Source organism: Variovorax gossypii (genome assembly GCF_003965815.1).
Lineage (GTDB): Bacteria > Pseudomonadota > Gammaproteobacteria > Burkholderiales > Burkholderiaceae_C > Variovorax > Variovorax gossypii.
This window is the reverse complement of record NZ_RXOE01000001.1, coordinates 1064722-1117302: the sequence shown is the minus strand read 5'-3', so window position 1 is coordinate 1117302 and position 52581 is coordinate 1064722. Positions and strand designations below refer to the sequence as shown.

60 protein-coding genes, 1 tRNA gene and 1 pseudogene (2 of these 62 cut by a window edge) are annotated in these 52581 nt (G+C 68.0%); 36 read left to right on the top strand and 26 right to left on the bottom strand.

Annotated elements, in window-relative coordinates; translation table 11 throughout:
* The 3 genes from EJP69_RS05235 to EJP69_RS05230 form a co-directional block, all read right to left on the bottom strand.
* Positions 1-1081 carry the 5' portion of an NAD(P)/FAD-dependent oxidoreductase gene (locus EJP69_RS05235; RefSeq protein ID WP_240652037.1) on the bottom strand. It extends 32 nt beyond the left edge of the window, so the window shows 1081 of its 1113 coding nt (coding positions 1-1081); its start codon is at positions 1079-1081; its stop codon lies off the left edge, out of view.
* Positions 1082-1263: 182 nt separating this feature from the next.
* Positions 1264-1434, bottom strand: a complete 171-nt coding sequence (locus EJP69_RS29415; protein WP_019653095.1) for a hypothetical protein — start codon at positions 1432-1434, stop codon at positions 1264-1266.
* A gap of 126 nt (positions 1435-1560) precedes the next feature.
* Positions 1561-2151, bottom strand: coding sequence for a helix-turn-helix domain-containing protein (locus tag EJP69_RS05230; RefSeq protein WP_093201512.1), 591 nt, complete (start codon positions 2149-2151; stop codon positions 1561-1563).
* A gap of 63 nt (positions 2152-2214) precedes the next feature.
* Between EJP69_RS05230 and EJP69_RS05225 the strand changes: the two genes are divergently transcribed.
* Both EJP69_RS05225 and EJP69_RS05220 read left to right on the top strand, forming a co-directional pair.
* Positions 2215-2736 carry a GNAT family N-acetyltransferase gene (locus tag EJP69_RS05225; protein WP_126468913.1) on the top strand — a complete coding sequence of 174 codons (522 nt, stop codon included), beginning with the start codon at positions 2215-2217 and terminating at the stop codon, positions 2734-2736.
* An 87-nt stretch (positions 2737-2823) separates the two neighbouring features.
* Positions 2824-3693: a hypothetical protein gene (locus EJP69_RS05220; RefSeq protein WP_126468912.1), complete on the top strand. Its 870-nt coding sequence runs from the start codon at positions 2824-2826 to the stop codon at positions 3691-3693.
* A 40-nt stretch (positions 3694-3733) separates the two neighbouring features.
* On the opposite strand, the pseudogene EJP69_RS05215 reads toward EJP69_RS05220, so the two are convergent.
* From EJP69_RS05215 to EJP69_RS05200, 4 genes and pseudogenes are all read right to left on the bottom strand, one after another.
* Positions 3734-4210, bottom strand: a pseudogene (locus tag EJP69_RS05215) (DUF3237 domain-containing protein).
* Entirely contained in the window at positions 4210-5184 is a 975-nt protein-coding gene (locus EJP69_RS05210) for an aldo/keto reductase (protein WP_126468911.1), read from the bottom strand. Before EJP69_RS05210 ends, EJP69_RS05215 begins: the two are co-directional and overlap by 1 nt.
* Positions 5185-5218: 34 nt before the next feature.
* Positions 5219-5818, bottom strand: coding sequence for a chromate transporter (locus EJP69_RS05205; protein ID WP_093304854.1), 600 nt, complete (start codon positions 5816-5818; stop codon positions 5219-5221).
* Positions 5815-6384 (bottom strand): chromate transporter, encoded by a 570-nt coding sequence (locus EJP69_RS05200; RefSeq protein ID WP_093201499.1) that lies wholly within the window; start codon positions 6382-6384, stop codon positions 5815-5817. The genes EJP69_RS05205 and EJP69_RS05200 overlap by 4 nt, the downstream gene beginning before the upstream one ends.
* Positions 6385-6473: 89 nt before the next feature.
* On the opposite strand from EJP69_RS05200, the gene EJP69_RS05195 reads away from it, so the two are divergent.
* Positions 6474-7397 carry a YihY/virulence factor BrkB family protein gene (locus EJP69_RS05195; protein ID WP_126468910.1) on the top strand — a complete coding sequence of 308 codons (924 nt, stop codon included), beginning with the start codon at positions 6474-6476 and terminating at the stop codon, positions 7395-7397.
* Between the two features lie 20 nt (positions 7398-7417).
* Here EJP69_RS05195 and EJP69_RS05190 read toward each other — a convergent pair whose 3' ends face one another.
* On the bottom strand, positions 7418-7969 hold the full coding sequence (locus tag EJP69_RS05190; protein ID WP_093201495.1) for a DUF924 family protein: 552 nt from the start codon (positions 7967-7969) through the stop codon (positions 7418-7420).
* A 156-nt stretch (positions 7970-8125) separates the two neighbouring features.
* Here EJP69_RS05190 and EJP69_RS05185 point away from each other — a divergent pair, with 156 nt between their 5' ends.
* From EJP69_RS05185 to EJP69_RS05170, 4 genes are all read left to right on the top strand, one after another.
* Positions 8126-8575, top strand: coding sequence for a CHRD domain-containing protein (locus EJP69_RS05185; RefSeq protein WP_093201492.1), 450 nt, complete (start codon positions 8126-8128; stop codon positions 8573-8575).
* 180 nt (positions 8576-8755) lie between these two features.
* Positions 8756-9886: a patatin-like phospholipase family protein gene (locus tag EJP69_RS05180; RefSeq protein WP_093304847.1), complete on the top strand. Its 1131-nt coding sequence runs from the start codon at positions 8756-8758 to the stop codon at positions 9884-9886.
* Between the two features lie 101 nt (positions 9887-9987).
* Positions 9988-10737: an acetoacetate decarboxylase gene (locus tag EJP69_RS05175; protein ID WP_126468909.1), complete on the top strand. Its 750-nt coding sequence runs from the start codon at positions 9988-9990 to the stop codon at positions 10735-10737.
* Positions 10738-10796: 59 nt separating this feature from the next.
* Positions 10797-11579 (top strand): 3-hydroxybutyrate dehydrogenase, encoded by a 783-nt coding sequence (locus tag EJP69_RS05170; RefSeq protein WP_019653083.1) that lies wholly within the window; start codon positions 10797-10799, stop codon positions 11577-11579.
* A gap of 106 nt (positions 11580-11685) precedes the next feature.
* Here the strand turns inward: EJP69_RS05170 and EJP69_RS05165 are convergent, their stop codons facing one another.
* A complete protein-coding gene (locus EJP69_RS05165; RefSeq protein WP_240652036.1) occupies positions 11686-12627 on the bottom strand; it encodes a bifunctional helix-turn-helix transcriptional regulator/GNAT family N-acetyltransferase in 942 nt (313 codons plus the stop codon).
* 167 nt (positions 12628-12794) lie between these two features.
* On the opposite strand from EJP69_RS05165, the gene EJP69_RS05160 reads away from it, so the two are divergent.
* Positions 12795-15203 (top strand): YgiQ family radical SAM protein, encoded by a 2409-nt coding sequence (locus EJP69_RS05160; RefSeq protein ID WP_126468908.1) that lies wholly within the window; start codon positions 12795-12797, stop codon positions 15201-15203.
* A 10-nt stretch (positions 15204-15213) separates the two neighbouring features.
* On the opposite strand, the gene EJP69_RS05155 is transcribed toward EJP69_RS05160, so the two are convergent.
* Both EJP69_RS05155 and EJP69_RS05150 read right to left on the bottom strand, forming a co-directional pair.
* On the bottom strand, positions 15214-15864 hold the full coding sequence (locus EJP69_RS05155) for a cold shock and DUF1294 domain-containing protein (RefSeq protein WP_126468907.1): 651 nt from the start codon (positions 15862-15864) through the stop codon (positions 15214-15216).
* 17 nt (positions 15865-15881) lie between these two features.
* Positions 15882-16262, bottom strand: coding sequence for a tautomerase family protein (locus tag EJP69_RS05150; RefSeq protein WP_093201479.1), 381 nt, complete (start codon positions 16260-16262; stop codon positions 15882-15884).
* A gap of 234 nt (positions 16263-16496) precedes the next feature.
* Between EJP69_RS05150 and EJP69_RS05145 the strand changes: the two genes are divergently transcribed.
* Complete coding sequence (locus EJP69_RS05145) at positions 16497-17414, top strand: DMT family transporter (RefSeq protein ID WP_126468906.1); 918 nt, start codon at positions 16497-16499, stop codon at positions 17412-17414.
* Between the two features lie 37 nt (positions 17415-17451).
* Positions 17452-18363, top strand: coding sequence for a hypothetical protein (locus EJP69_RS05140; protein WP_093202197.1), 912 nt, complete (start codon positions 17452-17454; stop codon positions 18361-18363).
* Between the two features lie 10 nt (positions 18364-18373).
* Here EJP69_RS05140 and EJP69_RS05135 read toward each other — a convergent pair whose 3' ends face one another.
* Entirely contained in the window at positions 18374-19261 is an 888-nt protein-coding gene (locus tag EJP69_RS05135) for a CoA transferase (protein ID WP_126468905.1), read from the bottom strand.
* 170 nt (positions 19262-19431) lie between these two features.
* On the opposite strand from EJP69_RS05135, the gene EJP69_RS05130 reads away from it, so the two are divergent.
* Complete coding sequence (locus EJP69_RS05130) at positions 19432-20334, top strand: SDR family oxidoreductase (protein WP_126468904.1); 903 nt, start codon at positions 19432-19434, stop codon at positions 20332-20334.
* Positions 20335-20353: 19 nt separating this feature from the next.
* Here the strand turns inward: EJP69_RS05130 and EJP69_RS05125 are convergent, their stop codons facing one another.
* Positions 20354-20812 (bottom strand): Lrp/AsnC family transcriptional regulator, encoded by a 459-nt coding sequence (locus tag EJP69_RS05125; protein ID WP_126468903.1) that lies wholly within the window; start codon positions 20810-20812, stop codon positions 20354-20356.
* Positions 20813-20939: 127 nt separating this feature from the next.
* Between EJP69_RS05125 and EJP69_RS05120 the strand changes: the two genes are divergently transcribed.
* Positions 20940-21548 carry a glutathione S-transferase gene (locus EJP69_RS05120; RefSeq protein ID WP_126468902.1) on the top strand — a complete coding sequence of 203 codons (609 nt, stop codon included), beginning with the start codon at positions 20940-20942 and terminating at the stop codon, positions 21546-21548.
* A gap of 9 nt (positions 21549-21557) precedes the next feature.
* Here the strand turns inward: EJP69_RS05120 and EJP69_RS05115 are convergent, their stop codons facing one another.
* On the bottom strand, positions 21558-21956 hold the full coding sequence (locus tag EJP69_RS05115; RefSeq protein WP_126468901.1) for a DUF488 domain-containing protein: 399 nt from the start codon (positions 21954-21956) through the stop codon (positions 21558-21560).
* Positions 21957-21986: 30 nt separating this feature from the next.
* Complete coding sequence (locus EJP69_RS05110) at positions 21987-23861, bottom strand: PhoX family protein (protein WP_126468900.1); 1875 nt, start codon at positions 23859-23861, stop codon at positions 21987-21989.
* 89 nt (positions 23862-23950) lie between these two features.
* Here EJP69_RS05110 and EJP69_RS05105 point away from each other — a divergent pair, with 89 nt between their 5' ends.
* A complete protein-coding gene (locus EJP69_RS05105; protein ID WP_126468899.1) occupies positions 23951-24781 on the top strand; it encodes a crotonase/enoyl-CoA hydratase family protein in 831 nt (276 codons plus the stop codon).
* 387 nt (positions 24782-25168) lie between these two features.
* Entirely contained in the window at positions 25169-25483 is a 315-nt protein-coding gene (locus tag EJP69_RS05100) for a hypothetical protein (protein WP_093201457.1), read from the top strand.
* 45 nt (positions 25484-25528) lie between these two features.
* Here EJP69_RS05100 and EJP69_RS05095 read toward each other — a convergent pair whose 3' ends face one another.
* From EJP69_RS05095 to EJP69_RS05085, 3 genes are all read right to left on the bottom strand, one after another.
* A complete protein-coding gene (locus EJP69_RS05095; RefSeq protein ID WP_126468898.1) occupies positions 25529-25744 on the bottom strand; it encodes a hypothetical protein in 216 nt (71 codons plus the stop codon).
* A 36-nt stretch (positions 25745-25780) separates the two neighbouring features.
* Positions 25781-27034 (bottom strand): acyl-CoA dehydrogenase family protein, encoded by a 1254-nt coding sequence (locus EJP69_RS05090; RefSeq protein ID WP_126468897.1) that lies wholly within the window; start codon positions 27032-27034, stop codon positions 25781-25783.
* Between the two features lie 128 nt (positions 27035-27162).
* Positions 27163-28317: a DSD1 family PLP-dependent enzyme gene (locus EJP69_RS05085; protein ID WP_126468896.1), complete on the bottom strand. Its 1155-nt coding sequence runs from the start codon at positions 28315-28317 to the stop codon at positions 27163-27165.
* Between the two features lie 147 nt (positions 28318-28464).
* On the opposite strand from EJP69_RS05085, the gene EJP69_RS05080 reads away from it, so the two are divergent.
* Positions 28465-29316, top strand: a complete 852-nt coding sequence (locus EJP69_RS05080) for a LysR family transcriptional regulator (RefSeq protein WP_126468895.1) — start codon at positions 28465-28467, stop codon at positions 29314-29316.
* Between the two features lie 10 nt (positions 29317-29326).
* Here the strand turns inward: EJP69_RS05080 and EJP69_RS29975 are convergent, their stop codons facing one another.
* The 4 genes from EJP69_RS29975 to EJP69_RS05065 all read right to left on the bottom strand — a co-directional run bounded on the left by EJP69_RS29975 (position 29327) and on the right by EJP69_RS05065 (position 31986).
* On the bottom strand, positions 29327-29455 hold the full coding sequence (locus EJP69_RS29975) for a hypothetical protein (RefSeq protein ID WP_276318363.1): 129 nt from the start codon (positions 29453-29455) through the stop codon (positions 29327-29329).
* Complete coding sequence (locus tag EJP69_RS05075) at positions 29452-30024, bottom strand: DUF4865 family protein (protein ID WP_126468894.1); 573 nt, start codon at positions 30022-30024, stop codon at positions 29452-29454. The genes EJP69_RS29975 and EJP69_RS05075 overlap by 4 nt, the downstream gene beginning before the upstream one ends.
* A gap of 134 nt (positions 30025-30158) precedes the next feature.
* Positions 30159-30464: a hypothetical protein gene (locus tag EJP69_RS05070; protein ID WP_126468893.1), complete on the bottom strand. Its 306-nt coding sequence runs from the start codon at positions 30462-30464 to the stop codon at positions 30159-30161.
* Between the two features lie 79 nt (positions 30465-30543).
* Entirely contained in the window at positions 30544-31986 is a 1443-nt protein-coding gene (locus EJP69_RS05065; protein WP_170217043.1) for an amidase family protein, read from the bottom strand.
* Between the two features lie 138 nt (positions 31987-32124).
* Between EJP69_RS05065 and EJP69_RS05060 the strand changes: the two genes are divergently transcribed.
* The 13 genes from EJP69_RS05060 to EJP69_RS05000 all read left to right on the top strand — a co-directional run bounded on the left by EJP69_RS05060 (position 32125) and on the right by EJP69_RS05000 (position 43543).
* Positions 32125-33132, top strand: a complete 1008-nt coding sequence (locus tag EJP69_RS05060; RefSeq protein ID WP_093304819.1) for an ABC transporter substrate-binding protein — start codon at positions 32125-32127, stop codon at positions 33130-33132.
* A gap of 11 nt (positions 33133-33143) precedes the next feature.
* Positions 33144-33995: an ABC transporter ATP-binding protein gene (locus tag EJP69_RS05055; protein ID WP_093201434.1), complete on the top strand. Its 852-nt coding sequence runs from the start codon at positions 33144-33146 to the stop codon at positions 33993-33995.
* On the top strand, positions 33992-34750 hold the full coding sequence (locus EJP69_RS05050) for an ABC transporter permease (RefSeq protein WP_093304818.1): 759 nt from the start codon (positions 33992-33994) through the stop codon (positions 34748-34750). Before EJP69_RS05055 ends, EJP69_RS05050 begins: the two co-directional genes overlap by 4 nt.
* On the top strand, positions 34729-35487 hold the full coding sequence (locus EJP69_RS05045) for an ABC transporter permease (RefSeq protein WP_126468891.1): 759 nt from the start codon (positions 34729-34731) through the stop codon (positions 35485-35487). Before EJP69_RS05050 ends, EJP69_RS05045 begins: the two co-directional genes overlap by 22 nt.
* Complete coding sequence (locus EJP69_RS05040) at positions 35487-36257, top strand: class II aldolase/adducin family protein (RefSeq protein WP_093202194.1); 771 nt, start codon at positions 35487-35489, stop codon at positions 36255-36257. Before EJP69_RS05045 ends, EJP69_RS05040 begins: the two co-directional genes overlap by 1 nt.
* 47 nt (positions 36258-36304) lie before the next feature.
* Complete coding sequence (locus EJP69_RS05035; RefSeq protein WP_093201426.1) at positions 36305-37144, top strand: TauD/TfdA dioxygenase family protein; 840 nt, start codon at positions 36305-36307, stop codon at positions 37142-37144.
* An 82-nt stretch (positions 37145-37226) separates the two neighbouring features.
* A complete protein-coding gene (locus EJP69_RS05030) occupies positions 37227-37967 on the top strand; it encodes a GntR family transcriptional regulator (protein ID WP_093201424.1) in 741 nt (246 codons plus the stop codon).
* Between the two features lie 50 nt (positions 37968-38017).
* On the top strand, positions 38018-38848 hold the full coding sequence (locus EJP69_RS05025) for an SDR family oxidoreductase (protein WP_126468890.1): 831 nt from the start codon (positions 38018-38020) through the stop codon (positions 38846-38848).
* Positions 38845-40020: a pyridoxal phosphate-dependent aminotransferase gene (locus tag EJP69_RS05020; protein WP_093201419.1), complete on the top strand. Its 1176-nt coding sequence runs from the start codon at positions 38845-38847 to the stop codon at positions 40018-40020. The genes EJP69_RS05025 and EJP69_RS05020 overlap by 4 nt, the downstream gene beginning before the upstream one ends.
* Positions 40021-40033: 13 nt before the next feature.
* Entirely contained in the window at positions 40034-40915 is an 882-nt protein-coding gene (locus EJP69_RS05015; RefSeq protein ID WP_093201416.1) for an alpha/beta fold hydrolase, read from the top strand.
* Positions 40915-42237, top strand: a complete 1323-nt coding sequence (locus tag EJP69_RS05010; protein WP_126468889.1) for a Zn-dependent hydrolase — start codon at positions 40915-40917, stop codon at positions 42235-42237. Before EJP69_RS05015 ends, EJP69_RS05010 begins: the two co-directional genes overlap by 1 nt.
* Positions 42234-43181, top strand: a complete 948-nt coding sequence (locus tag EJP69_RS05005; protein ID WP_126468888.1) for a cupin domain-containing protein — start codon at positions 42234-42236, stop codon at positions 43179-43181. The genes EJP69_RS05010 and EJP69_RS05005 overlap by 4 nt, the downstream gene beginning before the upstream one ends.
* A 95-nt stretch (positions 43182-43276) precedes the next feature.
* Entirely contained in the window at positions 43277-43543 is a 267-nt protein-coding gene (locus EJP69_RS05000; RefSeq protein ID WP_126468887.1) for a hypothetical protein, read from the top strand.
* A gap of 360 nt (positions 43544-43903) precedes the next feature.
* Here the strand turns inward: EJP69_RS05000 and EJP69_RS04990 are convergent, their stop codons facing one another.
* Positions 43904-44614: a hypothetical protein gene (locus EJP69_RS04990; RefSeq protein WP_126468886.1), complete on the bottom strand. Its 711-nt coding sequence runs from the start codon at positions 44612-44614 to the stop codon at positions 43904-43906.
* 59 nt (positions 44615-44673) lie between these two features.
* Between EJP69_RS04990 and EJP69_RS04985 the strand changes: the two genes are divergently transcribed.
* The 7 genes from EJP69_RS04985 (at position 44674) to EJP69_RS04955 (ending at position 49975) form a co-directional block, all read left to right on the top strand.
* On the top strand, positions 44674-44976 hold the full coding sequence (locus EJP69_RS04985) for a hypothetical protein (protein ID WP_093429338.1): 303 nt from the start codon (positions 44674-44676) through the stop codon (positions 44974-44976).
* Positions 44977-45054: 78 nt separating this feature from the next.
* Positions 45055-45252, top strand: coding sequence for a hypothetical protein (locus tag EJP69_RS04980; RefSeq protein ID WP_093201399.1), 198 nt, complete (start codon positions 45055-45057; stop codon positions 45250-45252).
* 112 nt (positions 45253-45364) lie between these two features.
* The gene (locus tag EJP69_RS04975; RefSeq protein WP_126468885.1) at positions 45365-45811 is read left to right on the top strand and encodes a hypothetical protein; all 447 of its coding nucleotides are present in this window, start codon (positions 45365-45367) and stop codon (positions 45809-45811) included.
* 98 nt (positions 45812-45909) lie between these two features.
* Entirely contained in the window at positions 45910-47442 is a 1533-nt protein-coding gene (locus tag EJP69_RS04970) for a sensor domain-containing diguanylate cyclase (protein WP_126468884.1), read from the top strand.
* Positions 47443-47583: 141 nt separating this feature from the next.
* Positions 47584-48657 (top strand): putative FMN-dependent luciferase-like monooxygenase, encoded by a 1074-nt coding sequence (locus EJP69_RS04965; protein ID WP_126468883.1) that lies wholly within the window; start codon positions 47584-47586, stop codon positions 48655-48657.
* A 16-nt stretch (positions 48658-48673) separates the two neighbouring features.
* Positions 48674-49348, top strand: coding sequence for a CMD domain protein (locus EJP69_RS04960; RefSeq protein ID WP_126468882.1), 675 nt, complete (start codon positions 48674-48676; stop codon positions 49346-49348).
* A 15-nt stretch (positions 49349-49363) separates the two neighbouring features.
* Positions 49364-49975, top strand: a complete 612-nt coding sequence (locus EJP69_RS04955) for an alkylhydroperoxidase domain protein (RefSeq protein WP_126468881.1) — start codon at positions 49364-49366, stop codon at positions 49973-49975.
* Positions 49976-50112: 137 nt separating this feature from the next.
* Here the strand turns inward: EJP69_RS04955 and EJP69_RS04950 are convergent, their stop codons facing one another.
* Positions 50113-50457 (bottom strand): RcnB family protein, encoded by a 345-nt coding sequence (locus EJP69_RS04950; protein WP_126468880.1) that lies wholly within the window; start codon positions 50455-50457, stop codon positions 50113-50115.
* A 531-nt stretch (positions 50458-50988) separates the two neighbouring features.
* Complete coding sequence (locus tag EJP69_RS04945) at positions 50989-51795, bottom strand: transglutaminase-like domain-containing protein (RefSeq protein WP_093304790.1); 807 nt, start codon at positions 51793-51795, stop codon at positions 50989-50991.
* A gap of 265 nt (positions 51796-52060) precedes the next feature.
* Between EJP69_RS04945 and EJP69_RS29970 the strand changes: the two genes are divergently transcribed.
* Positions 52061-52183, top strand: coding sequence for a hypothetical protein (locus EJP69_RS29970; RefSeq protein WP_256230659.1), 123 nt, complete (start codon positions 52061-52063; stop codon positions 52181-52183).
* Between the two features lie 386 nt (positions 52184-52569).
* On the opposite strand, the gene EJP69_RS04940 is transcribed toward EJP69_RS29970, so the two are convergent.
* A tRNA-Arg gene (locus EJP69_RS04940) sits at positions 52570-52581 on the bottom strand (it continues 65 nt past the right edge of the window).

The window sequence follows — 52581 nt, the reverse complement described above, 5'->3', positions numbered from 1 at the left end:
GGAAGTAGACGAGTTCCGCCATGCGCCGCATCGGCGGCGTGCCCAGCAGGCGGTTGAACATCCAGTCGTTCTGGAAATGATCGAAGGCCCAGCGCAGCGTGCGCTTGAGCCTGAAGCCCGGGTAGCCGCGCACGAACCACGTGGCCGGGTCGCCGACCTCGCCGCGCACGAAGCGCGCCACGGCCTCGCCGGCGCCTTGCCCGTGCAGAAGGGCCGTGTGGATGCCGCCGGCGGTCACCGGCGACACCATGCCCGCTGCATCGCCCACCAGCAGCGCCCCTTCGCGCGCCACCACCGGCAGCACGCCGCCGCAGGGGATCATTCCCGCGCGCACCGCGACGGGCGGCGCGTCGCCGGGCGTGACCACCGGGGCGATCTTGCGCAGCAGCGGTTCGAGCCTCAGCGCGCCCGCATCGTCGTGCACCATGCGGCGCGCCAGCCCGATCTGGCTCACGCCGACCCCTTCGAGCGCCCAGCCGATGTAGCCGGGCGCGAGCTTGCGGTCGATGAAGCAGTGCAGCAGGTCGGGCGCCATCCTTGCGCCCTGGTATTCGTGCTCCACGCCGTAGAGAAAGCGCGTGTTGCGCGACAGGCCCAGTGCCTTGGCGACGCGCGAGTGCGGGCCGTCCGCGCCCACGAGGTAGGTAGCCGTGATGCAGGGGCCGTGCGTCAGCGGCACTTCCCAGCGGCCGTCGAGCCACAGGGCCTGCTCGAACAGCATGCCCAGCCGCACGTCGACGCCGCAGGCGCGGGTCGAATCGACCATCCAGTCGAGCAGGGCGGGCGCGTCGGTGGCCCAGAACCAGTAGCCGGGCGCATGCAGGTCGACGTGATGCATGTCGGGGGCGTAGAGCCGCACGCCCTCGATGCGGCGCACCAGCGCGGGCGGCACCTCGGCCAGCCAGGGCACGCTGTCGACCGCGTCCTTGACGATGATGCCGGTGGTGTGCAGCTTGGCGCCGGCCGCGGTCTTCTTCTCCAGCACCATCACGCTGAGGCCAGCGAGCGCCGCCGCCCGGGCACAGGCGAGGCCCGCGAAGCTGGCGCCGACGACGAGCAAATCGACCTTGAGATGGCCCATGCCGTTGCCGGCAGCAGAGGCCGGTGCGGGCGCCGCCGAAGAGGCGGAGGGAAGAAGCGGGGAAAAGAAGGTTGGAGATGTATGCATGGGGCCGCTGACTTGAAGCAACGCGCACCGCCTCTCGCGATGCGCGCTGCGAAGTTAGCGACCCTCTGTGCGGGCGGCGTGAAGCCCGCGTGAACTCAGGAAGGGTCCTTGCCGCGCGTGCGGCCCACCGCGCTGAAGATGCCGATACCCAGCAGGATCACCGCGCCGATGCCGATGTAGAGCGTGGGCACGCCGGCCACCGAGGCGCCCCAGGCGACGCCGGCCAGGAAAATCAGGAAACCGATCATGTAGAGCGCGAAAGACATCGTCGTTCCTCCGGAAGTCGAGATGTCTTGCAGTATTCCGGCCGGCGCCGCCCGCAGCACCGGTGCGCGCCGAATGTGAATGTGGGAGCTTGCCTACCTCGGGGGTACGCCACCCCCGTGCGCCGCCTATTCCGGGCTCGCCACCAGCAGATAGCGGCAGGCACCGCGCCCCAGCGCCTTGAAGACCAGCGGCCGGTCGACTCCGAAGTCGAGGCAGTCGCCCGGTGCGAGCTCGAAGCGCTCGTCGCCGTAGTCCACCCGCAGTTCTCCTTCGAGCATCCACAGGCACTGGCGGTATGGCTTGCCGCTCCAGCGCGGGTAGTCGACCTGCGCCGAACGCGGCAGTTCGATCTCGACCATCTCGACGCCGCTGCCCGCCTGGCGCTCGGCGACCTGACGCCGTAGATAGCCCGCTTGCGGGTCGCGCCAGACCTCCTGCCCGGCGCGCGTGCGCAGTCGCTTCGGCTGCGCTTTCTCCTCGGTCAGCAGCTGCGCCAGCGCCACGCCGAGCCCGGCCGCCAGCTTTCCCAGCAGCACGGCGGTGGGGCTGCTCTGGGCGCGTTCCACCTTGGAAATCATGGCCTTGCTCACGCCCGAACGCTCGGCCAGGTCGGCGAGGCTCAGCCCCTGCGCCTGCCTCAATGCCAGCAGCCGGGTGGCGATGAGCATGTCGATGTTCGGACCCGGGGTGTCGACGGGAGATGAATCGTTTCTCATATGAGATTATTATTCTCCTATATTGAACGAAATTTCAACGAAACCCGAACGAGGAACCGCACCATGCGTCTCATCTCCTGCACCGAAGAAGCCCACTCCGCCGCGATCCTGGCCATCCTCAACGAGGCCATCGTCACTTCCACCGCCCTGTACGACTACAAGCCACGCACCGCCGAGAACATGGTCACGTGGTTCGCCACCAAGCGCGCCAACGGCTTCCCGGTGATCGGCGCCGAGGACGACAGCGGCAAGCTGCTGGGCTTCGCGAGCTACGGCACCTTCCGCGCCTTTCCCGCCTACAAGTACACGGTGGAGCACTCGGTCTACGTGGACAGCGCGCATCGCGGCGCGGGCCTGGGCCGCACGCTGATGGAAGCGATCATCGAGGAGGCCGTGAAGCGCGACGTGCACGTGATGGTCGGCGCCATCGACGCCGCGAACGCCGGCAGCATCGCGCTGCACGAGCGCCTGGGCTTCGAGCACTCGGGCACCGTGCGGCAGGCCGGCTTCAAGTTCGGGCGCTGGCTCGACGTGGCTTTTTACCAGCGCATCCTTGCGACGCCGCTGAATCCGGTCGATGGCTAAGAGTGCGCGGTATTGGTTCGATCGCTGAAGTCATCCGGCAGAAGCCGTGGATAGACTCAGTGAATGAACTGGCCCGATGACTCTCGCATGAACATCAGCTTCGCCCTGACGGAGGAGCAGGACGCCTCTCATGCCGAAGCCTTGAAGAAGCAGGCGGCAATCAACGATGCGGCTGCTCTACAGCTTCTCTATCGCAGGGTCAGTTGGGACATCGTTGCCGACCGGATTGAGCTCCACTTCAGATCTGCCTGCGACCATGCGATGGATGCAGGGTGGTTTGAATCGATGTACGTCAGTCGCATCGACGCGCGCCGCACGATTCAACTCTTCTGCGGTCAGCATCCGGTCGGCGGTGCTGGTGAGCGCGATCTGGAGTCGGGGTGCACGCTGGTGGTTTCGCAAAGCGCGCTGGGAAGCGTGGTTGTGTTGTTCTATCCCTTTGAGTCAAGAAACGTCCGACGCAAGAAGTCGCGGCTGATCTGGGGTCACTTCGACGGCCCGCTACAGTTTTCGCACAGCGTGATCGCAAGGATGATCGAGGACTTCCTGGTCTACGAGCGCGTCAGCAGCGCCTTGTTCGCCGAGTCTTCCAAGGATCGACGGCGCGTGGAAAAGCTGGAGGATCGGAGCAGGGCTCTGGAGGGCGATTACACGGGCAGATGGTTCTCACGTACGGGACTGCGTTGGTTGACGGGCGGTTCTCTGGTCGTGACCGGGCTTCTGTTTTGGTGGCTGTTCGATCCGGACAAAGGCCAGAGACTCGAGCCCCTGGTTGGGCTGTGCACCTTGGTGGTCGGGTGGGCGACCGCACAGGCCCAGAAGTACAAGGATGCGATCGCAAAGTCGGAAGCCCGAGAGGACGCAGAGCGCGCTCTGGCTGAGAGCGAAGCCACGATCGCTCAACGGCGGCGTCACGCGGGAAGCGACGTAGGACACCCGGTTGGCTTGACTGACTGAGGCGCTCGATTGCTCAGGTGCCCGCGCCGGAGGCTGACGACTAACGCAAAACGAAGAAGCGCATCACCACCTCGGCCGGGTGGCGCACGCCGGCCCCGGTGAACATGCGCTCGTTGATCCACTTCAGCGAGGCCGAGGCGGTCTCGAAGCGCGGGCTGCAGCGGAAGTACACCTGCTACGGATCGACCGGCTCGCCGCGCAGCAGCCTGGCCATCGTTTCGGGCGAGGCCGAACGCAGGGCGTTGTTCTGCACGTAGACCAGGTCGCCTGCATCGGTCTCGAGGCTGTAGCGAGCGTCGAGTTCGGAGAGCGTGTCGCTCACGATCAGCTGGAAGTCGCTGCCGCCGGGCAGCACTCGGGCCCGCCAGCCGTGGCCGATGGCCTCGCCGCCGGTGATCGGCACCACGCGGCGCAGCCCGCGCGGGCCGTTGCCCAGGATCTGCGGCACGCCCACCTCGACGCGCAGGTCGACGAAGTGCTCCAGCGTGGGCGCCGCGATGGCGTCGAACACGCTCATCAGGCCGCGGGCTTCGCCGTCTCGGCGCTGGCGCGGTCGAGCATCTCGATGGTGCCCGCGTCGAGCTTCAGCTGCGTCGCGACCACGAGTTCCTCGAGCTGCGCGATGGAGGTCGCGCTGGCGATGGGCGCAGTCACGCCCGGTCGCGCGATCTGCCATGCGATGGCGACCTGGCCCGGCTTGGCGTTGTACTGCTGGGCCACCTTGTCGAGCGCGTCGAGGATGCGCAGGCCGCGTTCGTTGAGGTACTTCTTGGTGGTGTTGGCGCCGCGCGGACTCTTGGCGGCATCGGCCTCGGTGCGGTACTTGCCCGTGAGGAAGCCGGCGGCCAGCGCGTAGAAGTTGATCACGCCCACTTCGCGCTTGATGCACAGCGGCTCCAGCGCGTCCTCGAACACGGCGCGGTCGTACAGGTTGTACAGCGGCTGCAGGCTCTCGTAGCGGGCGATGCCCAGGCGCTCCGACACGTCGAGCGCCTCGGCCAGGCGCGGCGCCGTGTAGTTCGACGCGCCGACGGCGCGCACCTTGCCCTGCTTGATCAGGTCGTCGAAGGCGCCGAGCGATTCCTCCAGCGGCGTATTGGCATCGTCGTCGTGCGACTGGTAGAGGTCGATGTGGTCCGTCTGCAGGCGCTTGAGCGAGGCCTCGACGGCTTCGCGGATGTACTTGGGCGCAAGGCCCACCTTGCCTTCGCCCATGGGCTTGCCGACCTTGGTGGCCAGCACCACGCGGTTGCGCTTGCCGCTTTGCTTGAGCCACTTGCCGATGATGGTTTCCGACTCTCCACCGGTGTGGCCCGGCACCCATGCCGAGTACACGTCCGCGGTGTCGACGAAGTTGAAGCCCGCGTCCAGCCAGGCGTCGAGCAGCTTGAACGAGGCCGCCTCGTCGACGGTCCAGCCGAACACGTTGCCGCCGAAGGCGAGCGGGGAAACCTGGAGGCCGGAGCGGCCGAGCGGGCGAAGTTGCGACATGTCGATGTGTTCCTGATGAAAGGGATGGGAAGGATCAGACGAAGCCCACGGCGCCCAGCACCGCGCCGGCGCCGAGCAGCCAGAGCAGGTGGATGCGCGTGCGCCAGACGATAAGCGCGGCGGCGCCGGTCAGCAGCCACAGGTGCCACGCGGGCGCATCGCCGGCATGGTTTCCGGCCGCCAGCACCCAGCCGGTGGCGATCAGCAGTCCGACCACCACGGGCGCCATGCCCTGCTTGAAGGCGCGTACCTCGCGGCGCGTGCGGTTGCGGTGGCCCCAGCGGGTGGCGAAGTAGGTGAGGGTGGTGCTCGGCAGCATGATGCCCAGCATCGTGACCATCAGCCCGAAGAGGCCGAGCAGCCAGGCATGAGGCCCCGCGCCGATGCCGCCGCCCGCGTTGAGGCCCACGTTCCAGCCCATCAGCGCCACGAACAGCACGTTGGGCCCGGGCGCCGCCTGCGCGATGGCGACCGAGGAACTGAACTGCGCGTCGGTGAGCCAGCCGTGCTGCGAAACGAGGTAGCGGTGCATGTCGGGCACCGTGGTGATGGCGCCGCTGATCGACAGCAGCGACAGCAGCATGTACTGCCCGAAGAGGGCCAGCCAGTCGTGCCACTGCATGACGATGGTCATGGGGCGATCCTCTTCCAGGTCCAGATGCAGGCCACGCCGCCGACCACCAGCAGCACCCAGCCGAGCGGAATCTTCAGCACCGCGATGGCCACGAAGACCAGCGCCATGAAGACCAGGCAGGTCGTGAAGCCCAGCGGGTGCTTGCGCAGCTGCGGCACCAGCTTGATGCCCGTGGCGGCGATGAGCCCGCCGGACACCGCCCCCATGCCCCGCAGCGCGGCAGCCACCTGCGGGTTGCCGGCGTAGTGCGCATACAGCACGGCCAGCGCGAGGATCACCACCAGCGGAATGGTCAGCATGCCAGCCACCGCGGCCAGCGCGCCGCGCAGGCCGAAGTAGCGGTCGCCGATCATCAGGGCGAGGTTGATCACGTTGGGCCCCGGCATCACCTGCGCCACGGCCCAGTCCTCGAGGAATTGCTCGGGCGTGAGCCATTTCTTCTTCTCGACCATCTCGCGCTGGACGATGGCCAGCACGCCACCGAAGCCCTGCAGCGCAAGCCAGGTGAACGAGACGAAAAGGTCGCGCGGCGACTGCGGGTGGGCTGCGGGGGGAGACGGTTGCATGTCGAGCGATTATCGTAGGCATGCTTTCAACACGCCGGGCACCGCAGCGACAGCGCGGTGCCCGGCCGCTTCATGGAGGACATTCCAGCATGGTCACGCAACTGCGCGCGCTCTTCGATCTCTGCCGCCGGGCCTTCAATTCGTGGTCGAACGACTATGCCCCGAGCATGGGCGCCGCACTGGCCTACTACACGGTGTTCTCGATCGCGCCGCTGCTGCTGATCGTGATCGCGGTGGCCGGGCTGGTCTTCGGGCAGGAGGCCGCGCGCGGCGAGATCTTCGCCCAGCTCTCGGGCCTGATGGGCGAGCAGGGCGCGGCTGCGGTGCAGGGCATGCTGAAGGCCGTCAACAAGCCGGCCGAGGGCATCGTGGCCACGGTGATCGGCATCGGCCTGGTGGTGGTGGGCGCCACCACCGTCTTCGGCGAGCTGCAGGACGCGCTGGACCGCATCTGGCGCGCGCCGGCCCGCGTCAAGAACAAGGGCCTGTTCAACATGCTGCGCGTGCGGCTGCTGTCGTTCAGCATGATCATGGGCATCGGCTTCCTGCTCATGGTGTCGCTGGTTGCGAGCGCCGGGCTCGCGGCGTTGGGCAAGTGGTGGTCGCCGGTGTTCGGCGCCTGGGAGACGACCGCGCAGCTCGTCAACTTCGTCTTCAGCTTCGCGATGGTGACGGCGATCTTCGCGATGATCTACAAGATCATGCCGCGCGCCAAGGTGCAGTGGCGCGACGTGTGGGTGGGCGCGGCGGTGACGGCGCTGCTCTTCACCGTGGGCAAGCACCTGATCGGCCTGTACATCGGCAAGAGCAGCGTGGCCTCGGGCTACGGCGCTGCGGGCTCGCTGGTAGTGGTGCTTGTGTGGGTGTACTACTCGGCGCAGATCTTCCTGCTGGGCGCGGAGTTCACCTGGGTCTACGCGCGCACCTACGGCTCGATGAAGGACACCAAGGGCATCGCCGAGCTGAACCCTTCGCCCACGCGCGAGGTGCCGCTGCCGCACAACGACAGCTGAGTGCCGTCGCCGCGTACCGGTCAGCCGGCGAAGCCGCCTTCGTCCAGGAACTTCTGCTCCTCCGCCGTGCTGGTGCGCCCGAGCATGCTGTTGCGGTGCGGAAAGCGGCCGAAGCGCGCGACGATGTCGCGGTGCAGCACGGCATAGCGCTGCGTGTTGTCGTCGAGCGCGGCGTTGAGTTCGACCGAGCGCTCCTGTTCGGCCAGCACCTCCGAGTGCATGAAGGGCAGGTAGAAGAAACGTTGCAGCACGGGCTCGCACTGCCGGTCGAAGCCCGCCTCGATCGCCTGCTTCGCCACGGCCAGAGCCTTGCCGTCGGTGGCCAGCATGTGCGCATTGCCGCGCCAGGTGTTGCGGGGAAACTGGTCGAGCAGCACGAGCAGGGCCAGCGCGCCTTCGGCGTCGGACGCCCAATGATCGAGCTCGCCACGGGCTGCCGCCTGGTGGGCCTGCGAGAAGCGCAGGGCAAAGTCGGCGTCGAAGGAATCGTTCTTGGCGAACCAGCGGTCGGGGCCGGCCTCGCGCCAGAAATCGACCACGTTGCGGGCGGTGGGGAGGTAGGTGGAAGTCATCGTTGCATTCTCTTTCAGCCTCTCGCCGCCGTTCAGCAGCTCTTGCAGCCGTCTCGGGCCCTCCGGCGGCCATCAAAGTCGGGGTGGTGGCCGACAAGACAGGCCCTCCGCGCTGCCTATGCTGTGGAGGCTTTCATTACTCAGGAGATCAAGCTCATGACCAAATATGGCACCTTTTTGCGCGCAGCCCTCGTTACCGGGGTGGCCAGTGCCGCGCTGGTCGGCTGCGGAATGATGTCGAAGTCGAACGTCGCGAGCTTCAGCGGCGCGATGAACGCAGCCAGCGAAGTCCCGCCCAACATGACGCGCGGCAGCGGCATGGCCGAGGCCTGGCTCGACCGCGACACCAACGTGCTCAAGTACAAGATCACCTACACCGGCCTGAGCGGCCCGGCCACCATGGCGCACTTCCACGGTCCGGCCGCCGCGGGCGCCAATGCCGGCGTGGTGCTGCCTTTCGCCAACCCGGCAAGCCCGATCGAGGGCCAGGCCACGCTCACGCCGGCACAGGCCGCGGACCTGTCGGCGGGCAAGTGGTACGCCAACATCCACACGGCCGCCAACCCCGGCGGCGAGATTCGCGGGCAGATGCTGCCGAAGATGTGACTTCGTTCCAGGGGCACAGCCCCTGGATAAGTCCCTCGTCAGGTTGGCGTCTCGGGGCTGGTGTCAAATGAACGCATGACGACGACACCACCGAAGAAGAAAACCCGAACCCGTGCCGCCTCCACCGCTTCCAGTGCATCCAGGAAGCCCCTCGACCCCTTCGCCTCGCGCCGCGAGGACATGCGCACCGCCCGCAAGGCGCTGGTGCTGCAGGGCGGGGGCGCGCTCGGCGCCTACCAGGCCGGCGTGTATGCGGCGCTCAGCGAAACCGAGCTGCAGCCGCACTGGATCGCAGGCGTTTCCATCGGCGCCATCAATGCCGCGCTGATCGCCGGCAACGCACAGGAAAAGCGGGTCGACCGGCTGCGCGAGTTCTGGCATCTCGTGTCTTCCGGGCCTTCGCAGCGCCTGCCTCCATGGCTGGGCGACCGCGCCACCCAGAACCAGTTCAGCGCCACCATGGCCTCGCTGGTGGGCATTCCGGGCTTCTTCGAGCCGCGCTATTCGCCGGCCTTCCTGATGGGCGGGGCGGCGCCGCTGCTGAGCTACTACGACACCTCGCCGCTGAAGTCCACGCTCGAGCGCCTCGTCGACTTCGACCGCATCAACGCCTGCGAGGCGCGCTTCAGCGTTGGGGCGGTGAACGTGCGCACCGGCAACTCGGTGTACTTCGACAACACGCGCCAGCTGATCGGGCCCGAGCACATCATGGCCAGCGGCGCGCTGCCGCCGGGCTTCGCGCCCGTGAGCATCGACGGCGACGACTACTGGGACGGCGGCATCGTCTCGAACACGCCGCTGCAGTACGTGCTCGACACGCATCCGCGCAGCGAGCCGCTGGTGGTGCTGCAGGTCGACCTGTTCAATGCGCGCGGCGAGATGCCGCACAACATGGCCGGCGTGATGGAGCGGCAGAAGGACATCACCTACTCGAGCCGCACGCGCATGAACACCGATGCGCTGGCCGCCAACATGAACCTGCAGCAGGCCATTGCCGACCTGATCTCCAAGCTGCCGGCCCACCTGCGCAACGACCCCAGCGTGCACGAAGTGCAGTCGCAGCTCACGCACGAGCCCATCGACATCTTCCACCTGATCTACCGCGACAAGCCCTACGAGCTGGAGTCGAAGGACTACGAGTTCTCGCGCGCCGCGGTCGAGGAGCACTGGGAGGCCGGTGCGCGCGACATGCGCGTGACGCTGGCCCACCCCGAGACGCTGCGCGCCGATGCCACCGTGAACGGCGTGACCACCTTCGACCTCGGCGAGCACGGTTCGGGGCGCGTCAAGCGGCCTGGGCTTTCTCGATGAATCGCCGGGGCCAGGGGCGATTCAGCCCCGGCTAAGAAACCAGCGCGAGACTGGGCCGTCACTTCAACGCTTCAGCTTCACCAGGAGGAAATGTTTGCATCATGAACATTGAAGACGTGCGACGAACGGCATTCGCGATGCCGCTGACCAGCCCCGCCTTTCCGCCAGGCCCTTATCGCTTCATCAGGCGCGAATTCCTGATCATCACGTACCGCACCGACATCGAGGCCCTGCGCGCCGTGGTGCCCGAGCCGCTCGAGGTTGTCGAGCCGCTGGTCAAGTACGAGTTCATCCGCATGCCCGACTCCACCGGCTTCGGCGACTACACCGAGTCGGGCCAGGTCATTCCGGTGCAGCTGCGCACCGACAAGGGCGTGGAGAAGGGGGCGTACGTGCATGCGATGTACCTCAACGACCATCCGCCCATCGCGGGCGGGCGCGAGCTCTGGGGCTTTCCGAAGAAGCTCGCCTCGCCGGTGCTCGACTACGAGACCGACGTGGTGGTCGGCACGCTCGACTACGGCAAGGTGCGCGTGGCCAAGGCCACGATGGGCTTCAAGCACCGCACGCTCGACCCGGCGCCCATCCTCGCGGGCATCGCGCAGCCGAACTTCCTACTCAAGATCATTCCGCACGTCGACGGCACGGCGCGCATCTGCGAGCTGGTGCGCTATCACATGGTCGACGTGACGCTGCACGGCGCGTGGGGCGGGCCCGGCTCGCTCGAACTGCATCCGCACGCGCTGGCGCCGGTGGCCGATCTGCCCGTGCGCAAGGTCGAATCGGCGGTGCACTACATCGCGGACATGACGCTCGCGCTAGGCACCGTCGAGCACGACTATCTCGCCTGATTCTTGCTGGCGGCTTCGGGTCGCCGGCTTTCCAACCCCAACCCTCAAGGAACATCACCATGCAACTCAAGGACAAGGTCGCCTACATCACCGGCTCGGCCAGCGGCATCGGCAAGGAGATCGCCATCCTGTTCGCCCAGGAAGGCGCGAAGATCATCATCGCCGACCTCAACAAGGAGGCGGCCGACGCCACCGCGGCCGAGCTCAAGGCCACGGGCGCGCAGGCCATCGGCGTGGGCGTGGACGTGACGAACGAAGACCAGGTCAACGCCTCGGTGGAAGAGGGCGCGGCTGCCTTCGGCGGCATCGACATCCTCATCAGCAACGCCGGCATCCAGATCGTGCACCCGGTGGAGGAGTTCAGCTTCGCCGACTGGAAGAAGATGCTCGCCATTCACCTCGATGGCGCCTTCCTCACCACCAAGGCCTGCCTGAAGCACATGTACGCGCAGGGCCGTGGCGGCAGCGTGATCTACATGGGCTCGGTGCACTCCAAGGAAGCCTCGCTGCTGAAGGCACCCTACGTGACGGCCAAGCACGGCCTCATCGGACTGGCGAAGACGGTCGCGAAGGAAGGTGCCAAGCACGGCGTGCGCGCCAACGTGATCTGCCCGGGCTTCGTGCGCACGCCGCTGGTCGAGAAGCAGATTCCCGAGCAGGCGAAGACGTTGGGCATCACCGAGCAGGAAGTCATCAAGAACGTGATGCTGAAGGAGACGGTCGACGGCGAGTTCACCACCACGGAAGACGTGGCGCGCGTGGCGCTGCTGTTCGCGGGCTTCCCGACGAATGCGCTCACCGGTCAGTCACTGGTGGTGAGCCACGGCTGGTTCATGCAATAACTGTTGCTCGCCCCCAAGGCTGCGCGCACTTCGTGTCGCTTCGCCAACCCCCTACCGGGGGCAACACCTGCGGCCCGGCCAAGCCGGTTCCGCGGTGTTCCTGGCACTAGAGCTTCAATTCCCAGGTCTCGCCCACGAGCGGGGTGCCGTAGCCCTCGTGCGGCTCGGAACCCGTGAGCTGGAAGCCGCGGCTGGCGTAGATGCCGCGCGCGGCCGTCAGGCAGCTGTTGGTCCACAGCACCATCTTCCGGTAGCCCTTCAGGCGCGCGAAGGCGATGCATTCGTCCACCAGCTTGCCGCCCAACCCCAGCCCGCGCGCGGCGGGCGTGAGGATCAGCAGGCGCAGCTGCGCCACCGTGGCCGACTTGCGCACCACGAAGATCGAGCCCACCCGCTCGCCGTTGAGCTCGGCGATCCAGCAGCGCTCCCACTCGGGCTGGAACTTGAGCAGGAACTCGCCCGCGATGCCGGCCACCAGTGCCTCGAAGGTGCTGTTCCAGCCGTATTCGCGTGCGTAGATTTCGCCATGCTGCTGCACCACCCAGCCGATGTCGCCGGGGCCGGGCTCCCGCAGGATGGCGGCCTGCGGCCTTGCCGGCGGCGCCTGGGGATCGAGCAGCGACTGCACCGTGCCCATGGCGTGCACCAGCTGCTGGCGCTGTGCTGGTGCGAGCGAGGCGAGCAGGGCGGCCGCCTCTTCGCGCGACTTCTGTTGCAACGGCGCGAATGCGGCATGGCCCGCCTCGGTCAGGCGCAGCACGCTCTGGCGCGCGTCGCGCGGATGGGGCTCGCGGACCAGCCAGCCCTCGTTCTCGAAGCGGCGAAGGATGCGGCTCAGGTAGCCTGCGTCGAACCCGAGGTCGCGCCCGATCTCGCTGGCGACGGCCATCTCGCGGTGCGCCAGCTCGTACAGGACGCGCACGTCGGTCAGCGACATGGCGCTGCCCAGGTAGGGGTCGAGGGCGCCGATACGGCGCGTGTAGAAGCGGTTGAACTGCCGGATCGCCTTGACGGCGGCGGTGTCGATGGGTGGCGAAGTCGTGGACATGGTTGCTATTGTCATTCAGTTGATTGACTTTGGCAATCAAATTGACCGGTCATGAGTCCATGGGGAAAGTCCGGTCACACGTCACGCAGGGCGACAGGCATGGTGGAAAACCCTAAAATCGAAGGTTGCCCACAACGGCGCTCCCACGGCGCTGTCAACTCCCACCGATGAACGCTCCCGTCGACGTCTCCTTTTTCGCGCGTGCCGCCAAGCCGCTGACCAGCTACCGCAAGTACTGGGCGGCCCGTTTCGGCACGGCGAAATTCCTGCCGACTACGCGCAAGGAGATGGAAGCGCTCGGCTGGGACAGCTGCGACATCATCGTCGTCACGGGCGACGCCTATGTCGACCATCCCAGTTTCGGCATGTCGGTCATCGGCCGCATGCTGGAAGCGCAGGGCTTCCGCGTGGGCATCATCGCGCAGCCCGACTGGCAAAGCGCCGAGCCCTTCATGGCGCTGGGCAAGCCGAACCTGTTCTTCGGCGTCACCGCCGGCAACATGGATTCGATGATCAACCGTTACACGGCCGACCGGAAGATCCGCAGCGACGATGCCTACACCCCAGGCGACGTCGGCGGCTCGCGCCCCGACCGCGCGGCCATCGTGTATTCGCAGCGCTGCAAGGAAGCCTGGAACGACGTGCCGATCATCCTCGGCGGCATCGAAGGCAGCCTGCGCCGCATCGCCCACTACGACTACTGGTCGGACAAGGTGCGTCGCTCCATCGTGGTCGACTCCAAGTGCGACCTGCTGCTGTACGGCAATGCCGAGCGCGCCATCGTCGAGATCGCGCACCGCCTGGCCGCCAAGGAGCCGGTGCAGCAGATCACCGACGTGCGCGGCACCGCCTTCGTGCGCCGCGAGACGCCGGAAGGCTGGTTCGAGATCGATTCCACCAGCGTGGACGAGCCCGGCCGCGTCGAGGCGCACGTCAATCCGTACCTGATGGTGTCCGACCAGGCCAAGGCCAACGGCGCCACCTGCGCGAAGGAAGAAGAGGCCGAAGCCGTTGCCAAGGCTGCAGAAGCCGCTGGATCGGCCGCGGGCTCGGTGGTCAACCCCGCCATCAAGCCGCTGAACTTCGTGCCCAACCCTGCGCTGCAGGGCAGGGGCAAGACCAAGGTGCCGCCGCGCGAGCGCTCGGTGATCCGCCTGCCGGCCTACGAGCAGGTGCGCAGCGACCCGGTGCTCTACGCGCACGCCAACCGCGTGCTGCACCTGGAAACCAACCCCGGCAACGCCCGCGCGCTGGTGCAGGCGCATGGCGAAGGCACCACGGCGCGCGACGTGTGGATCAACCCGCCGCCGATTCCGCTCACCACGGCCGAGATGGACCACGTGTTCGACCTGCCGTACGCGCGCAGCCCGCATCCGCGCTACGCCGACGAGAACGGCAGCCACGACGGCGCGACCAAGATCCCCGCGTGGGAAATGATCCGCTTCAGCGTGAACATCATGCGCGGCTGCTTCGGCGGCTGCACCTTCTGCTCGATCACCGAGCACGAGGGCCGCATCATCCAGAGCCGCTCGGAAGATTCGATCATCAAGGAGGTCGAGGCCATCCGCGATTCGGTGAAGGGCTTCACCGGCACCATCTCCGACCTCGGCGGCCCCACGGCCAACATGTACCGCATCGGCTGCAAGTCGCCCGAGATCGAGGCCGCCTGCCGCAAGCCCAGCTGCGTGTACCCGGGCATCTGCCAGAACCTCAACACCAACCACGACCCGCTCATCAAGATCTACCGCCGGGCGCGTGCGTTGAAGGGCATCAAGAAGATCCTGATCGGCTCCGGCCTGCGCTACGACCTGGCGGTGCAGTCGCCCGAGTACGTGAAGGAACTGGTGCAGCACCACGTCGGCGGCTATCTCAAGATCGCGCCCGAGCACACCGAGCAGGGCCCGCTCACGAAGATGATGAAGCCCGGCATCGGCAGCTACGACAAGTTCAAGCAGATGTTCGAGAAGTACTCGGCAGAAGCGGGCAAGAAGCAGTACCTCATTCCGTACTTCATCGCCGCGCATCCGGGCACCAGCGACGAGGACATGATGAACCTCGCGATCTGGCTCAAGAAGAACGGCTTCCGTGCCGACCAGGTGCAGACTTTCTACCCGAGCCCGATGGCCACGGCCACGGCCATGTACCACTCCAACCGCAACCCGCTGCGCAAGATCACGCGCGAGAGCGAGACGGTGGACATCGTGCGCGGCGACAAGCGCCGCCGCCTGCACAAGGCCTTCCTGCGCTATCACGACGCCAACAACTGGCCGCTGCTGCGCGAGGCGCTCAAGAGCATGGGCCGTGCCGACCTGATCGGCAACGGCAAGCACCATCTCATTCCGACGTGGCAGCCGCTGACCGACGGCGGCTACACCAGCGCGCGCCGCAAGAATTCGACGGCCGCACCTGTTGCCGCCAAGGCCGCGCCGGTCAAGCTGGCGCCGGTGAAGCCCTCGAAGGGCCGCATCCTCACGCAGCACACCGGTCTGCCGCCGCGCGACAACGGCTCGGGCACGGGTTCGGCCGCGCGCAAGCCTTCCGGCCCGGTGCGCGGCAACATCCGCAAGCCGCGCTGAGCCAGCCGGCTCAAAGGGCCGGCAGGAGCTTGCCGACCCAGGCGCCCATGGCTGCCATGTGCGCCAGCACCGTGGCCCAGTAAGCCGCCATGAAGCTCGTCTTGCTCAGCTTGTGGCGGAACAGCCGCTGCGCGAACCAGGCGCCCGGCCAGCCCCCGATCAGCGAGAGCAGGTGCAGCGTGTTCTCCGGCGTGCGCCGCCGGTCCGTTCCGGCCGCGTTCTTGTCGAAGCCGTAGATGAAGAAGGTCAGCAGGCTCAGCAGCAGCAACGCGCCGAGCGCGATCAGGGGAAGGCGCGCGGTCCACACGCCGTAGCCCAGCAATGCGGCGTATGCCGTGAGCAGGAGCGCCATCGGCAGCGAGGATGAGGAAGATCGTGCAGGCCCGCGGGTCGAACGATCGGGCCGACCGCGAGGCCGTGCCGGCTCGCGCGGCGGCTGCGATTGCCGCCCGGCACCAGCCGCCTGCACCGACATCGCGCGAGGCCCCTTGCCTCCCACGTGGATCTCCTCGAAGCTCAGCTTCATGCCGACCTGAGGCGTCATGCCCCGATCGGTGAAGTCGCGCAGGTGCACGAACACATCGGCGGAGATGTCGGGACAGCGGATGAAGCCGAAGCCACGGTCCTTTTCCCATCGAACGAGCGTGCCCTGGCGTTTCATCGGCGGGATTCTCGCCGCTAGGCGTACTGCATCTCCCCGTTGCCGAAGGACCAGTTCTCCTTCGACACCTCGACGAGGTTGATGAACACGTCCTCGCGCCGGATGCCCAGCTGGCCGTGCAGGTCGTCGGCCACGCGCCTGTAGAAGGCCTTCTTCATCTCGGTCGTGCGCCCCTGGTTCAGCGTGATCTGGATCAGCACGAAGCCGGGCGAGTACACGACGCCGAGGTAGCTTGCCGGATGCACCAGCTCGTGCGGGGCGTGCCGCGTGATGACCTGGAACTTGTCGTGCTCCGGTACGTTGATGGTGTCCCTCATGGCCTGGTAGACGACGTCCCCGATGGCGGGGCCCAGGGCTTCGGGGCTGTCGCTGGAAAGCTCGATCCGCACGAGTGGCATGTGCCGTTCCTCGAAAAAGTGTGGGGGCCTAAGATACGCCACATGGCCCATCGTCGTTCTCCTCCCTCCGTGACCCGCAGCTGACGCGCGCTTTTCGCGCCGCGCTGAGACCCGCAAGCGGTCGCCGTCGTCCGAGCCTCCCTGGCCGGCCGGCGGCTCGGATGGTCACGCCCGCTCCCTGTTGCCGATCCTGGATCGATCGGCCATGGCGGGCGCTATGGAGAACTTTCAACAATGAACGCAAGAACGTCTGCCGCCCTGGCCTGGGGCGGCGTGCTGCTGGCCGGCGCCCTGTGGGGTGGCGGTGCGCTGGTGGCGCAATTCCTGATCGACGGCGGCATCGCGCCGCAGAGCCTGTCGCTGGCGCGCTTCGCGCTCGGGCTGCCGCTGCTGTGGTGGCTGCACTGGCGGGCGCCCGCGATGCCCGATGCGGGCTGGGTGGATCTCACGCGCCGGGAGCGGCTGCAGATGCTGGCCACGGGCGCGGCGATGGCGCTCAACGTGAGCTGCTGGTTCGCCGGCATCGTGCACCTGGGCGCGGCGCTGCCTACCGTCATTTCGATCTGCTGCGCGCCGGTGATCGTCGCGCTGGTGTCGGTGCTGCGAGGCTACGAGCGCCTCGGCCCGAGGCTGGTCGCGGGCTTGCTGCTCGCGCTGGCGGGTGTGCTGCTGCTGGTGATGCCCGCCGGCGGCTGGGGCCCGCTGGCGCCGGGGCATACGGCTGGCGTGGCCTGGTCGCTGGGCTCGGCCTTCTGCTACGCGATGGTGGTGCTGGGCAACGCGCGCATGCCGGCGCGGGTGCCCGCAGTCGCTGCCTCGGCCTGGGGCATGACGGTGGCGGCGCTGTGCATGCTCGCGGTCGCGTGGCCTTCGGGCATCACCTGGCCGGCCGGGGGAGCGCAGTGGCTGGGCGTGGGCTACACGGGCGTGGTGACGACCTCGGTGGCCTACCTGGCCTTCGCCTGGGGCGCACGGCGCCTGTCGCCGACGGCGGCGGTGGTCGGCACGTTGATCGAGCCGTTGGTGGCCGCCTTGCTGGCCGCGGCGCTGTTCTCGCAGGCGATGACCCCGCGCCAGTGGGGCGGCGCCTTGCTGCTGGCCGGCGCGATGCTGCTGTTGGTGCGGCGCAGCAAACCCGCGCAGTCCGACTGAAGGCGAGGGCGGGGCGGTCCGTTGTATGGTGTGGCCCATGAGCAGTTCGCCCCACCCGCCGGCTTCATGGACACGCACCCTGGCGGCGGCGCTGCTGCTGTTCGCGGCCTCCTCGATGCAGTCGTCGCTCGCGGCCGCGCCGGAGAACTCCTCCGCCCAGGCGCTGCGCGCCACCCACCAGCGCATGATCGACAAGCTCGGCCGCAGCAGTTTCGGCCGGCCCGTGCAGCTCGATTCCATGGAAACGGCGGACGGCCTTCAGGGCGACGTCTATGCCGTGGTGGAGCATCCGCTGGCCGAAATCAGCACCGCGCTCAAGGGCTCCGCCCACTGGTGCGACGTGCTGACCCTGCACGTCAACAACCGGCGCTGCAGCGTCGCCAGCGACCCGCAGGGGCGCGAGATGCTAACGCTCTACGTGGTGCGCCGCTACGACAAGCCGGTCGACCAGGCCTTCGAGCTGCCCTTCGTCTACCGGGTCAGCAGCAACTCGCCCGAGCACCTGCTGGTGGAGCTCTCCGCCGAGAGCGGCCCGCTGGGCACCAGCAACTACCGCGTGACGCTCGAGGCCGTGGCTCTCGACGAGCGCAAGAGCTTCCTGCACTTCAGCTACAGCTACGACCACAACACCATGGTGCGGCTGGGCACCATGGCCTACCTGGCGACCTTCGGCAGTGAAAAGGTGGGCTTCACCGTGGTCGGCAAGACGCCCGAGGGCCAGCCCGACTACATCCGCGGGCTGCGCGGGCTGGTGGAGCGCAATGCGATGCGCTACTTCCTGACGCTCGACGCCTACCTCTCGGCCCCGGGGGCGGACCAGGCCGAGCGTCGCCAGCGGCGCTGGTTCGCGGGCGCCGAGCAGTACCCGCGCCAGCTGCACGAGATCGATCTCGACACCTACCTCGCGCTCAAGCGCGAAGACCGGCAGCGCGACGGCGCGAGCCGCTGAGCCGGATCAATCAGTCGGCCAGCGTGAGCAGCGGCACGTCGCGCTCGCGGGCCATGGCTTCGAGCTCGGCGCGCGTGCGCGTCGCGATCCATGCGGCGAGTGCTTCGCGCGTGGCCGGCGCCAGCATGTCGCGCGAGGCGATCTGCGCGGCCTCGCAGAGCCGGGTCGCGAAATGCGGCTCCAGCGCGGCTACCGCCACGCGACCGTCGGCGCAGGGATAGACGCGGTAGCCGGCATGCGCGCCGCCGACCGCGCCAGAGGGCTGCGTGAGGCCCCAGGTGCGCGGCAGGGCGAGCCAGTCGGCCGAGGCGTTCAGCGCCACTTCCAGGTACACGCCGCCCGTCTTGCGCGAGCGCAGCAGCATGGCCTTCAGCACCGCCTCGCTCGCGAGCAGGGCGCCGCCCATGTCGGCGTAGAGCGTGGGCGGCAGCTCGGTGCCGGTGACGAGGCCGCTTTCGGCGAGGTAGGTCAGGTCGTGGCCGGGCTCCTCGGCGCGCTCGCCGGGCGCGCCGACGATGGCCACCTGCGACAGCGACGGATGGCGCGCCTGCAGCGCCGGCCAGTCGAGGCCGAGCTTGCGCAGCGCGGAGGGGCGGAACGAGGTGAGCAGCACGTCGGTGCGCGCGAGTTCGGCGTGCAGCTGCTGCTGGCCGGCTTCCGTCTTCAGGTCGGCCGTCTGGATGCCGATGCCCTCGTGCAGCGCCGCATACGCGGGCTTGTTGTAGAGCGCCATCGGGTCGCCGCCCGGCGGCTCCAGCTTGAGGCAGGCGGCGCCCATGCCCCGGCAGCGCAGCAGCGCGGCGGGGCCGGGCAGGTTCAGCGCGAGGCTGAGGACGCGAACGCCCCCCAGCGGTGCGAAGTCATGGTCGTCGGCGGGGCTGGCTGCTGAACTCGGCATCGGTCCTGGTCTCCGGAAGAATCGTTTCGCGCATTCTCGCCCGAGGGCCGGAGCCACTTCCCGCAAGCCGCCGGGGCGCCGCGCGCGTAGCATGCGGCCGGTGGCGGCGACTGTTTTCCTCTCTGTTTCCTGCCGCCTTTTCATCTTCTCATCGACCAAGGAGACGAACCATGTTTGAAGCTTCCCTCATGAGCGGCCAGCGCATCCTGGTGACTGGCGGGGGCACCGGCCTCGGCCGCGCGATGGCCGAGCGCTTCCTGAGCCTCGGCGCCGACGTGGCCATCTGCGGCCGGCGCCAGTCGGTCTGCGAGGAGACGGCGGCCGAATGGCGCCAGCAGTTCCCGGGCCGGCGCATCGACGCCTTCGGCGTGGACATCCGCATCGCGCAGCAGGTCGACGAGATGGTCGAGAGCCTGTTCCAGAGCGGCGGCCTCACGGGGCTGGTCAACAACGCGGCGGGCAACTTCGTCTCGCCCACCGAGAGCCTCTCGCCGCGCGCGTTCGACGCCATCGCCAACATCGTGTTCCACGGCAGCTTCTACGTGACGCATGCCGTGGGCAAGCGCTGGGTGGCGCAGGCCCGATCGGGCGAATGGAAGCCGGGCGACGCCTTCCGCAGCGTGATGAGCATCATCGTCACCTGGGTCGACAACGGCAGCCCCTACGTCGTGCCCTCGGCCATGAGCAAGGCCGGCATCGAGGTCATGACCAAGTCGCTCGCGGTCGAGTGGGCGCGCTACGGCATCCGCCTGAACGCGGTCGGCCCCGGCGAGATCCCGACCGAAGGCATGAGCAAGCGCCTGAACCCCGGCGAGGAGCCCGGCGCGCGCAGCAAGCAGAACAACCCGATGGCGCGCACCGGCCGCATGAGCGAGCTGCAGAACCTGGCTTCCTTCCTGATGGCGCCGGGCCAGTGCGACTGGCTCACGGGCCAGAGCATCATGATGGACGGCGGCAACGCGCTGGCCACCGGCGGCAACTTCTACGAGCTGCGCCAGTGGAGCGACTCCGACTGGCTGGCCGCGCGCGAGCGCATCGAGGCGCAGAACCAGAAGGACAAGGCGCAGCGCTGACGGCTGCGGCTGTCCCCGTCTATTTCTTCGGCGGCCTGGCCGCGTGCACGGTGACCAGCTTGTTCACCGGGCTCGACAGCACCAGCGACGTGGTCACCGATCCGTCGACCGCCAGCGCGTCCACCACGCGCTCCAGGTCGGCCGGCTCGGCGATCGCGCAGCGCACGAAGAAGCAGTCTTCGCCGGTCACGCGGTCGGCGCTCAGCACCTCGGGCATCGACTCGAACAGCTTCAGGTACCTGGCGATTCCCGCATGCGTGGTGTCGACGCGGATGATGGCCTGCAGCCCCACGCCCAGCGCGCGCAGGTTGACGCGCGCGCCGTAGCCCTCGATCACGCCCGCTTCCTCGAGCTTGCGCACGCGCTCGCTCATGGCCGGCTGCGACAGGCCGATGCGCTTGCCGATGGCGGCCAGGCTCTGGCGCGCGTCGGCCTGCAGTGCTTCGAGGATCAGGCGGTCTTTCTTGTCGATGTTCATGGGATGGACGCGGCGACGTGCGCAGCTGTCGATGGTTGATCGGTTTGCGAGCGCGATTTTCGATGGATTGCCATTCATGGCGCGCGGCGCCGTCCGTATCGTCGGGGGCCGTCTTCAAGGAGAACCCATGCAACTCGTCGGCATGCTCGACTCGCCCTACGTGCGGCGCACCGCCATTTCGCTGCGCCTGCTCGGCCTTTCCTTCGAGCATCGCTCGATCTCGCTCTTCAGCACCTTCGAGCAGTTCAGCGCCATCAATCCGGTGGTGAAGGCTCCCACGCTGGTCTGCGACGACGGCACGGTGCTGATGGATTCGACGCTGATCATCGACTACGCGCAAGCCCTGAGCGGGCGCAGCCTGATGCCCGCCGGCCCGCCGCAGCGGCTGCGCGAGCTGCGCCTCACGGGGCTTGCACTGGCGGCCTGCGAGAAGACGGTGCAGATCGTCTACGAGCGCAAGCTGCGTCCGGCGCAGAAGCAGCACCAGCCGTGGATGGACCGCGTGCGCGGCCAGCTTGCCGCCGCGTGCGTGGCGCTCGAGCGGGAGCTGAGTGAGGCGCCGCCATCCGCGAGCGAGGAGACGATGACGCAGGCCGGCGTCTCGACGGCCGTGGCCTGGGCCTTCACGCAGCTGATGACGCCCGATGCCGTCTCGCCGAAAGACTTTCCGGCGCTGGCCGCGTACTCGGCGCAGGCCGAGAGCCTGCCGGTGTTCCTCGGCGCGCCGATGGCCTGAGCAGGCCGGTCAGTCGACGATCTTCGCGCCGCGCTCCGCCAGCAGGCTGCGCAACACGGAGCGGTGGCAGCGCGACTCCTCCTCGCAGTAGCAGCCCACCGACAGCGACGCGCCGTGGGACAGTGCGGCCAGCAGGTCGAGGCTGCGACTCGCGTCGGGCTCGGCCATCTCGGCCTTGAACTTGCGCACGAAGGCGTTCCACTGCGTGGGCGATTCCGCCTTCTGGGCTTCCTGCGCCTGCTTCATCGTCTCGACGGAGGGCGCGAGGTTCGGGTACCACACGTCGTACCAGTCCTGCGAGGCGAACTCGGTCTTTGGAACGCCGCGCGGCGGGCGGCGCACGGTGCCGACGCGCAGGCCCTCGTCGGGGGCGCGCGGTGTGCCGAGGCGGACGATGCGGATGCTCATGATGTCTTCCCTTTTTCTCTGCCTGTTGTCTCAGGTGCCGACGATACCGCCGTCGCGCCGGCGTATCGCCAGCGTCGCCGAGCGCGGCCGCGCGCTGCCCGGCTCGGCGCCGTCGGGCCAGGCACTGTTGTGCTTCGTGTCGCCGTCGTCGCGTGCCTCGCCCGGATGCTGGATGTTGACGAACAGCGTGCGCCGGTCGGGCGTGACCACGCAGCCGGTGATCTCGCAGCCGTTGGGGCCGGTGAGAAAGCGCTTGATGCGGCCCGAGGCCGGGTCGGCGCACAGCATCTGGTTGTTGCCCAGCGAGGTGTAGGGCGGCTTGCCGATGACCTGGCCGCTCAGGTCGGTCTGGATCCAGAGCAGGCCGCCGCGGTCGAAGTGCAGGCCGTCGGGGGCGCCGAACATGTCGGCACCTGCCGTGGGGTAGCGCGCGCCGCTGCCGGGCTGTGCCGGGTCGCCCGCGAGCGCGAAGTGGTCCCACGAGAAGCCGGTGGAGGCTGCATCGCCCGCATCTTCGCGCCAGCGCAGGATGCCGCCGAAGAGATTGGCGGCGCGCGGGTTGGCAGCGTCGGGGCCCGGCTTGCCGGCGTCGCCGCGCTGGCTGTTGTTGGTGAGGGTGACGTAGACCTCGCCGCTTTGCGGGTGGATGGCGATCCACTCGGGGCGATCCATCTTCGTGGCGCCGACGACGTCGCCCGCCAGCCGCGCGTGGATCAACACCTCTGCCTGGTCCGCGAAGCCGTGCGCCGCGTCGAGGCCGTCGCGGCCGTGGGTGAGCTCGAGCCACTTTCCGCGTCCGCCTGCGTCGTAGCGCGCGGCGTAGAGTGTGCCTTCGTCGAGCAGGTGCCGGTTGGCGGCACGCGCGGCGGCGTCGGTGCCGGGGTGCACCTTGTCGCGGCTGACGAACTTGTAGATGTATTCGAAGCGCGAGTCGTCGCCCATGTAGACCACGAGGCGGCCGTCCGTCGCGATGGTGCAGGTGGCGCTTTCCTGGCGCTTGCGGCCCAGCGCGGTGCGCTTGACGGGCGTGGCGGTGGGGTCGAAGGGATCGATCTCGACCACCCAGCCGAAGCGGTGCGGCTCGTTCGGGTGTCGGCTGAGGTCGAAGCGCTCGTCGAAGCGCCAGTACTCGACCCATTGCGATCCGGCCACTGTGCCGTAGCGGCGTTGGGCGGGCGTGGCGTTGCGGGCCGCTTCCTTCGGGCCGCCGAAGTAGCCGTGGAAGTTCTCCTCGCAGGTGAGGTAGGTGCCCCACGGCGTGACGCCCATCGCGCAGTTGGCGAAGGTGCCGAAGACCGCGTCGCCGGCCGGATTGGCGGCGGTGCGCATCAGCGGCGTGCCGGCGGCAGGCCCGGCGATGCGCATCGGCGTGTTGCCGTGCACGCGGCGCGCGAAGGGCGAGGGCAGCACCTGCTGCCAGCCCTGGCCGTTGCGCCGCACCTCGATCACCGAGACGCCCATGGCGTGCAGCGACTTGCGCACCTTCGCGGCGGTCCACTCCTTCACGCCGTCGGTGTGCAGCAGCTGTTCGTCGGTGTATTCGTGGTTCATCACGAGCAGGCCGCGTTCGCCGCTCGCGTCGAGCGCGAAGAAGTGCATGCCGTCGTGATGCATGCCGGCCTGCACGGCCTGGTCGTCGGCGCTGTTGCCGGCATCGGGTGCGAAGAGCGGCATCCGGCCGGCGACGCCGGTGGGGGAGCCCCAGGGGTAGAGCAGCTGCCACTCGTATTCGGGCGGCACCACGATGCCGTCGCGCAGGGAGGCCGGCACGCCGGTGAAGCCCAGCGTCTCGCCGGGGCGCGTGGACGGCGGCGCCGGCGTCGAGGCGCAGCCCTGTCCGAACAGCGCCACCACGGCGGCGGCGGAACCCGATTGAAGAAGAAAGTGGCGGCGGTCCAGGGGCATGGCTTTGGTGTTGTGTAGGCGACAGCCGCCATCATCGCCTGAGGCCGTGCCCGGCGATACTGGCGCGGCAACCGCCCAGGAGACATCGAATGACCGACCGCATCGAATGGACCCGCCACGCCGACGGCGTCGTGGAACTGCAGCTCGCCCGCGCCGACAAGATGAACGCGCTCGACCCGGCGATGTTCGATGCGCTGATCGAGGCCGGCGAGGCGCTGCGCGACGACAAGGCGGTGCGCGCGGTGGTGATCTCGGGCCGCGGCAAGGCCTTCTGCGCGGGGCTCGACATGGCTTCTTTCGAGCGCATGCAGCAGCAGGGCGCTGGTTCCGACGTGCTGGGTGGGGGCGCCGCGGGAGCGGATCTTGTCGTGCGCACGCACGGCATCTCCAACGCCGCGCAGCAGGTCGCGATGGTCTGGCGCGAGGTGCCGGTGCCCGTCATCGCCGCGGTGCACGGCGTGGCTTTCGGCGGCGGCCTGCAGGTCGCGCTGGGCGCGGACATCCGCATCGTCGCGCCCGACACGAAGCTGTCGGTGATGGAGATCAAGTGGGGCCTGGTGCCCGACATGGCCGGCATGGTGCTGATGCGCGAACTCGCGCGCAGCGACGTGGTGCGCGAGCTCACCTTCACCGGGCGAATCTTCTCCGGCGAGGAGGCGCTGAGCATCGGCTTCGCCACCCGCGTCGCGGCCGACCCGCTGGCCGAGGCACTGCAGATGGCGCACGAGATCGCGCTCAAGAGCCCCGACGCGATACGTGCCGGCAAGCGGCTGCTGAACGCATCGCTATCGCTGGGAGCGGCCGAGTTGCTGATGGCCGAGTCGGTCGAGCAGAAGGCGCTGATCGGCAGCCCCAACCAGGCCGAGGCCGTGAAGGCCAACATCGAACGGCGCGCGCCGCGCTTCAGCGCGCCGGCCTGATTTCTCCGGTTTCCACCAGGCGGCCGGCCTCAGGGGCAGGCCGTTTCGCGCTGCCTGGTGAACGGGCGGCCGGGTAATTCCCCTGTCTGCCGGCGCCGTTCTTCGCGCACCCTCGCATCCCCGTCTTTCCGCAGGCGTGTTTACGCCTGTGCCTGTCGTTCGGCTGGTCCTTCAATCCGGGCCCGAACAGCCGAAAACATCAGAAATTCCCTTTGGTGTATCTTTATGTAAGAATAAAGTGGTTGTTTTGACGCGAGAATCGATGAGGATGGAGGCAATTTGTGTGCAGAAGGTCACGTCTCTTCCTCTGACAGCTCCTACGGAGGATGGCTCCAGACAGCGCACTCATTAACAATTGATAGCTTTGCTTAGCGACGGCGATCCTGCATGTCGACGACCACGTTTTTCTGTAACCTCAGCGTGCCCATCCTGGTGGGCGAGGATCGCTACAAGTACATCCCCATAGTGGGAGTCTTCCGCAGCATTCCATTCGATCAAGTCGATGAATGGGTGATGCACCCCGACGGCCGGCCGCGCAGCGACCGTGAGCTGGCGGCCGAAGTCCTTGTCGAGATCCGCAAGCCACTCGGTTCGAGTGGACGCACCGCGCCGCACGCCTTCGACGTGGCGGACATCCTGCAGCTCGACCGGGCTGCGGCGATCGTCGTGTCCACCTTCCTGGCGGCGCTTCCGCGCGTCTGATGGCGCCGCGTCGACCGCCGCCGCAACTGCTGTCGCTTCAGCCCTTCAATCGCACCTGAAGAGCACGCCGCTGCCCGGCGTGGTCGGTGCGTCGGCCTGCTGCAGGAACCTGATCGGGTTTCCGTCCTTGCGGCAGTAGGCTTCCGCTTCCTGCTGGCTCGATGCCCTGAATATCCCGTCGTTGAGGCGCAGCACGCCGGTTTGTGGCGTCGCGCAACCGGCGATGACGAACGGGAGAAGGGCGGGCAGCAGTCGGCGCATGAGAAAAGAATCGGGTCCGTTGGAGGACCCGAGACTTTAAGCGCTTCCCACCGCCCAGTAGAAAGTCGGCCTCGTTCCGTTGAGCAGGTATTCGCCCACCACGCGTCCCTTGTAGATGGTCGGGTTGTGCGAGGCGAGCGTGCGCGCATTGCGCCAGTGCCGGTCGAGCCGGCGGTCTTCCTGCAGCGCCGAGGCGCCGCCGATGTCGAAGAGCCGCGTGCCGGCCTGCAGCACCGCGTCGACGATCCCGGTCTGCGCCTTGGCGGTGTTCAGCTCCACCTCGAACAGCAGGCTCTCGGGCACGGCCTCGCCGCGCTGGCGGAAGCGGTCGACCTCGCCCAGGCCGCACGCCACGGCCTGCACGGTCGAGGTCGCGATGAAGGCCGTGCTAGCGAGCTGGCCGACGACCTGCTGCACCAGCGGGTCTTCGCGCGGCGTGTCGCCGCTGCCGTGGCTGTAGATGCGCTTGCGCGGCTGCACGAAGGCCACCGCGTCGCGCACGATGGCGCGCGCGATGCCCGCGAGCGTTGCGAGGTGCGTGAGCTGGAAATGCGCCGTAAGCGGCGTGGCCTGGTCGCGCACGTACAGCAGCACGTTCTCTGGCTTCACGCGCACGTTGCGAAAGCGCGTGGTGCCCGATGCGCTCAGCCGCTGGCCGAAGCCGCGCCAGTCGTCCACGCGCTCCACGCCCTGCGCCTCGGCGGGCACGAGCGCGATCACGCGGTCGCTGCTGCCGTCGTCGTTCAGGCGCTGGGCCGAGACCGAGATCCAGTCGGCGTAGAGCGTGCCGGTGCTGTAGAACTTGTCGCCGTCGAGTCGCCACGCGTCGCCGTCGCGCTTCAGAGTGGTCTGCAGCGTCTTGAGCGAGCCGTCGCCGAGCTCGGTGGTGGCGTTGCCGAAGATCACGCCCTCGGCTGCGAGACGCATCCACGGGCCGTGCAGGGCGGGGTCGATTTCCGCCAGCAGCCGTTCGATGAAGCCGAAGTGCGCGCGCAGGATCTGCGGCAGGTTGGAGTCGGCCTCGCCGAGTTCGATGAGCAGGTCGTAGAGCTGCTCCACCGAGCCGCCCAGGCCGCCATGTTCGAGCGGCACGCGCAGCGCGCCGAAGCGCTCGGCGTTGAGCCAGGCCACGGGCTCGTAGGCGAGCTCGCGATCGTTCTCGCGTTGCGCCGCATGCTCGGCAATGCGCTGGAAGACGGGGCGGAAACGTGCGGCGAGCTGCTGCGAGGAGGGCGCCTGTGCGCCCGGGGCTTGTGCGGCGGGGCGCGTCGTTGCTTGGATGGATTCCATGGAGGCGGGGCCGCCCGGAGGCATGCCCTGGAGAAGAGAGAGACAGCGCCCGACTGTCCCCCTCGGCGCGGCGGTTGTGAAATACGCTTTTCGAGTTTCCTTATGCCGCCGGCTTCCGGTGGCTGGCGCTATCGCCTGCCGCGCGCGTCCACCGGCCAGATGGCGACCAGCGTGCCGCCCTCGACCACGTGATAGGCGTCGTGCAGGTTGACCGTCGGATCGCAGTGCGGGGTGACGAACTCCACCCGCGCGCCCAGCGCCGGCTTCGGCGCCTGCGAGGCCGGCGACGGCATCAGCTTGCCGTGCTCGTCGCCGAAGAAGGCATAGTGGCTCGCCGCGTCGGCGCCCTTCGCAACCACCGGCACGCCGCTGTCGGTGGAGAAGCACTTGGTGCCGCCGTCCACCGTCACCCAGTCGGCCGCGTTCGTGCTGACCACCGCCGTCTGCACGAACAGCGATGTCTCGAAGGGCGAGGGCTGGTCGCCGTTGGCGAGCACGCGCGAGTACTCGGCGTCCATGAACACATACGAGCCCGCCTGCAGTTCGGTGAAGGCGTTCTCCTGCGAATCGAGGTCGTGCGTGCCGGTGCCTGCGCCCGTCACGATGTCGAAGTTCAGTCCCTGGCGCCGCGCCGCCGCCACGATGCCCGCCACGGTTTCGCGCAGAGCGGCTGCCGCGGCGCTGCGCTCCTCGCGCGCCACGATGTGCTGCAGATTGCCCGCGTACGACTGCAGCCCGCGCAGCCGCAGGCGCGGCTCGGCGGCCACCAGCGCGGCCAGCTCGAGCACCTTGGCCTGCGTGGCGCAGCCGGTGCGGTTGTAGCCCGCGCCATAGTCCACCAGCACATCGAGCGGATGCGTGAGCTCGCCCGCGGCGCGCGCCAGGTCTGCGAGGTTCTGCGGGTTGTCGACCACCACCATCACGTCGCCCGGGCGGGCCCGCTGCGCGAGGCGGATGAGCCGAGAGATCTTGCTCGGCGTGACGGCGGGCGAGGTGATGAGCACGCCCGGAATGCCGCCCTGGACCATCACCTCCGCCTCGCCCATTGTGACGCAGCTCACGCCGATGGCGCCCGCCGCCACCTGGCGCCGCGCGATCTCGACCGACTTGTGCGTCTTCACGTGCGGACGCAGGCTCACGCCGCGCGCCTTGGCGAAGGCGGCCATGCGTTCGATGTTGCGCGTCATCGCAGGCAGGTCGATCAGCAGCGCGGGGGTGTCGAGCAGATGGCGGCCACCGGGAACGCCGATCAGCGGCGCGTTGACTTGCTGGTCCTGGAACATCGAAGAGAGCCTTTGCTGGGAGGTTGTGGGGTGCTTGTCTTGAAGAGTCGCCTGCGCCGCAGGCCATGCACGGATGCTTGTGCTGTGAAATGATCGCATCGAAATGTTCGACCGATCCATCGTAGTTTCCCAAATGGCCCGCCCCCGATGAAAGCGCTCGACATCGAGGCCGTGCAGGCTTTCGTACACGTTGCCGACCTCAGGAGCTTCACGCGTGCGGCCGAGGCCATGGACAGCTCGCAGTCGGCCGTCAGCCTCAAGGTGAAGCGCCTCGAGGAAGTGCTGGCCCGCCGGCTGCTCGAGCGCACGCCGCGGCTGGTGCGCCTGTCCGCCGAGGGAATGGCTTTCCTGCCGTCCGCGCGCCAGCTGCTGGCGGCGCACAACGGCGCACTCGAATCCTTCGGCGCTCAGCAGCGCCGGCTGGTGGTCGGCATCAGCCATCACGTCGTGGGCGCCGAGCTGCCGTTGCTGCTGCGGCAGGTGAAGGACGCCGAACCGCGCGTGGTGATGGAAGTGCGCGTCTCCACCTCGCGAGAACTGCTCGACGCCTTCGATCGCGGCGCGATCGATGCAGTCGTCATCCTGCGGCACGACAGCCGCCGGCTCGATGGCGAGGTGCTGCTCCAGGAGCAGTTCGGCTGGATGGCCGCGCCCGACTTCGTGCACCGCTCGGGCGAGCCGCTGCGCCTGGCCACGCAGGCCGAACCCTGCAGCGTGCGCAGCATGGCCGTGGCCGCGCTGACCGAAGGTCGCGTACCGTGGACCGAAGTGTTCGTGGGCGGCGGCGTTCTGACCGTGGGCGCGGCCGTGTCGGCGGGGCTCGCGGTGGCCGCGCTGGGGCGTCGCGTGGCGCCGGTCGGTACTGTCGACGTGGGGCCCGTATTGGGCCTGCCCCCGCTGCCGTCGCGGGACGTGGTGATGCACGCCAGCGTGACCGATGCGCAGGCCCGCAGTGCGCTGCGCACGCTGGCCGCGGCGATCAGGTCGACGGCGGCGTAGCAGCAGGCATTTACAGCAGCGCGACAAGGCGGCGCGCCACCGCGGCCGCAAGCGCTGCTGCACCGCAAAGCAGGGCGCCGGTGACGCACACGCCGGCCAGGTGCGCGAGCCACATCTCCGAAGGGCGAGGCGGCTTCATGCGAGCGCCCCGATACCGGGCCTCGCGAGATGCAGTACCTCGTAGAGCGCGCCTCCATTCGTCGTCTCGGGCTCGTGCGAGGACAGCGTGAAGCGAACCAGCTGCCATGCATCGAGGTCGAGCGCCGTCCAGACGGCGACCGTGCCGGCCTCGGCGGCACGCTGCCGGTTCGCCTCGATTTGCGCTGCATGAAGCGCCGCGCGGTCGGCTCCTGCATCCAGCAGGCGCTCCTCGCGCAGCAGCCACGAAGCCTTCTGCGCACGGTCGGTGCCTGCGCGCGCATCCAGCGGCAGCCATGTCTCCACGCGCGGCCGGCCGAACGAATCGATCACGGCCTGGAAGCGCTCTCCCATGAGAAAGCTCGCCGCCGCCGAGGCGTCGAGCCACAGGTACACCGATGCGTAGACGTGCCCGGCGGCCCCGTGCCGCCCGCGCTCCTGCGACACGAAGGCCTTGAACGCCAGCCCCTGCGTGTCGTCCCAGAGCGGGCCGCGTCGGGCGGCGCGCTGGCGGATGATCTGCATGTCGTAGTCGGCCGGAAGCCTGTGCGAGTACTGCATCGCGAACATCGGATTGCTCCTTGTGAATCCTGGTGGATGAATGAATGGGTCACCAGGAGCTTGCGCGCGCAGCCACCCAGGGAGAAGAGGGCGGGCGATATAGCTGTGATGCGTCGGCGCAATGGCTCGACTAGGGCGGGTGCTTACGCAGGGTGCGAAGGCTCGCGCCGTCCCGGCCGGCGCAGCGCCAGCCACCAGAGCAGCGCGGCGTTGACCGACCAACTCGCCGCCAGCATCAGCAGCGCCATGCTGGCCACGCCGGGCGACAGTCCGAGCGTTAGCAGGCTCAGCGACCACGGCAGCCCACCCGCGATGGCAAGGAGCAGGCTCACGTCGTTGTCGGGCGCGACCGCGCAAGTCAGGATGCAGACGACGCCCGCGACCGTGTAGGCCAGGGCGGCGGCGCGCCATCCCGAGCGCGAGGGCGGACGTGAGTTTGCAATCGGCATGTCCTGAGCATCGCCGATCCCGTGCCGGGACGTGAAGGCCTGTCGCGCGAAGGGGCGTAGTGTTTTTGCGACGCGGGTTTCAGCGGCTTGCCAACTTTTCCACGACGGGGGCGATCGGCGCGTTAGGCAGCACGGCTTCGATGCCGAGGGCCAGTGCCAGCAGCGCCGGATCGGAGCCTTCCGCGCCGGTGATTTCCAGTCCCGCGGGCAGGCCGTCGAAGGCGAGGCCCATCGGCAGGCTCACCGCGGGCAGGCCCGCCATGCCGGCCGGGCCCGTGTTGCGGATGTAGGCAGAGAACGCGGTGGTGCGGCGGCCGCACAGCGACACCTCCACGTCCTCGCCGATGCGTGCGGCGGTCAAAGGACTGGTCGGGAAGACGAGGGCGGCGAGTTCGTGCCGGGCGAAGCACTCGCGGTACGCCGCCTGCATCCGCGGGCGCAGGGTGAGCAGCGCGTGGGCGTAGGCCTCCGGCGCGATGGCTGTGGAACCGAAGAGGCGCTCGAAGAGCGGCCGCACGTCGGGGCTGACCACCGCGTCGGTGAGCGCGCGTGCATCGAAAGGCCGGCCGTGCCGCGCGAAGTAGGCGGCCAGCGCGGGCAGGATCTCGTGCAGAGAGATCGTCATCGACGCTTCCCTGAACAGCGCGCCGGCTTCCGCCAGATCGCAGTGCACCAGCACGGCTCCGGCCTCGCGCAGCAACTCGAGGCGTTCGCGGGCCAGTTGCGCGACGGGCGGATCGAGCTCTTCCCAGAAGTAGGCCTCCGGCACGCCGAGGCGCACGCCAGCGAGCGGTGTCGGGTTCACTCGCAGCGGGCTGCCTGCCACCGCGTGGTCGACCAGCACGCAATCGTCGACGCAGCGCGCCATGACGCCGGCGGTGTCGAAGGTGGGCGAGATCGGCACCAGTCCGTCGTCGGGCCAGCGGTGCGTCGTCGGCCGGAAACCGACCAGTCCGCACAGCGCGGCCGGCACGCGCACCGAGCCGCCCGTGTCGGTGCCGATGGCCGCCGGCGCGGCGCGCAACCCCAGCAGCGCCGCGTTGCCGCCGCTGGAACCACCCGTGACGCGCTCGGCGTCGAAGGGATTGCGCGACGGCCCGAAGCCGTGGTTGTGGCCGGTAACGCCCTGCGACCACTCGTGCAGGTTCGTCTTGCCGAGCACCAGCGCACCTGCGTCGAGCAGCCGCTGCGTCACGCCCGCGTGGATGCGCGGGCGGTGGTCCGCCATCCACGGGCTGCCGGCCGTGGTCGGCATGCCGGCGACGTCGATGTTGTCCTTGAAGGCCAGCGGCACGCCATATAGAGGATGTGTTCCAGGCGTGGGGAGCGGCGAGGCATCGAGTTCGGCGGCCGCGGTACGGAGGGCTTCGGGGTCCAGGTGGAGCAGGGCACCGTAGGAGGCGATGGCATCGGCGCGCTCCAGCAACGCCTGTGCGTAGTCGGTGGCTCGAAGTTCGCCGCGCGCCATCAGCCCGGCGGCCTCGCGGGCGGAAAGATCTGTCAACGCATTCATTCGGTTCATGGAGGGCTCGAAGTGGGGCAGAAGCTGCACTCCGGTGCATGTTTTGGGCCAATTCGAGCCAGTCGCGCCGAAAAACAGCCTGAAATTGCATGGCATGGATACTGCTTTAAGAGTTTTTTGTATTCACGAGGCCATCCAATGTCTTTCAAGTCCTTGCGTATCCTGGCCGCCGTCGCGACGTCGATGGCTCTTCTGGCGGGCATGCCCGCATCCGCCGCCGAGAAGGTCTCGCTGCGCCTCAAATGGCTGGCGCAGGCGCAGTTCGCCGGTTTCTACGTGGCCAAGGCCAAGGGCTTCTATGACCAGGCCGGGCTCGACCTGACGATCAATCCGGGCGGCCCGAATCTGAACGTCGAAACGCTGGTCGCCTCGGGCAACGACACCTTCGGCCTCGCAGGCGGCACCGAGACCGTGCTGCTGGCCCGTGAGAAGGGCCTGCCGCTGGTGTGCATCGGCGTCACCGTGCAGAACACGCCCTTCACCTACGTGACCTACAAGGATTCCGGCATCACCAAGGTGAAGGACTTCGCCGGCAAGAAGGTCGCGACATGGTTCACCGGCACGCAGTACACGCTGTACTCGATGCTCGCTTCGGCCGGCGTGAAGCAGAGCGACCTGACCATCGTTCCCCAGTCGGGCTCGATGGCGCCTTTCGTCGAGAAGCAGTTCGACGTGGCCGCTGCCACCTACTACAACGAGCTCAACACGCTGAAGGAGCAGGGCCTGGGCGACAAGCTCACGCTCATCAAGCCCGACGACTACGGCGTGGTCGTGCAGCAGGACACGGTGCTCGTGTCCGAGAAGTACCGCAACGAGAAGCCGCAGCAGGTGCAGGCCTTCCTCACGGCCACCATCAAGGGCTGGAAGTACGCGCTGCAGAACAAGAAGGAAGCCATCGACATCGTCATGGCCGCCGCCCCGAGCCTGAACCGTGCGCACCAGGAAGCCATGCTCGACGAGTTCGAGAAGCTCGTGAAGGCCGGCAAGGGCACCACCGACGGCATCCTCGCCATCGACCTGCCCACCGTCGAGAAGATGCAGGCGCAGCTCGTGGGCTACAAGGCGCTGAAGGCGCCGGCCGATCTGTCGAAGGCCTACGACCCGAGCTTCTGGACGCAGGTGCCCGCCGCCGACAAGAAGTTCTGAGCCGCGCCGCCATGAAGTTCATGCCCCATGAAGTGATGCCGCCCGCCGCGAGCGACACGGCGCCGCCCATGCTCGAACTGGTCAACGTGTGGAAGCGCTTCGGCGAAGCGCAGGCGCGGACCGTCGCGGTGTCGGGCGTCAACCTGCGGATCGCGAAAGGCGAGTTCGTCACTCTCGTGGGCCCTTCGGGCTGCGGCAAGTCGACGCTCTTCAACATGATCGCGGGCCTGCTGCCGCCCGACGACGACGGCTCGCTGCTTTTCGGCGGCGTGCCGCAGCGCGACGGCCAGCTGCTCGGCAAGGTGTCTTTCATGCCGCAGCGCGACCTGCTGTTTCCGTGGCGCACCGTGCTGGACAACGCCATCCTCGCGCTCGAGGTGGAGGGCCTTCCGCGCAAGGAGGCGCGCGAACGGGCCCGCGCCATGCTGCCCGAGTTCGGCCTGGCGGGCTTCGCCAACCACTACCCGCACCAGCTGTCGGGCGGCATGCGCCAGCGCGTCGCGCTGATGCGCACCTTCCTGTTCGAGCGCGACCTGATGCTGCTCGACGAGCCCTTCGGCGCGCTCGACGCGCTCACGCGCAGCCGCATGCAGCACTGGCTGCTCGACATCTGGGCGCGCCACTGGCGCACCGTGCTCTTCATCACGCACGACATCGACGAAGCCATCGTGCTGGGCGACCGCGTGCTGGTGATGAGTGCGCGCCCCGGCACGGTGAAGAGCGAGACGGTGATCGACCTGCCGCGCCCGCGCGATCCGTCGGTCGTGCTGACGCCGGAGTTCATCCGCATCAAGCAGCGCCTGCTGGCCGAGATCGAGGAAGAAAGCCGCAAGACCTTCGCGCAGGAGGGCACCGCCTCGTGAACGACTTCCTGCAGCGCGCAGTGCGCTCGCCCGCGCTGGCCTTCGTGGGCCTGGCACTGGTGTGGGAGGTCTGCGTGCATGCCTTCGCGCCGTCGCCGCGCTACCTGCCTGCACTGAGCGCCATCGCGCAGGACGCCTGGTCGGTGTGGCCGCAGCTCGCCCGCGGCTTCGGCCGCACGCTGCTGGAGACCGTGCTCGGCTTCGCGATGGGTGCGCTGTTCGGCTGCGCCTGCGGCACGGTGTTCACCTATTCGCGCTGGATGGAGCGCTCGGTGTTCCCGCTGTTCGTGGTGTCGCAGACGGTGCCGGTGGTGGCCTTCGGCGCACTCATCGTCATCTGGTTCGGCAACTCGCTGCTGGCCAAGGTGATGACGGCGTTCTTCCTGACCTTCTTCCCCGTCACCGTGAACACGCTGCGCGGGCTGAAGTCGTGCGACCCGCAGCGCATCGCGCTGATGAAGAGCTTCGGGGCCAACCGCCTCGTGATGTTCTTCAAGCTGGCCGTGCCGTCGGCGCTGCCGCAGGTCATGGTCGGGCTGCGCGTGGCCATCGGCCTGAGCCTGATCGGCTCTGTGGTGGGCGAGTGGTTCGGCGAGACAGTGGGCCTGGGCGTGATGCTGATGGAGGCGATGAACGCCGACCTCGTGGTGCGCCTGTGGGTGGTGATGTTCGCCTGCGGGCTGATGGGTGCGCTGCTCTACGGGCTGCTCGCCTTCGTGGAAAGGAGGCTCGTATGGTGGCGCAGCGAAAGCTGATGGCATCGCCTGTCGCTCCGGTGGTGCTGGGCATCGCCGTGCTGCTCGCGGTGTGGGAGGGCGCGATATGGCTCTTCGGCATCCCGCCCTTCGTGCTGCCCAGTCTGGGCACCATCGTGCAGCATGCGTTCACGGACACCGGCCGCCTGGCGGGTGCGCTGCTGGCCACGCTGGGCGAGGCGCTCGGCGGCTACGCACTGGGCGGCCTGCTCGGGCTGCTGCTGGCAGTGGTGCTGCTGCTGGTGCCGCCGCTCGAACGCATCGTGATGCCGCTGGCGGTGGCTGTGAACGCGGTGCCCACGGTCGCCTATGCGCCGCTCTTCCTGATCTGGTTCGGCCTCGGTGCCGCCTCGAAGATCGCGCTGGTGGCGCTGGCGGTCGGCTTCACGATGCTGGTGAATGCGCTGCACGGCCTGAAGCAGGCCGACCTCGCGGCAGTGAACCTGATGCGCAGCTTCGGGGCAGGGCCCTTGAAGATCGTCTGGCGCCTGCGCCTGCCGGTGGCCATGCCCTCGGTGGTCACGGCACTGCGCATCGGCGTGCCGCGCAGCATGATCGTCGCGATCGTCGGCGAGATGCTGGGCGCCTATGCGGGGCTGGGGCGAATGATCTATGAATCGACGCAGCAGGTCGACCTGCTGAGCGTGTGGTCGGCGGTGCTCGTGGCATCGCTGGCGAGCATGGTCTTCTACGGCCTGCTCGTGTGGATCGATCAAAAGCTCGTGTGGTGGCGATGATGGCGAAGACGAATCCCGCGGCATACCCCGAGACCGAAGCCGAGCTGCGCGTGCAGCTCGCCGCCTGCTACCGGCTGGTGGCGCACTTCGGCATGGACGACCTGATCTACAACCACATCTCGGCGCGCGTGCCGGGGCCGGAGCACCACTTCCTCATCAACCCCTACGGGCTGCTGTTCTCGGAAGTGACGGCGTCCTCGCTGGTGAAGATCGACCTCGACGGCAACAAGGTGGACGACACCGACGCCGAGGTCAACCGGGCCGGCTTCGTGATCCACAGCGCGATCCACGCGGGGCGCCCCGACGCGCTGTGCGTGCTGCACACGCACTCGGAGGCCGGCACGGCGATCGCCGCCATGCCCAACGGCCTTTCGCCGCTGAGCCAGTTCGCGATGCGCTACCAGGGCCATACCGCCTTCCACGACTACGAGGGCGTGGCACTGGAGACCGGCGAGCGCGAGCGGCTGGTGCGCGACCTGGGCCCGCACCACACGCTGGTGCTGCGCAACCACGGCATCCTGACCGTGGGCCGCACCATTCCCGAGGCCTTCATCCTCATGTACTACTTCGAGAAGGCGGCCAAGGTGCAGCTGCTCGCGCAGGGCGGGGTGGCGCCCGGCGAATCGCTGGTGTACCCGCAGCCCGAGGTGAGCGAACTGGCCGCGCGCCAGTTCACCGAATTCGCGGGCGACATCCTGCCGCCCGGCACGCGCGAATGGCCTGCGTTCCTGCGCATGCTGGAGCGCACCCAGCCCGACTACCGGCTCTGAGCGCCGGCAACTTCCTTCCTGTTCATCCACAGAGACACATCCCGACCATGCAACTCGAGAACCTCACCTCCTTCATCGGCACCGAAGTCACGGGGCTAGACCTGCGCGAGCCAGTGAGCGACGCCGACTTCGCGGTGCTGCGCGACACGCTCAACCAGCGCTCGGTGCTGCTGTTTCGCGGCCAGAGCATCAACGAATCGCAGCACGTGGCCTTCTCGCGCCGCTTCGGACCGCTGCTGGGCCACGTGCTCACGCAGTTCCTGAAGAAGGAGCATCCCGAGGTCTACGTGCTGTCGAACGTGTCGGAGAACGGCAAGCCCATCGGCAACCACAAGGAGGGCTGGAACTGGCACTCCGACCTCTCGTACAAGGCCGAGCCCTCGATGGGCGCGCTGCTCTACGCGCTGGAAGTGCCGCCGGTGGAGGGCGACACCTTCTTCGCCTCGATGCACGCCGCCTACGAGGCGCTGGACGACGACACGAAGGCGCGCATCCGCCACATGACGGCCACGCACAGCTACGCCAACTACTACGGCAAGGCCTTCGCCGACCGTGCTCCGCTCACGCCCGAGCAGCTGGCGGCCACGCCCGACGTGGTGCACCCGCTGGTGCGCACGCACCCCGAGACCGGACGCCTTTCGCTCTACGTGGGCGAGGACGTGGTCAAGCACATCGACGGCCTGCCTGCCGACGAGAGCGTGGCGCTGCTGGCCGAGCTGAACGCGCACGCCATCTCGCCGGAGTTCAGCTACCGCCACAAGTGGCTCGCGGGCGACCTGCTGGTGTGGGACAACCGCTGCACCATGCACCGCGCCACGCCCTACGACGACAACGTGTACCGCCGCGTGATGCACCGCACCACCGTGGCCGGAGACCGCCCGTTCTGAAATACCCGAATGGCGCGCGGGCCCAGCGTCCGAGTGCCTGAATCGCACCGACAAAGACAAACACAACAAGGAAGGCAAGAACATGGAACCCGATGAACCCGAGATGACCGCGGACCCCTCGGCGCCGCGCGCACGCGAGCGCCAGCGCGGCAAGGGCGCGACGCTGTCCGACGAGCTGAAGGACACGCTGGAGGACCTGATCGTCAGCGGCGTGCTCAAGCCCGGCGCGCGGCTCGACGAGGCCGAGCTGGCCGAGCGCTTCAAGGTGTCGCGCACCCCGGTGCGCGAGGCGCTCAAGGCGCTGGCCGCCACGGGCCTCGTCGACCTGCGCAGCCGCCAGGGCGGAGTGTGCGTGGCGCGCATCTCGCTGCCCATGCTCATCGAGATGTTCCAGATGATGGCGGTGATGGAGGGCCTGTGCGCCAAGTTCGCCGCGCGCCGTGCCACCGAGGCGCAGAAGCAGCGCATGAGCCAGCTGCACGACGACCTGACGAGCATCCTGGCCTCGGGCGACCACTCGCGCTTCTACGACGTGAACCAGGACTTCCACGACGCGCTCTACGAAGCCTCCAACACGCACTACCTCGCGGAGCAGACGCGCGCGCTGCGCAAGCGCGTGCGCGTGTACCGCCGCTACGTGACCTTCCAGCCCGGGCGCATGAGCGCCACCATCGGCGAGCACGGCGCCATCCTCGACGCCATCCGGCGCAACGACCCGGGCGCCGCGTTCAACGCCGCCATCGACCACGTGAGCCTGCTCGAGGACGACATCGTCGACCTGATCGCCGCGCTGTCCGAGCAGGACGCGGCGGGCGCTGCCTGAGCTTTCCCCACGACCATCTTTTTCCCGATCGCATCCCAGGACATCTCTCCATGAAACTCGAACTCGACGGCAAGACCGTGCTCATCACCGGTGCCTCCAAGGGCATCGGCCTCGCCGCGGCCCATTCGTTCGCGGCCGAAGGCTGCCACCTGCAACTGGCCGCGCGCGACGGTGTCGCGCTGGCCGCCGCCAAGGAAGAAATCGAGAAGCTCCATCCGGTCAAGGTGCGCATTCATCCGATGGACCTGGCCGCGCCCGGCGCCATGGTGCAGCTCGCCGAGGCGGCAGGGCACGTCGACATCCTCGTGAACAACGCGGGCGACATCCCCTCGGGCCCCATCGAGTCGCTGGACTTCGCCGTGGTACGCCGGGGCTTCCAGCTCAAGGTGCTGGGCTACATGGAACTCAGCCAGATCTACTACGCGCGCATGAAGGCCGCGGGCGGCGGCGTGATCGTGAACGACATCGGCAACTCCGGCGAGAACTGGGACGCCAACTACATCGCCGGGTCCACCGGCAACGCGGCCGTGATGGCCTTCACGCGCGCGCTCGGCGGCGTGAGCCTGGACGACGGCATCCGCGTGGTGGGCGTGAACCCCGGTCCGGTCGCGACCGACCGCATGGTCAAGCTCATGAAGCGCCGCGCCCTCGACACCCATGGCGACGAAGGCCGCTGGGAGGAACTGTTCGACAACTATCCCGGCGGTCGCCCCGCCACGCCGGAAGAGGTGGCCGAACTGATGGTGTTCCTGGCCTCGCCGCGCGCGGGCTACATCACCGGCACGGTGGTGACCATCGACGGCGGCATCGCGGCGCGCGGCTCGATCATCAAGACCAGCAAGAAGGCCATGGCCGCCGAACAGCAGAGGCTTGCGGCATGAACGCAGCGCTGAACCCCGCCGCAGCGGTGCCGGCCGTGACGAGCGATGCCGAAACCCGCAACCGGTACTTCGACCGGCTGTTCTCCAACCCCGCGCTGATGTGGCTGGGCCAGAACACCAACCACTTCCCGCTGCACCCGGCCGTGCGCAAGGCGCTGCACGACGCCATCGACGACGAGAGCTTTCACGCCTATGCGCCGCCGCTGGGCATGGAAGCGCTGCGCTCTGCCATCGTGGCCGATCTCGGCGTGCCGGACCAGTCGGCCGTGGTGACCGACGGCGCGGTCTCCGCGCTGGCGCTGGCCTGCCGCGCCTTCTGCGTGGCGGGCAAGGGCTTCGTCACCACCGACCCGGGATGGAAGTGGCCGCTGCAGTTCGCGGCCAAGGCCGGTTCGGCGATCACGGAGATTCCGATCTACGGGCCGGAATACGGCTTCAAGTTGTCGGCCGAGGCGCTGGCCGCTTCGACCGATGCGAACACCGCCGTCATCTATCTCGTGGACCCCAACAACCCGCTGGGCACCACCTACACCGAGGACGAGATCCGCGCCTTCGCGCAGCGCGCACGCGAGATCGGCGCCATCCTCATCCACGACTGCACCTACCGCGACTTCGCCGACAGCCACACGCTGGCGTCGCGCTTCTACCCGGAAGGCACCGTGACCATCGTGAGCTTCTCGAAGTGGCTGGGCCTCGCGGGCCTGCGCCTGGGCGCGCTCGTCGCCTCGCCGGAGCTGCTCGCGCGCATCCTGCCGCACTCGCAGGCGCCGCTGGGCGCGAGCGTGCTGGCGCAGCGCGCGGCCATCGCGGGCCTGGCGGTGAAGGCCGAGTGGATGGCCGAGGTGATCGCGCAGCAGCGCGAGAACCAGCGGCTGATCGTCGACGCCTTCGCGAAGCTGCCGGGCTTCGAGGTGCCGGTGTTCCCGTCGCAGGCCAACTTCATCGTGGTCGAGTGCAGCAAGGCGGGCGTGACGCCCGAGGCGCTGGTCACCGCGCTGGGCGAGCACGACATCATGGTGCGGCAGGGCACGTACCACACGCCGCGCTTCGGGCACCGCTTCGTGAAGATATCCACCACCGTGCCCAGGGCCTGGGCGCAGGCGCTGTGCGACGTGCTGCCGCAGGCGGTCGAGCGTGCGCGCAGCCTGCCGGCGACGGCGGCGCTGTTCTGAGGAGGGGCCGACCATGAGTTTCGCCACCACCCCCGACGGCGTTCGCCTCTACTACGAGACCGCCGGCAGCGGCACGCCGATCGTGTTCGTGCACGAGTTCGGCGGCGACCACCGCAGCTGGGAACCGCAGATGCGCTACTTCGCGCGGCGCCACCAGTGCGTGACCTTCGGCGCGCGCGGCTATCCGCCATCGGACGTGCCGGCCGACGTGGAGCGCTATTCGCAAGCGACTGCGGCCGACGACATCGTCGCGGTGATGGACGCGCTGGGCCTTGCGCGCGCGCACATCGTCGGGTTGTCGATGGGCGGCTTCGCCACGCTGCACTTCGGCCTTCGCCATGCGCAGCGGGCATCGTCGCTGGTGATCGCCGGCGCGGGCTACGGCGCAGAGAAGGAGCACGAGGAGTACTTCCGCGGCGTCTCGCTCGAAGTGGCCAGGCAGTTCGAGGCGCAGGGCTCCGAGAAATTCGCGCGCACCTATTCGCTGGGCGCGAGCCGCGTGCAGTTCCAGAACAAGGACCCGCGCGGCTGGCAGGAATTCGCGACCTGGCTCGGCCAGCACGATGCCGTCGGCGCGGCCAACACCATGCGCGGCGTGCAGGCGCGGCGACCCTCGATCTACGACCTGGAAAGCGAGCTGCGCGCGATGAGCGTGCCCTCGCTCGTGGTGGTCGGCGATGAGGACGACCATTGCCTGCAGCCCGGCATCTTCCTCAAGAAGACGCTGCCGGCATGCGGCCTTGCCGTGATGCCCAAGACTGGCCATACGCTCAACCTGGAAGAGCCCGCCGCGTTCAATGCCTTGCTGGCCGAGTTCTTCGCCCAGGTCGAGGCCGGCCAGTGGAAGCCGCGCGATCCGCGCGCACTGCCCAGCCAGATCATGAAGACCGACTGATGAGCGCGGCGACCGCCACCGAAGCCGCTGCTGCTGCTGCTGCTGCTGCTGCTGCTGCCGCCGAGGGGCAGGGCATCTGGCGCATCGACGCCGACCGGCTGTGGGATCGGCTCATGGCGCTCGCCCGCATCGGCGCTACGCCGGGCGGCGGCGTGAACCGGCAGGCGCTGAGCGCGGAAGAGATCGCCTCGTGGCACGCGATGATCGACTGGGCGCTGTCGGCCGGCCTGGAGCCGTCGACCGATGCGGCGGGCAATCTTTTCATCGCGCTGCCAGGTGCCGACCGCGACGCGCCGCCCGTGCTCGCGGGCAGCCATCTCGACAGCCAGCCCGGAGGCGGGCGCTTCGACGGTGTGTACGGCGTGGTCGCGGCGCTGGAAGTGCTGACCACGCTGGCCGCGCGCGGCGTGCGTCCGCCTGTGGACATCGTCTGCGTGGCGTGGATGAACGAGGAGGGCTCGCGCTTCGCGCCCGGCATGATGGGCTCGGAAACCTTTGCCGGCGTGCGCAGCCTTCAGGCCGTGCGCGAGGTGCGCGACGCCGACGGCATCCGCGTCGCCGATGCGCTCGATGCCCTGCATGCGGCTTTCCCCAGCCTGCGCCGGCGCCCGCTGGGCTTTCCGGTGGCGGCCTATGTCGAGGCGCACATCGAGCAGGGGCCGCTGCTGGAGGCGCAGGAACGCGTGATCGGCGTCGTCACCGGCATCCAGGGCAAGAAGACATTCGACGTCGTGATCGACGGCGAGCGCGGCCATGCCGGCACGCTCGCAATGGCGGATCGTCGCGATGCGCTCGCGGCCTTCGCGCGCATCGCGACGGCGCTCCATGCCGAGATCGGCGGTCACGACGACGCGGTGAAGTTCACCATCGGCCGGTTGCAGGTGGAACCCAACGCGCCCTCGGTGGTGCCCGAGCGGGTGACGCTGCGCATCGACCTGCGGCATCCCGACAACGCAGTGCTCGATCACCTGGGGACGCGGTTGGTCGAACTGTGCGGGACGCTCGCCGCGCCGTGCCAGGCGAGCGTGACTCCTTTGGTCGATGCTCCGTCCAACGGCTTCGACGCTGCGTTGCAGCGGGCGATCGCGGAGGCCGCCGAGCGCATCGGGCAGCCGCACATGCCAATTCTCTCGGCCGCCGGCCACGATGCGCGCCACCTGGCGCCGCTGTGCCCCAGCGCGATGATCTTCATTCCCTGCCGCGACGGCGTGAGCCACGCGGAACATGAGTGGGCCGAGCCCGCGCACGTGGTGGCCGGAGCGAACGTGCTGTTGCGCGTGCTGCTGCCCTACGCAAGGGCTGGACTGGGAGATTCGCCATGAATGCAGTCGACACCGCCACCGTCATCGACATGGCCGACCTGCCCATGCAGCATCCGCGCGCGCCGGCCAGCGCGGCGCAGGCCAGGGCGCGCTTCTTCAACTCCGGCAACGCCTTCAACGTGAAGCTGCCCGAGGTGCCCGCGCGGCTCTTCGCGCCGCCTCCGGAAGGGCGCCATGGCGTCTTCGATTGCGACCAGTCGCGCGCGCTCGACTGCGGCTTTCCGGCCACCACGCCGCTGATGCTCGCGCGCTATGTGCGCATCGCCGCTCGCGACGCGCTGCTGCCGCTGGATGTGCGCGCCACGGGGTCGGTCTGGTACGTGATCTCCGGCAGCGGCAGGTTGACGGGGGCGGTCGACGGCTTTGCCTTCGGCGCGGGCGACGTGTTCCTGCTGCCCGGCGCATCGGGCTACCGGATCGAAGCGGGCGCCGAAGGAGCGCTGCTGTGGACGGTCGGCAACGAGCCGCAACTGGCCTTCGAGCGCGCGCAGCCCGCGCCCGTGGCCGGCGCGGCCATCGATGTCGTGCACTATCCGGCCGCGGAGATCGAGCGCCAGTTCGAGCTGATGTTCTCCTGCGTCACGCGAGACGAAACCTCGGGCCGGGCACTGATCTTCTCGTCCGACCGCCAGGCCGCCGCGCGCAACCTCACGCCCACGCTGACGCTGAGCTTCAACACGCTGGAGCCGGGCACGCACCAGCGCACCCACCGCCACAACTCGGCCGCCGTGACGCTGGTGGTGCAGGGCGAGGGCTGCCATTCGGTGGTGGGCGATGCGGTGTGCCCGTGGACGCCGTGGGCCACGCTGGTCACGCCACCCGGTGCGCCGCACTCGCATCACAACGCCGGCTCGCGCGGCGCACGCTTCCTGATCGTGCAGGACGGCGGACTGCACTATCACGCGCGAACGATGGGATTCGAATTCCTCGAAGCTGCCGGTTGATTGGCGCACGCCTGCCCGCGAGAGCACAAGCAGGGAAGCAGAACGTTCACGCCCGCTTCTTCGACCTGTCATTTGGGCGCGCCACCATCCGCGGCATGGCTGGCCAACTTATCTCCATCGCCCTGACCGTAGACCAACACGACGCAGGCGACTATTTCTGGGTACTGCTGGAATCCTTCGACAACTCGATGGAGTTCGAGCCGCTGATGGAAGCGGCCACCGGATTCGCCACCTACGCCGAAGCCCTGCAGGCAGGCTACGTCGTGCTGAAGGGACTCTCCGAAGACCTGAACGTCGGGCCCCGCGAAGAGGCCGACGAACTGATCTCCACGGCAGAAGCGGCTCTCGGCAACGCCTGCTGAGAAGCTTCGGCACGGCCGCCGGAATGCCCGGCGGCTGTCAGCGGGGATAGGTTCCGGCTGACACGAGCCCCATGAACCCCCGACGAGATTGAAGCTCCCGGTCATCGACGTTGCCCGAGCCTTGGCGGCCACGGCAATTTCCTCGACCCCAGCGACAACAGGTCAGGGAGTCCGCATGGTGGAGTATTTCAGGGTAGGTCTTCCGTACATCCGCATCCGCTTCAGGGTGCCCGCACGGCGCGGCGGCAGGGTCGAGCTGCAGGGGCGGTTCGGAGTCATCACCGGCGCGAGCGGCGAGCACCTGCTGGTTCGCTTCGATGGAGAGCCGACCGTCTCCATCGTTCATCCGGTTGAACTCAACTATGTGGAGGCGGGGGAGGCTGTGGAACCCAGGTCGCCGTCGGCGTCGCCACCCGAGTAGGGCAATTGCGACACGACCTTGGTGAAGGGGCCCCACTGCACGGCGTATTGATCAGCAAACTCTTCGACCTGACGAGCGTTGGCGCTGCTCCAGTGCCTTGAGTACCAATCGACGTGATGTCCGACCTCGTGGCAGAACAGGTGCTCGAGGTAGAAGCGCTTGAGGTCGGCCGCCGAAAAGGCCGCATACCACCGGCCATGTTCGCTGACGAGCTTCGCTCCAAAACGCAGGTACGGCGCAACATGCTGGGGCTTCGGTTTCTTGCGCCCGACATACAGGCGTCCGTCGACACGCCAGGGATACAGGATGATGACGCGAACACCGCTGCCATAGATGAACAAGGCAAGCGGCGCATCCAGGCCGGTCATGCGTTCGGGTCTGCGGCGGAGCCAGATATGCGTGATGCCCTCCCCGTGACTTGCGGGAAGCGCCTGCAGCGCGGCCGCGCACTCTTGCACCGATACGGGGAAGAAGAAATCGCGTGACGGGTTGTCCTGAAGCAGAAGAGGCAGCGCATCCCCTGGCCCGGGCCGTTGCAGCGAGTGTGCGCGTGCCACGATGTTGTCCGTGAACCGGCGGTGCGTGCGTCCGCCATGGATGTCACCGTAGGTCCGGCTCTTCTTCCAAGGCGTTGCTGAACGGTTCTTCATGAAGGCCTCGATCGGCGCGGGCTATGCTGGCGCCTGTTTTTTGATTCGGCCGAGATGATATGAAGAAATCCAATCCACCCGGGAAGACCGCTGCCAGCACATACGACATCAAGAAACAGTGGCACTGGGGTCGCGGCATGCGGGAGCTTCGCATCGCCGATTTTCTGAAGGACGGCCGGTTGCTGGTTCCTGGCGAGTACACGGGGGAGGGGCCCGCCACCGACGACGGCACCGGTGCGCTCCGGACTGTTGGCGGCATCCAGGTTGGCGCCGCGAACTACGAGACGGGATTGATGTGGGTGGGCCGGAAGCTGCGGGAAGGAGACCTGCCGGCGAAGCCCGGAGGACCGTCGACACCTTGAGGGCTTGAGGGTAAATCCCGGCGATTTTTGTCTGCAGCAGACCTATCTTGAATCTGTGACCAACTGCTGGAGACGATCATGTTGATGGTTACAAAAGTGGCGGCGGTCAGCCTGACTGCCATCGTCATGGGCGGCACCCCGTCGCCGGGCAGCGATCCTGCCGGCCTCTCCCTCGTCACATCGCCGGTTGCAGCCGTGCAGCCGTCTCCAGGCTTGCCGAGCCAGCCGTGCGTGAATGGGTGCAACGTCTGGCGGATGATCCACGAGCGTCGCTGAATCGGTTGCTCCTGCCGGTCGCGGGCTGGTTAACGGTCGCCAAAGACTGTATATTCGTACAGTCTTTGGCTGCAAGCCCGATTGGTGCCTTCGTGCGCCGGGGCGATGAACCATGAACCAGTTCGAGCTTTTCTTCCCGAGGGCTGCGGTGACAGCCTTGCCTGTTTCTTCCATGCCGCAGCCGCATTTGCCGGCATTGCCGGCGGAGCCGTCATTCGCGCAGATGGCGCACGAGGAGCCATTCCGGTTCGACGATGTCGAAGTCGAGGCGCGCGTCACCTACACAGTGCGGCTCGCGGACTATTCGCACCCGGAAGCCGATGCCGTAAGAGTCGCGGAGCAGCGCTTCCGGCGCGAGATAGACCGGCAGCTGGGCGACGTCGTCGTCGAGGCATTGCGGGCATTCCAGAACGCGAGCGAGTCGAGCGAAAGCGACCTGTCGAAGGCCGAGATTGCCATGGCCAGGCGCTGGGCCAAGGCCTACGACGCGGCGCGCACCGCGGGCTTTCGCGACCTGGGTGAGACCGACGAGGCCTTCTTCGACGTGCGGCCTGTCTGAGCCGTGTAACCGGCGGGCGCGCCGGGTTGCTGCGAATCCGGCCGGAGATGTGTCAAAGTCCGCAAGGCACTCAGACATCATTGCTCCGAAAGCAGACAGTGTTTCGTCGACCATCCATCACCTTCCGGACAACGGCCTTCGTCGCCGTCGTCTGCCTCGCCCTCGTGGCGCTCGACTTCCTGAACAGCTGGCATTCGCGCGCGGTCCAGCTCAAGCAGATGAGCGTTGCCACATCGAACCTCGCGCGCGCGATGGCGCAGCAGGCGGACGACACGATCAAGCAGGCCGACACCGCGCTGATCGGCATCGTCGAACGCATCCAGCACGACGGCACGGGGCCCGCCGCTCTCGACCGGCTCCACAGGCTGCTGGCGATGCGGGTGAACGAACTCCCTCAGCTCGACGCGCTTCACGTCTACGACAAGGACGGAAACTGGGTCGTCAACTCCCGGGAGGAGCCGCCGCAGAACCTGAACAACGCGCAGCGCGAGTACTTCGCCTTCCATCGCGAGCACGCGGAGCGCGGCCCGCACATCGGCGTGCCGGTGAGGAGCCGGACCAACGGCAAGCTGCTCATTCCCGTCTCGCGGCGCATCGACAACCCGGACGGCAGCTTCGGCGGGGTGGCGCTCGCGACGATCGACGTCGAGTTCTTCGGCAAGTTCTACGACAGCCTCGACATAGGCGAGGCCGGCGCCGTGGCGCTGATCCTCGAGAGCGGGACGATGATGACCCGCCGGCCCTTCAGCGTCGAAATGGTGGGGCGGAACATGCGCGAGACCGGGCTCTTCCGCGCATACAAGGACCAGGGGCCGGTCGGCACGGCCGAGATCCTGTCGGCACAGGACGGCATCACGCGGCTGAACAGCTTCAGGCGCCTTGCCAACTACCCGCTGTTCGCCGCGGCGGCTCTCTCCAAGGACGAGATTCTGGCCGCCTGGTGGCGGGAAACGCTCTGGCACACCGGCGGGGTCATCCTGCTCACGTTGATCGTCGGCTTCGTGGGCTGGCGGCTGGTCAGGCAGATGGAGCTGCAGAACAGGACCGAGGCCGAGCTGCGGCGCGCGCGCGATGCGCTCGAGAAGCTCAACAAGACCCTGAACACCCTCGCCATGGAAGACGGCCTCACGGGCCTTGCGAACCGCCGGCAGTTCGACGTGACGCTGGACAACGAATTCAGCCGCGCCATGCGGGACGCGAGCACGCTGGCGCTGATATTGATCGATGTCGACTGCTTCAAGCAGTACAACGACATCTATGGCCACGCGGCCGGCGACGAGTGCCTGCAGACGATCGGGCGCACCATCGCAAGCCTCGCGGCCCGGCGCCCGGGCGATCTTGCCGCGCGGTACGGCGGGGAAGAACTGGCCGTGCTGCTGCCGAAGACCGACGTGGCTGCCGCCGCCGTCCTCGCGGAAAAGATCCGCAGCGCGGTTCGCGACCTGGAGATCGTGCACGCCGGCATGCCAGGGGGTTTCGTGACCTTGAGCGCAGGCGTGGACGCCTTCAGCCCCGCCGAGACCCCGAGTCCGCCGAAGGAGCTGATCCAGTCAGCCGACAGGGCGCTCTATGCGGCCAAGATGGCGGGCCGCAACCGCGTCTGCACGGCGATGCGTTCGACGCAGACATGAGCGAGGAGCCGCCTGGCTCCGGCGCCGGACAACGCCGATACGCGCAAAGCGCATAAGCAAGCGCGATAAGCGGATTTCCCTCGGGACCGCATCACGGGCAAGACTCGAAGGCCAGTCACAACACAGCCTTCAGACCTCCGGATGCCCGGCACTTCTCATTCCTCGCGCCCGCTTCGCCTCGGATTCTTCAGCCGCCTGCTCGACGATGCTCCCGCCGCGGAGCGCTACCGCCTGGTCGCCGCGCAGATCGCCCACGCCGAGGCCTTCGGCTTCGACTCGGCCTGGGTGGCGCAGCATCACTTTCATGAGCACGAGGGCGGGCTGCCTTCGCCCTTCGTCTTCCTGGCCTACGTGGCTTCGCGCACCCGGCGCATCCGGCTGGGCACGGGCATCGTCACGCTGCCGCTGGAAAACGCCGTGCGAGTGGCCGAGGACGCGATCGTGCTGGACCTGCTCTCGGGCGGCCGGCTCGAGGTGGGCGTGGGAACGGGCGGCACGCCCGAGTCCTTCGCGGCCTTCGGGCTCGACGGCAACGACCGATCGGCCATCTTCGCCAGGCAGCTCGCCGCGGTGCGCTCGGCATGGGCCGGCCAGCCGCTGGCCGGCGGCGACACGCTGTACCCGTCGGGCTCGCAGCTGCTGGGCCGCATCTGGCAGGCCACGTTCTCGGTGAGCGGCGGCACGCGCGCGGGAAACGCGAGCGACGGCCTGATGTTGTCGCGCACGCAGCCGCGTCCCGGGCATGCGCCGCATGCCTCGCTCGCGGAGATCCAGAACCCTATCGTCGATGCCTACCTTGCAGCGCTGCCTTCCGGCCATACGCCGCGGATCGTGGGCTCGCGCAGCGTCTTCGTGGCGGACACGCGCAAGGAGGCCCTGCGCCTGGCCGACATCGGCCTGCGCCGTTCGGCGGCCCGCTTCGCGGCTTCGGGCCAGACCGGTCTTGCCGACAGGGCCGGTCCCGATGCGCCGCTCGAACAACTGATTGCCGAGTACGACGTGCACGTCGGATCGCCGGATGACGTGATCGCCTCGCTGCGCGTCGACAGCACGCTCGCGCGCGTGACCGATCTCGTCTGCCAGGTGCATTCGGTCGATCCGCCGCACGAGGCGATCCTGCGCTCCATCGAGCTGACCGCCACCGTGGTCGCGCCGGCCCTGGGCTGGACGCGCGGGGCGAGCGCGCCGGATCTCCAGGCGCTTGCACTTCTCTAGCCGCATTCCTTCTTCCATGAACGCCATCGCTTCCTCTTCTTCCTCCTCCTCTTTTTCTTCGGCTCCCCTCGCAGCGGCGGTGCCCGATGTCATCGACCGGCTTGCCGGCATCGAGCCCGGCAGCCACCTCGACCACATCCGCTCGCAGCGCGAGCAGGCGCGCATCCATGCGCAGCAGAGCTATCTGGCACTGTTCGCACCGACGCCACCGCTGTTCGGGAATTTCGAGATCGCGGACCGGTTTGCCATTGCGGCCTTCGTCGCGGGGCTGCACAGCCAGGCCGACGTGGCGCGCTTCTATGCGGATGCGCTGCCGGGGCAGGGCGCTCGTGCCGGAGTGGTCGAGGCCATCGCCACCGAAACAAAGCGGGGTGCTGCACAGGGCCCCCATGGCCGCTATCCCGCCGGATCGCTCAGCGTCGAGGATGCGGGCGGTGCCTCGTACGCGGTGAGCGACGCGCAGCGCGCGGTGCTGGGCGAGCGGCTTTCGGCCGGCTTCGAGCACGCACACCTGCTCGTCTTTCATCCGCGCGATGCGAGCGCTGCAGCACTGCAGTCGCTGCTCGACGCGGGATGGTCGAGCACCGAGATCGTGACGCTGTCGCAGCTCGTTGCGTTCCTCGCGTTCCAGATCCGGGTCGTCAGCGGCTTGCGGGCTCTGGCGCAACGCCCCGTCACCCTTGTCGATTGAGTCGAAGAGAACACCATGAGCGCCGAATCCGTGCTGAACCATCCCGGGAACATTCATCCGAACGCCTTCACGCAGGCGCAGCTCGAATGGCTGCCCTGGCTCGAGCCGCTGCCCGAGGCCGACCTGACCGAGCGGCATTTCACCGGGCTGGTGGATGCATCGCGTGCGAAGTCGCCGTACTTCCGCCTGCTGGCGCGCGACCCGGACATCCTTGGCGCGCGCACGCGTACCGACAAGGACATCTTCTACAACCCCGAAGCGGGCCTGCCGCGTGCCGAGCGCGAGCTCTCGGCCACCGCGGCTTCGCGCTTCAATGGCTGCATCTATTGCGCCTCGGTGCATGCGCGCTTCGCCTCGTATTTTTCGCAGCGAACGGACGACGTGCAGCGGCTTCTCGACGAAGGCGTGAAGGCCGAGCTGGGCGAGCGCTGGAATGCGATCGTGGCGGCGTCGGTCGCGCTGTCTGCCACGCCGTCCGCGTTCGGGCCCGAGCACGTGGCTCAACTGCGCGCGCAAGGGCTGGACGATCTTGCGATTGCCGACGTCATCCACGGCGCCGCCTTCTTCAACTGGGCGAACCGGCTGATGCTTTCTCTGGGGGAGCCGCAGGCGTCCGCAAGCAGTTGATCAAGCTGATCCGCCTCACGACAGTAGATTCAGCAACCAGGCCAGGAACTGGCCGATGGCGACCAGTGCGGCCCACAGGGCGCGGAGTGCGTCGAGCAAATCAAGGGCCCTACGAAATGACGGCGGCTCGACCGAAGCTAGCGGGGACCAAAGCCCGGCCCCGGCCCGCCGTGGCCGCCATGACCGAAGAGCGCACCAAGGAAAGCCGCGGCGATGATCCCGGTGGCCACGGCCGCCAGGACATATTGCCCGTCGACGTAGCGCCAGGCATAGCCCTGCGGGGGCTCGTAGAGGCCTCGGGATTGCCAGTCGCTCACGACGTACGCCTTGCCTCGATACCCGGGCGGAAGCGTCGAACCGGGCGCGAACGTCACGGTGGCGGCGGTCGGCGGTGGCGCGACCACGCAACCGCTGAGTGTGGATGAGACCGCGACGATGGCCGTCGTGGCGATGATGGTGAGCTTCCGGGCGGTGTATCGCATGCGGGTTTTGTTCCTCTGGACAACAGGGAAGCTCAGCCTATGGCGGGACCTGGGGTGAAATTCGGAGAGACCGGAAGAGGCGGGGGATTGGGCCGGAGGCGGCGGCGCACTATCCTGGCGATAACGCCTTATCCAGCCGGGTCTCTGCCTGCGACCTCATCGGCCTGGCAGGTGCCACGCGTTCCCGATCCGGGCAGCAACTGGGGAGCCGTGGTGCGATGCCTGCCAGCCGCGTGACTTCTTCCGCCACTCCCAAGGCCCCAAGGTCTGCCGGCGCCGCAGTTCGGCGCGACCTTCAGCGGCAATGTCGTTGATCACGATCGACTGGTGAGCCATGCCTTCTGAACGGAAGTCAGACTCTGCGGCCTGCAGGAAGATCCAGCTCTACGCCCCCAGCGATCCTGCATGGGAGACCTCCTCGGGCTTGAGGATGATCAGTGGAAAGACCGCATGCTCGATGCTCTGGAGCCCGCCGCATCCGCACTCAGGGATCCCGGGCGAGACAGCGAAAGTTCGCCACGTGCTTCTTATTCACTGGATCTCGTCGCACCAGACCTTGAAGCCGTCCAGCTTGTCCGGACCGAAGGTGCAGGACAACGCCACGTCGCTGGCATCCCGTCCCTGCGCAATCAGCACGCGGCCGATGCGGGGTACGTTGTTGCGCGCATCGAAGGTGTACCAACGGTCGCCTAGGAAAGCCTCGAACCAACCTGCGAAATCCATCGGGCCGAATGGCGGCGCAGTTCCGACATCTCCCAGGTATCCGGTGCAATAACGTGCGGGAATGTTCAGGCATCGACATAAGGTGATGGCCAGGTGCGCATAGTCCCGGCACACGCCTTGCCCTTCCCTGAAGGCCTCCAAGGCAGAACGGGTACGCCGAGCGTGCTGGTAGCCGAACTCGATGTGCTGGTGCACGAAATCGCAGACCGCCTGCACGCGCCCCCATCCGGTCGGCCCGTTCCCGAAACGCTGCCAGGCAAAGTTGGAAAGCAAGTCGGTCTCGCAGTAGCGGCTACCCAGCAGATAGACCAAGGTGGATTCGGGCAGGTACTCCACCGGCGTCTGCGGCGCCGAGGGCACAACGATGTCCGGCGAGCCGTTGTCATGAACCACGGTATCCGTACTCAACACGAAGCGGCCTGCCGGGGCGACCAGGCGCGTGCACCAGTTCCCGAACAGATCGCGGTACGCCGTGGTGGGCACGGCTGGATTCGTGAGCAGGTGGTCCGGGTGCAGGAGATCCGATGCTCGCGAATAGTGGATGCTGAGGGTCAGAATCATCGGCGTCGAGCGAGGAAACTGATAGGCGATTTCGAAGCCGAGCTGGATGTTCATGGGCCCATCATGCGCCTTGATCCGTGCCTTCAGTAGGAATAGATGGCTCACGAGCTTCTGCTTCCGAACCGCGTAATTCTTCCTCTGCGGGCGGCTTCTGCTCGGCAAGAGCGTTGGCAGGTGCCAAGAGACCCCATCTACGTCATTTGCTGTTTCCGAAGATCGAGAGCCGTGGACGATCTCGATCACTCGAACGACGGCGACCGAGTGCGGATACTCGGCGTCTGCCAGCATCTACTGCAAGGGACAGGAGCGATGCAGAGTCGTGCTGAGCCTCACTGATTTGCCGCGGGACTGTGGCGACACGATGCTCGAGGAGAAATGCATCGAGTGGATCGACGAGGCTGAGCTTGAACGCGAAGACGCGCAAGGTGTGCTCGTGACCTGAGCGCTTCTCCAAAAGAAAACCCGCCGAAGCGGGCTAAAACGGGCAGCCAGAGGAGGGAGGAGGGAGAGATTGGCTGCCCGAATGAAGTGTAGACCTTTTGTTTTCAGTAAAGACTGCCGAAAGGTGACAGTGTGTTGCACAGGTGATTGATCAACCTGCAAGCGCCCGTCGAATCTCCACCGATCCGATCCCGCCGTAGATAGCGGCCCTGTGCCGCTGAGCGAGGCGACAGTCATGCGTTCGTCGGCATGGCCCGCAGACGAGCGACCGGAGCTCTGGGGCGAGGAAGAGGAACTGAGTGACAAACGCCAAGCCGGCACCCGTGGCTCAGAACTTTTCATGAGCACGCATCGGTCAGGGAAAACCGCAGCGGTTAGAGGCGCGATTGGCCTGCCCGG

What these genes read in the sequence shown, in the direction of transcription:
- EJP69_RS04980 (WP_093201399.1), top strand. Translation starts at nt 45,055, where the DNA reads ATGTTGATGGTTACAAAAGTGGCGGCGGTCAGCCTGACTGCCATCGTC.
- EJP69_RS05130 (WP_126468904.1), top strand. Translation starts at nt 19,432, where the DNA reads ATGTTTGAAGCTTCCCTCATGAGCGGCCAGCGCATCCTGGTGACTGGC.
- EJP69_RS05035 (WP_093201426.1), top strand. Translation starts at nt 36,305, where the DNA reads ATGCAACTCGAGAACCTCACCTCCTTCATCGGCACCGAAGTCACGGGG.
- EJP69_RS05015 (WP_093201416.1), top strand. Translation starts at nt 40,034, where the DNA reads ATGAGTTTCGCCACCACCCCCGACGGCGTTCGCCTCTACTACGAGACC.
- EJP69_RS04965 (WP_126468883.1), top strand. Translation starts at nt 47,584, where the DNA reads ATGCCCGGCACTTCTCATTCCTCGCGCCCGCTTCGCCTCGGATTCTTC.
- EJP69_RS05085 (WP_126468896.1), bottom strand. Translation starts at nt 28,317, where the DNA reads ATGTTCCAGGACCAGCAAGTCAACGCGCCGCTGATCGGCGTTCCCGGT.
- EJP69_RS05005 (WP_126468888.1), top strand. Translation starts at nt 42,234, where the DNA reads ATGAATGCAGTCGACACCGCCACCGTCATCGACATGGCCGACCTGCCC.
- EJP69_RS05140 (WP_093202197.1), top strand. Translation starts at nt 17,452, where the DNA reads ATGAGCAGTTCGCCCCACCCGCCGGCTTCATGGACACGCACCCTGGCG.
- EJP69_RS05165 (WP_240652036.1), bottom strand. Translation starts at nt 12,627, where the DNA reads ATGTCCACGACTTCGCCACCCATCGACACCGCCGCCGTCAAGGCGATC.
- EJP69_RS05060 (WP_093304819.1), top strand. Translation starts at nt 32,125, where the DNA reads ATGTCTTTCAAGTCCTTGCGTATCCTGGCCGCCGTCGCGACGTCGATG.
- EJP69_RS04950 (WP_126468880.1), bottom strand. Translation starts at nt 50,457, where the DNA reads ATGCGATACACCGCCCGGAAGCTCACCATCATCGCCACGACGGCCATC.
- EJP69_RS05205 (WP_093304854.1), bottom strand. Translation starts at nt 5,818, where the DNA reads ATGACCATCGTCATGCAGTGGCACGACTGGCTGGCCCTCTTCGGGCAG.
- EJP69_RS05230 (WP_093201512.1), bottom strand. Translation starts at nt 2,151, where the DNA reads ATGAGAAACGATTCATCTCCCGTCGACACCCCGGGTCCGAACATCGAC.
- EJP69_RS04960 (WP_126468882.1), top strand. Translation starts at nt 48,674, where the DNA reads ATGAACGCCATCGCTTCCTCTTCTTCCTCCTCCTCTTTTTCTTCGGCT.
- EJP69_RS05135 (WP_126468905.1), bottom strand. Translation starts at nt 19,261, where the DNA reads ATGCCGAGTTCAGCAGCCAGCCCCGCCGACGACCATGACTTCGCACCG.
- EJP69_RS05170 (WP_019653083.1), top strand. Translation starts at nt 10,797, where the DNA reads ATGCAACTCAAGGACAAGGTCGCCTACATCACCGGCTCGGCCAGCGGC.
- EJP69_RS05075 (WP_126468894.1), bottom strand. Translation starts at nt 30,024, where the DNA reads ATGTTCGCGATGCAGTACTCGCACAGGCTTCCGGCCGACTACGACATG.
- EJP69_RS05195 (WP_126468910.1), top strand. Translation starts at nt 6,474, where the DNA reads ATGGTCACGCAACTGCGCGCGCTCTTCGATCTCTGCCGCCGGGCCTTC.
- EJP69_RS05105 (WP_126468899.1), top strand. Translation starts at nt 23,951, where the DNA reads ATGACCGACCGCATCGAATGGACCCGCCACGCCGACGGCGTCGTGGAA.
- EJP69_RS05120 (WP_126468902.1), top strand. Translation starts at nt 20,940, where the DNA reads ATGCAACTCGTCGGCATGCTCGACTCGCCCTACGTGCGGCGCACCGCC.
- EJP69_RS05180 (WP_093304847.1), top strand. Translation starts at nt 8,756, where the DNA reads ATGCGCACCGCCCGCAAGGCGCTGGTGCTGCAGGGCGGGGGCGCGCTC.
- EJP69_RS05110 (WP_126468900.1), bottom strand. Translation starts at nt 23,861, where the DNA reads ATGCCCCTGGACCGCCGCCACTTTCTTCTTCAATCGGGTTCCGCCGCC.
- EJP69_RS05225 (WP_126468913.1), top strand. Translation starts at nt 2,215, where the DNA reads ATGCGTCTCATCTCCTGCACCGAAGAAGCCCACTCCGCCGCGATCCTG.
- EJP69_RS05200 (WP_093201499.1), bottom strand. Translation starts at nt 6,384, where the DNA reads ATGCAACCGTCTCCCCCCGCAGCCCACCCGCAGTCGCCGCGCGACCTT.
- EJP69_RS04990 (WP_126468886.1), bottom strand. Translation starts at nt 44,614, where the DNA reads ATGAAGAACCGTTCAGCAACGCCTTGGAAGAAGAGCCGGACCTACGGT.
- EJP69_RS05155 (WP_126468907.1), bottom strand. Translation starts at nt 15,864, where the DNA reads ATGAAACGCCAGGGCACGCTCGTTCGATGGGAAAAGGACCGTGGCTTC.
- EJP69_RS05145 (WP_126468906.1), top strand. Translation starts at nt 16,497, where the DNA reads ATGAACGCAAGAACGTCTGCCGCCCTGGCCTGGGGCGGCGTGCTGCTG.
- EJP69_RS04975 (WP_126468885.1), top strand. Translation starts at nt 45,365, where the DNA reads ATGAACCAGTTCGAGCTTTTCTTCCCGAGGGCTGCGGTGACAGCCTTG.
- EJP69_RS04945 (WP_093304790.1), bottom strand. Translation starts at nt 51,795, where the DNA reads ATGAACATCCAGCTCGGCTTCGAAATCGCCTATCAGTTTCCTCGCTCG.
- EJP69_RS05080 (WP_126468895.1), top strand. Translation starts at nt 28,465, where the DNA reads ATGAAAGCGCTCGACATCGAGGCCGTGCAGGCTTTCGTACACGTTGCC.
- EJP69_RS05070 (WP_126468893.1), bottom strand. Translation starts at nt 30,464, where the DNA reads ATGCCGATTGCAAACTCACGTCCGCCCTCGCGCTCGGGATGGCGCGCC.
- EJP69_RS05175 (WP_126468909.1), top strand. Translation starts at nt 9,988, where the DNA reads ATGAACATTGAAGACGTGCGACGAACGGCATTCGCGATGCCGCTGACC.
- EJP69_RS05055 (WP_093201434.1), top strand. Translation starts at nt 33,144, where the DNA reads ATGAAGTTCATGCCCCATGAAGTGATGCCGCCCGCCGCGAGCGACACG.
- EJP69_RS05030 (WP_093201424.1), top strand. Translation starts at nt 37,227, where the DNA reads ATGGAACCCGATGAACCCGAGATGACCGCGGACCCCTCGGCGCCGCGC.
- EJP69_RS05045 (WP_126468891.1), top strand. Translation starts at nt 34,729, where the DNA reads ATGGTGGCGCAGCGAAAGCTGATGGCATCGCCTGTCGCTCCGGTGGTG.
- EJP69_RS05115 (WP_126468901.1), bottom strand. Translation starts at nt 21,956, where the DNA reads ATGAGCATCCGCATCGTCCGCCTCGGCACACCGCGCGCCCCCGACGAG.
- EJP69_RS05150 (WP_093201479.1), bottom strand. Translation starts at nt 16,262, where the DNA reads ATGCCACTCGTGCGGATCGAGCTTTCCAGCGACAGCCCCGAAGCCCTG.
- EJP69_RS05025 (WP_126468890.1), top strand. Translation starts at nt 38,018, where the DNA reads ATGAAACTCGAACTCGACGGCAAGACCGTGCTCATCACCGGTGCCTCC.
- EJP69_RS05095 (WP_126468898.1), bottom strand. Translation starts at nt 25,744, where the DNA reads ATGCGCCGACTGCTGCCCGCCCTTCTCCCGTTCGTCATCGCCGGTTGC.
- EJP69_RS05065 (WP_170217043.1), bottom strand. Translation starts at nt 31,986, where the DNA reads ATGAACCGAATGAATGCGTTGACAGATCTTTCCGCCCGCGAGGCCGCC.
- EJP69_RS05220 (WP_126468912.1), top strand. Translation starts at nt 2,824, where the DNA reads ATGAACATCAGCTTCGCCCTGACGGAGGAGCAGGACGCCTCTCATGCC.
- EJP69_RS05090 (WP_126468897.1), bottom strand. Translation starts at nt 27,034, where the DNA reads ATGGAATCCATCCAAGCAACGACGCGCCCCGCCGCACAAGCCCCGGGC.
- EJP69_RS05190 (WP_093201495.1), bottom strand. Translation starts at nt 7,969, where the DNA reads ATGACTTCCACCTACCTCCCCACCGCCCGCAACGTGGTCGATTTCTGG.
- EJP69_RS05010 (WP_126468889.1), top strand. Translation starts at nt 40,915, where the DNA reads ATGAGCGCGGCGACCGCCACCGAAGCCGCTGCTGCTGCTGCTGCTGCT.
- EJP69_RS05160 (WP_126468908.1), top strand. Translation starts at nt 12,795, where the DNA reads ATGAACGCTCCCGTCGACGTCTCCTTTTTCGCGCGTGCCGCCAAGCCG.
- EJP69_RS05020 (WP_093201419.1), top strand. Translation starts at nt 38,845, where the DNA reads ATGAACGCAGCGCTGAACCCCGCCGCAGCGGTGCCGGCCGTGACGAGC.
- EJP69_RS05125 (WP_126468903.1), bottom strand. Translation starts at nt 20,812, where the DNA reads ATGAACATCGACAAGAAAGACCGCCTGATCCTCGAAGCACTGCAGGCC.
- EJP69_RS05040 (WP_093202194.1), top strand. Translation starts at nt 35,487, where the DNA reads ATGGCGAAGACGAATCCCGCGGCATACCCCGAGACCGAAGCCGAGCTG.
- EJP69_RS04955 (WP_126468881.1), top strand. Translation starts at nt 49,364, where the DNA reads ATGAGCGCCGAATCCGTGCTGAACCATCCCGGGAACATTCATCCGAAC.
- EJP69_RS05210 (WP_126468911.1), bottom strand. Translation starts at nt 5,184, where the DNA reads ATGTCGCAACTTCGCCCGCTCGGCCGCTCCGGCCTCCAGGTTTCCCCG.
- EJP69_RS05185 (WP_093201492.1), top strand. Translation starts at nt 8,126, where the DNA reads ATGACCAAATATGGCACCTTTTTGCGCGCAGCCCTCGTTACCGGGGTG.
- EJP69_RS29415 (WP_019653095.1), bottom strand. Translation starts at nt 1,434, where the DNA reads ATGTCTTTCGCGCTCTACATGATCGGTTTCCTGATTTTCCTGGCCGGC.
- EJP69_RS05000 (WP_126468887.1), top strand. Translation starts at nt 43,277, where the DNA reads ATGGCTGGCCAACTTATCTCCATCGCCCTGACCGTAGACCAACACGAC.
- EJP69_RS04985 (WP_093429338.1), top strand. Translation starts at nt 44,674, where the DNA reads ATGAAGAAATCCAATCCACCCGGGAAGACCGCTGCCAGCACATACGAC.
- EJP69_RS05100 (WP_093201457.1), top strand. Translation starts at nt 25,169, where the DNA reads ATGTCGACGACCACGTTTTTCTGTAACCTCAGCGTGCCCATCCTGGTG.
- EJP69_RS29975 (WP_276318363.1), bottom strand. Translation starts at nt 29,455, where the DNA reads ATGAAGCCGCCTCGCCCTTCGGAGATGTGGCTCGCGCACCTGGCCGGC.